Raw genomic sequence first — 54,475 nt, 5'->3', positions numbered from 1 at the left:
GCTTGAATCACGTTTTAATTCAAATATCGCTAAAATGAGTCATAACTTCATTGTCATGTGACATTAAGGCAGACCCTAATGTCACTATATAAAAGCGACATAGTTTAAAAGATAGGTTATAGAGTAATTATCGTGTATCACAGTTTTTATTTTATTATTCAATTATGATTGTTATCAACATAGTGATATTGGTTGGTTAAGAATGAAAATAATAAAAATCCTCCGTAAGAGGAAATTACAGAAAGAACAAAGGGAGGAATTAAAAAGTAAAATGGATTTTGCGATTACACAGCAACCCAATAATCCAAAAAAAGATGTAATGATTTGAGCATTAATTTAACACACTGTTGGTAGAGTTGATTTTACATTATTGGGAGGTGTTTATGCTTATAGACACAATAGCTAGAGTTAATGAACTTCGACAAAAAGCTCTTTCTGAACCTATTTTTTTACAGTCAGCTATTGAGCATGAAAAAGTAATTCAAAATATGAAAGTGATGACTGTTTTTGATAAAAAAAGGAAATCATTAGCTGATATTTATGGTGGTTCTTCAGAAGGTTTTGATGAATAACCATGATTTTGCTGTTATCTGTAATTAAGTATTGTAAAGGTCGCCAATAGGCATAATGCCGATCAGTTAAGAAATTTTTGAGATCATTTGACCGATCCTCAAAATGCTTCAAAATCCGATATTAGGAAACTAATATAGGATTTTTTATGTCTTTAGAAAACCAACTTGCGAGTACTTTTCGATCATGTAATACCTTTCATCACTTTGATAGATATTCTGAGATTCTTAGCCCTGAGTTGATTCAGCAAGGCTTCGAACAAGCCGGTGTAGCAACAGTTAGAAGGAGGTGATTACCTTTGGAAGCTGTACTTTGGTCCGTTGTAGGTATGAGCCTTTTCCGACAGCAATCTGTTTGGGATATCGCTAATCAACTCGATATTGTCCTTCCAGACAAACAACGCTTTGTTGTACAAGTGCTATTGTTCAAGCGAGACAGAGACTAGGCGAAGAAGGCGTAAAGTAAGTATTTAAGAAGATGGCAGCGCATAGCTATCAATCTTCTAACTTCGAAACTTGGTGTGGACTAAATCTTTTATTTGTCGATGGTGTTTTTTGGCGAGCGCAAGATACTTCTGAAAACCATCAAGAATTTAAAGCACAACGTAATAATTCATCTGAGAATATTTACCCTAAAATACGCATGGTTTGCTTGATGGAGCTTACGAGTCATCAGCTAATCGATAGTGCATTCTCTGATTATCGAACCAGCGAAATGCGGCTTGAAGAAGAGCTAATTGAACAAACTCCAGATCATTCGCTTACTATTTTTGACAAAGGATATTACTCCCTAGGGCTACTTAACTGCTGGAACAAAGTAGGCCAAGAAAGGCATTGGATGCTCCCTGTGAGAAAAGACTTCCAATATGAAATCGTATCATAAATACAGCCAGAGTGACGCTATCGTTGCTATCAAAACAACTCCTCAGGCCAGAAAGAAGTTCAGTGACCTCCCTGAGGTAATCGAAGCAAGGTTAGTATCGAAAATGATTAAAGGGAAGAAGTATCAGGTGCTTACATCAATGCGCGATGGGTTGCGCTTCCCTGGTGAAGACATCGCAGAGCTCTATCGCTATCGTTGGGAAATTGAATTAGGCTATCGTGAAATGAAGCAAACCTTGCTTGATAACGAATATACATTACGAAGTAAGCGGCCTGATATGGTCAGGCAGGAACTGTGGGGCATTTTGCTAGCTTACAACCTTATAAGGCAGGTTATGACAAAGGCTGCGAGTAAATTAGATAGCGTCTGGCCAAATCAATTAAGCTTTACGAGTAGTGTCATTGCTGTGACTCAATACTTTGCAGCTTTGCCTTTAAGGAGTCCAGGGAAAGTACCTAAACACTATGAAGTATTACTACAACAGATATCCATGTTTATCCTACCACCTCGAAGAGAAGATAGAAGTTATCCTCGTTGGGTGAAACTGAAACCCAAGAAATATGCAATAAATAGAAAAAATGCCAGCCAGCTTAACTGACTGGCATTACACGGTTTTAGCCCTTATTTTTACTGTCTAAAATGTTTTGATATATCAGACAGTTAACCCCTTAACGTACATAATCGTTCCATTGGACTACAACCCCTTTATCTAACGAAATGCCATTTACAGAAGCATTTGGAGACTTCTCTGTTGATTGGGACGGTCTAGAAAGTTTATGTATAGCAGTGACTTATAATAAACATAACAAAAGTAATGCAGGCTCTTTAGGTATTAGATATTTCATATCATCTAAGAAATTATCAGCAGAAGAGTTTGGTAAATTATGCCGAGGCCATTGGGGTGTAGAAAGTATGCATTGGTGGTTGGATAGCGTAATGAAAGAAGACGATAGCAAGATAATGTATCAGCATGCGGCAGAGAATTTATCTAGGATCCGCCAGATGTGTATGAACTTCATAAAATTGGTGGATTTAAAAGGAACGTTAAAGAAACGGCAGTTGAAATGTGCACTTAATACAGACTTTAGAGAGATGGTATTATTTGGCATTTAGCTATAATTTAACATTTTAATAACTCATGCGTGAGCCCTGTTGGAGCCCTTAGTTTTATAGACGTTCGCTTAACTGACTGGCATTACCTAAATTGGCGACTTTTTTCTTGTTCGTGATCACATTTTAATTCAAATGTAGCTAAAATGAGTCATAACTTCATTGTCATGTGACATTAAGGGATACCCTTATGCGGTAATTACTTTTGTTAAAATATCGTTATTAGAAATCTACAAGAGGGTGTCATATGGCTAGAAGGCAGATCCTTTCGTTATCTGAAAGAGAATCACTATTGGCATTATCTGGCGATGATTTAATGCTAACTCGAATCGCGTATTTAAGTGATCATGATTTAACTCTTATTAATGTTCATCGTAAACCCGCTAACAGGTTTGGTTTTGCTGTGCTTCTTTGCTATATGAAAAATCTCGGTTTTGTTCCAGATAAAAAAAACAAGCCTTCTGACGAATTACTCAAACATATTGGTGATAGGTTAAAATTAGCGTCAGATCTTTGGTTAACTTACGTTTCTGGTAGAGATGTGACTCGGCGTGAGCATTTAATTGAACTATACCGCTACCTTGGTCTAAAAACGTTCACAAGTAAGATACAGAATGAGAGTGTGAAACACCTGACGCCAATGGCAACGCGCACAGACAAAGGAATTCTCTTAGCGGAAGAGTTATTAGATCATCTCCGAAAGAATAGTGTAATTATTCCGTCCTTAGATGTAGTGGAACGCACTTGTGCTGAAGCTATGGCTCGCGGTGATAAAATCGTTTTTCAAACTCTGAATTCCCCGTTAACTTCCGCCCATAGAGATGCCTTTGATCGTCTATTGGAATCTGAAGATAACCGCCCATCAAGGCTTACATGGCTTTTGCAGCCTCCGGGTAAAATCAATGGAAAGAACGTACTCCAACATCTCGATCGACTGAGCAGTATTGAAGATCTAACATTACCGGAAGGTATAGACCGTAGCATTCACCAGAACCGGTTACTTAAACTCGCACGGGAAGGTAGAAAAATGAGCAGTCGAGATTTGACTCGATTTTCAGCGAGTCGGCGCTATGCGGTTTTTGGTGTGTGTGATAGAAGAAGCAAGAGCTACATTGATTGATGAAGTTATTGAGCTGCATGAGCGAATGTTGAACAGTATCTTCAGTAAAGCAAAAAAAACACAAGCCGAACGTCTTCAGCAGACGGGAAAACAGATCCAATCAAAATTAAAGCAATATATTGATATCGGGCAAGCACTTTCTGAAGCTCGTAATTCAGGTGATGACCCGTGGAATGCAATTGAAAACATTCTCCCATGATCTGAATTTGTCGCAAGTTTAGAGGAAACACGACATCTAGCAAAAAAGAATAACTTTGACCATCTTCATATCATCACTGAAAAATACAGTGCATTACGAAAATATGCACCTCGGATGTTGTCTTGTTTGCAATTAATAGCGACACCTACTGCGCAACCTCTGGCTGATGCGCTGGGTGTGATCAAAGACATGTACCATAAGCAGTTACGTAAAGTTCCTACAACAGCACCACTAGACTTTGTACCTGAAAGTTGGAAAAAAATGGTAGTAACTCCTTCGGGTATTGACCGGCAGTATTATGAGTTTTGTGCGCTCTGTGAACTGAAGGGGACATTACGTTCCGGAGATATCTGGGTAAAAGGTTCACGACGTTATAAAAATTTTGATGATTATCTTATTCCTAAAAAAGACTTTGATAAATTAGTCCCCCTCGTTACCACTGCCTGTACCTGTGGATTTTCATGAATATATTACCAGTCGCATGGCCCTGCTTCAGTCAAAACTTGAACATGTCAATGCCATGGCCACACGTGGTGAGTTACCTGATGTAGATATTTCTGATAAAGGCGTGAAAATCACACCGTTAGATAACTGCGTTCCGGCTCAAGTATCCCCTCTGGCAGATCTGATACACAAAATGTTGCCACGTCCTAAAATTACGGAAATACTAGATGAGGTGAATAGTTGGACTGCTTTTACTCGCCATTTCACACATATAAAAAATGAAACTACCCGTCCTGACCCCCGTCTTCTTCTAACCACTATTCTTGCTGATGGGATCAATCTTGGCATAACAAAAATGGCAGAAGCTTGTCCAGGAAGCACTAAATCGTCACTCGAAGATATTCAGGCGTGGTATATACGCGATGAAACTTACGCAGCTGCTTTAGCTGAGCTAGTAAATGCACAAGGGAAGAGGTCATTAGCGGCATTTTGGGGAGATGGAACTACATCATCATCTGATGGGCAGAATTTCAAAACTGGTAATGCAGGTCGTTATACTGGGCAGATAAACCCTAAATATGGGCAGGATCCCGGACTTCAGTTTTATACACATATATCCGATCAATACAGTCCATTTTATACTTGTATTATCAGCAGGGTTAGAGATTCAACCCATGTACTCGACGGGTTGTTGTACCACGAAAGCGACTTAGAAATTAGAGAGCATTACACTGATACAGCGGGCTTTACTGATCATATTTTTGGGCTGATGCATCTGCTGGGGTTTGCATTTTGTCCACGCATAAGAGATCTTCATGACAAGAAACTGTTTATCAAAGGAAAAGCGAGTCAATATCCGGCGTTACATTCATTGATATCCTCAACAAGCTTGAACCTAAAAGAAATTGAAATTCATTGGAATGAGATTTTGCGTCTAGCAACTTCAATAAAACAGGGCACAGTAACTGCGTCGTTAATGATAAAAAAATTAGCCAGCTATCCTAAACAGAATGGGCTTGCGAAGGCTCTGAGGGAAATAGGTCGTATTGAGAGGACATTATTTATGCTTGACTGGTTCTGCGATCCAAAATTACGTCGGAGGGTACATGTAGGATTAAATAAAGGAGAAGCACGCAACGCACTAGCGCGCGCAGTATTCATGCATCGATTGGGAGAAATAAGAGACCGAAAACCGGAAAATCAAAGTTATCGAGCCAGTGGATTGACATTTCTAACAGCAGCAATCTCATTGTGGAATACCGTGTATATGGAAAGAGCCGTTGAATCCCTAAAACGCAAGGGGATGAAAATCAATGAACAATTGCTATCTCATTTGTCTCCATTAGGCTGGGAACATATAAATTTGACAGGTGATTATATCTGGAAAAGTAACCGAATACCGGCTTCAGGTAAGTATCGTCGATTGAGGCCAGCTAAAATCGGAAAGTACAAATAATAGCCTTAACGTACAATAATTTTCGATATCCAAACTGACCCCTTTAACAGATAGTTAGTTTTTTAAACTAAATGTAAATTATTGGCGTGAATTTTGCTTACTGATTACTATTAACTTCCCAATGGATATTTTTAAATGAATCTATCAATCAAAGTAAGATTGTACTTGCTTGCAATCTTTCCAATTGTTTTAACATCCGTGTTAATCATGGCAATAACTTATAAAGAAACGAAAGCACTTAACCAAGCTCAAATGGATATGACTCGTTCGCAAATGATGAAAATGAAGCGAACAGAACAGAACTTAAATCGTATATGGATATAATCTCGTCAGAGCTTACATTCCTTTTTAAAAAAGAAAGTAATGAATCTGATATATATGAATTACTAGCATCTGTAAAATTCAATGATAATGGCTATTTGTTCGGACTGAAATCTAATGGTATAAGGACTTTTCATCCCATACATCATAATCGTGTTGGTGAGAATATTTGGGATAAAAAAGATGTGAAAGGGAGCTATTATATTCAAGATATGATTTCTGCTGCAAAAAATGGTTTAGGATACACCTCGTATTTTGCAATAAAACCAAATACAAAGATTCAGCTAGAAAAGCTGAGTTATAGTATATATGTGCCTCAATTTGACTTAATCGTAGGTACTGGTTTTTATACTGATGATATTGATGCAGTGCTGAACGATATGAAAATACTAAGTGATGAAAAATTATATCAAAGTATGAGGACTATTATACTCTTTACTTTGATAGTTGTAGTAGTTGTTGCGGTGTTTGGCTTTGTTATAAATCGAAGCATTATCTCTCCTATTCGATTGTTTGATAAATCTATTCGTTCATTTGCCTCTGGAGATGCAGATTTAACGGCAAGAATGCCCGATTTTACTGTCCCAGAATTTAATCAATTAAGTAAAAACTTTAATCTATTTGTAGGCTCACTTCATAACATCATCAGTAATGTGTCAGTGGTTAGTCAAGATGTTATGGCAGAAACGATAAGTATGTCAGAACGTTCAGAGAAGGTTAATACTGTTGTCATGAATCAACGTTCAGAAACGGATCAGATAGCAACAGCAATGACGGAGTTAACCGCATCCTCTCATGAAATTTCATTGAATGCAGAGCAAGCAGCTAGCTCTGCTCAAGATGCAGATAATAACGCTCAGGTAGCGATGAGAACGGTTAATGAAGCCTCGGAGTCAGTGAAAACATTAGCGTCGGAATTAGATGAAGCAAGCAATGTTATCTCTAAATTAGAAGAGGATGTTCAAAATATAGCGAGCTCATTATCTGTTATCCAAGGAATTGCAGAGCAAACTAATCTACTTGCATTAAATGCTGCCATTGAAGCAGCAAGGGCTGGAGAGCAAGGCAGAGGTTTTGCTGTGGTTGCAGATGAAGTCCGTAAATTAGCAAGCAGCACTCAAGACAGTACAGCTCAAATTCATCAACGTATTGAAGCGTTGAAATCTGGCTCAGACTCTGCGGTACAGGTGATGGCGGCAAGTAAAAACTTTAGTTTATTGACAGTGAATAAAGCAGAAGCGGCTTCAGAAGCGCTGAATGAAATATTAGTTTCGGTGAATACAATAACTGAAATGAATTTGTTAATAGCGACAGCGACACAAGAGCAGAGCCTTGTTGGTCAAGAGATCTCAGAGCGCATCGTTTCGATTTCAGATCAAAGCTCTGAGTCAGCAGAATTAGCTGAGGATAATAGAGCTGGTGGAGTTTTACTTAATAAGAAAGCGAATGCACTTGTAGATATTGTGGATCGATTCACATTGTAATATTTAAAATAAATATAGAACAACGTAAAGGCCGCTAAATTTGAAGTGGCCTTTTTTTCTTTGCTCATGCTCACGTTTTAATTCAAATTTCGCTAAAATGAGTCATAACTTCATTTTCATGTGACATTAAGGCAGCTCTCTTCTTATCTTTATATGACAAAATCCCCTTTTTTTTAGTAAGGAGATCTCAACTGATATTAACTAATTCATCCAGAATAATCATTAAACTTTATTATATGTTATGTCTATTTTTGAGTTGGCTGATTCGCTTTCGCTCCATTTCGAGTTATGGTTTGATTTGATAAATAGTAAGTATAGGAATAGTGTATGTTGCTATCTATATAAAATAATTGGTGTTTTTTATGAATTTTGGACGTAATGAATATGCGTTGCTGTACCGAACTGCGACTAATGTTTTTGAATCTAGCTTCAAGTACATAAATGAAACGGATGAAAGTTATTATTTCATGAATGTTGCTGCGATTAAATTTTTGAAGCACTTGAACACAACAGAAATGTTGGCTACCACTGAGTTGAACTTGAACCATGTTGACGGTGGGTTTACTTATTACGATACGTCAAGTGTTATAGTGCTATTGCGTACCTCATATGAGAACTTGGTGGCAATTGCCTATCACTACTTTGATGGTGATTTAGATAAAGATAAGCTTGATTGGTATATGTTGCTTGGCTATAAAAATAGAGCCAAAAACGAAATTAAGAGTAGAACTCCTGAGCTTGAAGCGAAAATTATAAGTGAGCAAAAGAAAATGGATGAACTATCCGCACGTTTGGATAGTGTTAATTTTAAGCGACCAAAGAAAAATGATTGGAAGCCTAGCCCTTGGTTTAAGTTAGGGCAAGAACTTGGGATCCCTGCTTTCGTTTGCAATATGTACTCGTATTGGTCTTCACATACGCACACTGGTTTTGATTCACTCTTGCAAGTTAATGTAGCGCATAGATCTCACCCTTCAAAAGAGATTGAACGTAATTATATTAACTATTTATTTATGTGCAGTGTTTTAGCTTACTTCATCGAGGGTTATGTAGGTATTCTGAAGAAATTGAATTACCCTAAAATTGATGACTTTGAACTGGATTTTGTTTATCAGTTATCTGAGTTTAACCTTTTTCAAGATTAGTTTTAGTTACTACTTTGTAATTAATTAACTCACTATGATATAAAATGGGATAAACTAACTTCTTCTACCCGTGGCAGCAAATTTTTTTGATTCTGAGGCGTTAGAACATGGGTGCTTGTGGCATGCACCCTAATGTCATCTATTTGTTGATTGAGCTATTTAATAATGTCTTTAAGTGAAGAACGACAAGTTTCTTTATCTTCATCAGTTAAATCTTTATAGGCAATTTTAAGATCGTTAATCAAAATGTATAAAGATTCAGGGATCCTCATTTGACGTGTTGGCTCTTCTTTTTTCCTTCCTGCGTTTAGGCGTGCACCGCCATGTCGAGAAGTCAGAAAATAATATTTCAAATTATCAGCAATTGGATTTATTGATTGATAAAGAATGTCCATTTCATCGTGAATTTTCGTACTTAAAGAATACGGAATAACATCAAAATCTTCTTTGCTCGTTGCTAATTCATCATATAAATCATTCAGTTCAATAGCGTAACCATGTAAAAATTCAATGGTTTCATTAATATAAATATCTTTTTCAGCTGATTTGATTTTAATCAAGAAAATTTTGTAATATCCATTTAACAGACCAAGTAGATATGGAAAGTCCTTACATTTATCGTCTGGTATGTCTTTATTCATTTCAGAGATAAAATTCTGCGCAGAATCATACATATCATCATTTTCAGACATATATAGCTTAGATAATATGTCATAATAAGTTTTTTCATAATACAACCTATCAGTCAAATCACTATCAGTTAAAATGTGTTCAAACGTGGTAATGTTCTTCTCATACACATTTATATAATGCTTATAAAAATCAATTGAAAATTCCATAATTAACCCCTTTATTTATATGAGTCGATTATACCTTACAATCTTGATTGTTGCACCATAATTCATATTTAAACTAATATACATACAGTCAATATGTATATTGCATTTGGTCATTATATCTATTAATTAACAAACAGGGCGGGGTAAGCCCCCCTTGCCAGTAAAACTTTCCATATTATGTGGTCTTATATGTGTAGTAATTGCCGCTTGTATAGCTAATCACTACATATTATTACCCTTCCCAACAAGCAGAACTGTGAGCTCTATTTTTTCACATACCCACAATCAGCTCACGAGAGTTGGTTTAAGTCTCTTACCGCCTCATGTGGATATGTAAAAAAGTACATCGTTATCTTTGAGTATGATTTGTCTGCTGCGAAATGAGCGAGTGCATAAAGAGCAATTTAGATAATCGCTTATTAGATTGAATGTTGATATGATACTGGTGGGTGTTTGAGACGTATCTGTGTCAAACGCTTGGATTTATCCATTTTGTTGGGCTCAGATATAGAAAAACCCCGTTAATATTAATCAACGAGGTCTATCCATGTTTCTGAACAATTCAATGGTAGCCTCTTTTAACCAAGGAGGCAAATTTTGCCGAAAAAAAATATGATGGTCGTCTTTGGCGGCTTTTTTATGCTGATGTTGATTGCAGTGTGTGTGTCTAGGAATGATCTTTGTTCTTTAGATGCGTCTCTGTTTTCAATGTTTGAATTATCGGTTAAGTTTGCCTACGAAGTGAAGGAGTAACCGATAGTTAGGGGCGTTCGCGTCCCTAACTTTCTGGTTGTTTTGATTCAAGTCTCTTACACCCCTAGCTTTTGCTAGTTACGCTTTTATAGCGGCCCACACCAACTGTAATTAAGAAATGTGTATGCATTTCTGCAACGACATCATTAGCGCTTAGAGCGCGTTTCACATTTGCCAATTCAATTGGCAGATGCCCGTTGAATTGGTTTACCTCATTTTTACCAATTTAACGAAAGGAAACGTCCTTATGAAGACGCACACCAAATCTAAACCTGATTTTTACCAACAAATCACCAATCAAATTATTGAAGCACTTGAGTCTGGAGTAAAACCTTGGGTTTGCCCTTGGAATAAAACAGAGCAATCAGGAATACCGTCTAATGCAAGTACGGGCGCATTGTATAACGGCATGAACATCATGTTGTTATGGATGAGCGCGACGATGCAGGGCTTTTCCTCTTCTTCTTGGATGACCTTCAAGCAAGCAAAGGAAAAGGGCGGGCAAGTTCGCAAAGGGGAAAAAGGCACTCATATCTTTTTTTACAATATGATTGAAAAAAAAGAAAAGGGCTCTGATGAAGTAGAACGCTATGCCATGTTAAAAACGTATACTGTTTTTAATCTTGACCAAATCGATGGTTTGCCTGATTCAATGAGAAGTCACGTTGTGACGGCTTCTGAACCAAGCACGATTTGTTCGCTAGAGCATGTAGAGCACTTCCTTAATGCAACAGGGGCGAGTATCGTTTATAACGGTCAACGCGCTTTCTATCGACTATCTACGGATGAGATAGTCATTCCTGATATGAGCCGTTTTTCTTCAACAGAAGATCTTTATGCGACCACGCTTCATGAGCTGACGCATTGGACGGGACATAAAACTCGATTAGAGCGTAAAAACAATAATGTGTTTGGCTCTAAAGACTATGCGTTTGAAGAGTTAATCGCCGAATTGGGAAGTGTTTTTCTCATGGCTGATTTGGGAATTGTAGGTGAGGTTCAACACGAATCTTATATCGCTAATTGGTTGACGGCATTGAAAGATGACAAACGTTATATTTTCAAAGCAGCCAGTCAAGCAAGTAAAGCGCATCAATTTTTACGAGATCTAGTTGACCATCATAATACTGATAAAGCCGCATGATGATGTCACTATCACTAAACTGACCCATAAGATTGTATCTTATGGGTTTTTTATTGCCTAAATTTTGTGGGTTGAATATAATAGAAGGGCAGCACAGCGCGTGTTGCAGTCTTTGGACGAGGCGTCACTCATAATTTGAGTGGCATACTAGCCCTCAGACTATGATTGATAACTCAGTTTATCAATCCACCAATCATAAAAGGTGACATTATGCTCACTCAATCAATTGTTCCTGTTAAGGAGCGTTTCGCGTTTTTACCATCAATCACAAAACACTTTTTGAGTTTTGAATCGGTGCTGTTTTCATTAGCTGAAAGGTTCTCAGAGGATTATCAAGGGGCTTATTGGCAATTTGTATCACTGAGTAATGGCGGAAAATTCATGTACCCTGAGATTGAACCGTCGGTTCGAGCGATTAATTCGTTCAATTATACCGATGTGACGTTGAGCTCAGAAGCTTATGGGATATGTATTACGTTAATGGCGCTAGGTCATTTTAATGCATTGGCTCATGATCGGGGTGATGAACAAGAAAACGAACGTTTGTACGCGCTTTATCACCAATTACGAGATCATGCGTTAGAGCATAAAGAATCAGATTATATTCTGGAATTTATCGATTAACGTAAACCACCAATTTTACGGCCATAGGAAGCATTCCTATGGGGTGTTTCTGTTTATTTTTAGGAGAAACACAGAATGACGATATTATCTATTTCAGAAGAGATCCAACAGGATGTTTATTGCTCTCATTGTGATACGCATGACGGTGAGATCTGCAACAATTACGACACTGGCATGGCGAGTTTTGATTGTCATTGTTGTGGTTTATCTGCTGAGTATCCATTGTGAAATATCACTAAATTGACCCACAGGATTGTATCTTGTGGGTTTTTTATTTGCCAAATTTGAAGTGAAAAAAAGTGAGGCTCAAAATCCGAGATGAGACTCACTGAATACGATAATTATCGCTAAACAACAACCAATAATAGGTTGCAGTAAGATGAGTGTTTAGTTTATGTCATGTTGTTGTGTTCTTTTTACTTATTTGCTTTCTTTATGGAAAGCGTATCACGGTAGCGGGTTGTGATTTTTGGGCACAAAAAAAGCCACACCCGTTAGGGCATGGCTAATTTGCTATTTGAAACAATTTATTTATATAGGGGTATAAATAAAATAATACAAAGGTTTTTGTATGGAGTTATACATACCCTTTGATAGTAGTGAAGATTTAAAGACGTGTCACTTCTTTTTCTCTAATTATAATTCCCCTTTATCTCTGTCTGGTTTGCCGTCTTTGTCAAAGAAACGAACCTTACAGGTCGGAAAACCAGTACATCCCCACCAGAACGATCCTTCTTTCTTCGCGGGCTTTCTTGCAAGCGGCTTTCCACATTGCTTACAAAATTCACTAGCACTGATCACACCAAACTTTTCAGCATTGGATGGCCCCTCTTTTTTCTTAGGTTTTGGATCAAAATCAGGCTTACCCTTTTTATCTTGAAACGCGGTTTTACAATCAGGGTAGCGATTACACGCATGGAATATTCCATTCTTTCCTTTACGCTTAGTGATGCTGCCTTTTTGACAGGTTGGACAGGTGATTTTATCCGCTACCGTGATGGCCACGCCGTTCTCTTTTACAAATTGAACTTGAGTTTCAAGATAACAATCGATGTAGCTAACGAACGTTTTTGTATCGAGTTCGCCTTTTTTGATGCTGGCTTGGTAATCGGCCCAAAGTGCCGAGGTATCAGGAGTGATAATTTCATCTGGCAATAACGCACAGAACTCTTGACCTGCCGTGGTCGTTTTATAGACTTTTTCTTTGTAACCTTTTTCACTGACAACACTCACTAAGTGGGTGTTGCTTTCTATTTTTGCCAAAATAGAAGCGCGGGTGGCTTCGGTGCCAATTGACCCCGACTCTGATTTATTGTCTTTGTCCTTTTCTTCTAACGCTTTTCTTAGCTCAGGACTGGAGACGTATTTTGCAGCACGGCTCATAGCTGCTAATAGCGTTGATTCTGTGAAGTATTTTAGAGGCTGAGTTTTTTTCTTATCGATGGTGACAAGCTCACAGTGGCCTTCATCCCCTTGCTTTAACAATGCCAAATCAAAGGCGTTATCATTGGGCTCATCGTTGTATTCACCTTGATAAAGCACTTCCCAGCCTTGCTTATCAATGGTGGATTGGGTTGCCGCAAATTCTTGCTCACCGCAGCCAATCATGGCTTTTACTTTGTCACGCACAGAATCAGGGTAGAATAGAGCAATGAAACTTGTGGCCACCAAGTGATACACGTTGCTTTCTTTTTCCGTCAGAGTGCAACTGCTGCCATTTTTTTCTGTTGGAATAATCGCATGATGGGCGGTGATGTTTTTACTGTTGAACGCTTTGTGTTTCGCTCCAAGGTTTGCCCCATCAATGTTTTTTACCAAGGTTGAGCTTGTGCCGGCAATAGCCGCGAGAATGTCAGAGGCTTTATTCAAATGCTCGTCAGATAAGTAACGACAATCTGAGCGCGGGTAGGTTAATAGCTTATGCGTTTCATACAGCTTTTGAACGATGTCTAACGTTTCAGTGGCTTTGTATCCCCATTTTTTAGCACAGGTTTGTTGAAGCTTGGATAAGTTGAAAGGCAATGGTGCCGCTTTGTTTTCTTTTCTATTTTCAATAGAAAGAATACGAGCTGGTTTTTGATCACACACTTCTTTGATGAGCGCAGCGTCCAACTCAGAAATTAAACGATTTTTTTCATCCAATTCACTGGTGTCGGCATTGGGAATTAACCTGGCATTCACTGTTTTTCCAGCAATAGAAAAATGACCGTTGAGAAGATAATAAAATGACTCTGTGTGGTTTAAGTTAGCAAGGGTTCGCTGATTGATTAACCCATAGACGGCGCTTTGTACTCTACCCACATTAAGCACGTTCTCACAGCCTTTCTCACGCGCTTTAAGGGTGTAAGCACGTGTTAGGTTGTAGCCAAACAATTGATCGCCAATAGAGCGAGCTAACGCGCTTTGAGTTTGATGTTGAAACTCACTGTTTGGGCGCATAGAGGCGAGGGCTTCTTTCACGGGATTTTCATTTAAGTCGGCAATCAATAAACGTTCAACAGGTTTGGTGTTATTCACGTGCGTTAGAATTTCATCAACCAGTAAACAACCTTCATCGTCGGGATCGCCCGCATGAACTAAGGTGTCGGCTTCTTTGATGAGTTTTGAAATGACATTGAATTGCACTTGGCTTTTTTGAATGACTTTCAGTTTTGGTGGAAAGGTGGCTTTAATGGGTAAATCATCCAGCGACCATTTTTTGAATTTTGGATCATAGTCTTCTGGATCGAATAATTCGAGCATATGGCCATAACACCATGTGATCTTGTCATTGCCATGTTGGTAGTAACCGGCTTTTTTTTCTGAGGCGTTAGGCTTTCCGCCAAGACCAATAACAATGGCTTCGGCTAAACTTGGTTTTTCTGCAATAAATACGCGCATGTGACGCTCCTATAAAATAAAAAGCCCTTAAACTTTTTTAGAAAGTAAGGGCGGTATTTGTTGAGGAAGAATGAAACTCAATGAATAACGAGTGTCTTCATTTCTTCTAATGTGAATATGTGGAATGTTTTTCGGTGATCGTCCGTCAGAGTGATACGTGATCCATTCATGTTGACGTAAGTGATGTTGTTAAAGCGATTGGTGAGGGCAATTTTGGTTTTACTGTCAGGAACCACGTAGATGACTTTGGACCAATATTTATTTTTCTTGGCCAGTAGATGGCTTTTCAATATTTCTTGGTATCGCGGTTTGGTTTTTAGTGTTCGCTCTGTTTCTATCGCAATGGTGTGGCCGTTGGGGGCGATGATCAATGCGTCAGGTCGGTGAGGAACAGGATATTTTTTTCTAAAGGTGTAACGGTCGGCGTTTTGCCAATGTGACCAGCCATTGCGTTCTAAATAAATCCGAACTTCTTGATTCATCAAGTGATGGATCATTGTCCATGTTTTTATTTTTGAAGGTTCAAAGTGCTGAAAGTCATCGGTATCTTTAGCGTCCGCGGTTTGTATCATGCCATCGATGGTGATCCCCCATATTTTGACTTTTATGTCTCTAAACCCGTATTCAAATTTTTCGATAAGCCCGATGGACTTCATTTTTTTTAAGAGAAGGTCTAATGGTTGTCGTTTTTTATAATTTAGTAACAACATAAGGTTGGGAATGTCGCTGTAGGTTTCTTGTTTTAAATAATTCAAGACCAGCGTTTGTTTTTCTGAGTAACGTTCGGCTCTTTTTTTAGGGTCAGAAATGATCATCCATCATCCTTTATTTGATTGGCTTTTTCTTAATTTATGAAAATCAATACAGGTGGTATTCACGGTTTCTAATAAGTGAGCCAGTTGATTGAGTACGCCTATTTGATAAGCTTGTTTTTGTTGGCTGTTGAGCTCGCCATTAAATAAGGCTTTGTTTAGATCAATAATAAAAACGTCCATGGCCATGAATATTTTCACGAGCATGGTATTTTCTGGACTGAGTTTGTCTTGATGGATCGTGAACTCATAGTCGTTGTTAGGCGTAAACACTCGTAATTCAATTGGGTCAATCCCATCATTGAACACTGAGGATTGTTTTTTGATTGAGAGTCGAAACGCTCGCAGATCATTTCCTATTTTTTCAATCACCTTTTTTGCGAACAGGGTTGATATGGTTTGATCGTTTCGAGTGGAAAACGCGTAGACAGAAAAGATACTACTGAAAATAAACTGGCCATCAATGGGCTTTCTTTTTGTGCTTGGTGTCAGTAAATCGTGTTGCCATAGCAGAGCCAGTTTTTTATTGTGGAATTTCATTCTTGTTTTTCCTTTTGTGTTAATTGATTAAATAAGTCATCCACTGTTTTCTCGCACTCTTCGATAGTGGGTGTTTCTTCACTTTCTGCTGGCTCTTCCTGCTCTTCTGAGTCAGATACGCCAAAATCATAATTGCTTTCATCGTCGTCCTCTTCACTTGCAAAAGGATCGGATGGTGCCACCGAAGAGTCTTCTTCTGATGGCTCTGTATCAGAGTCATGCTGGCTCGCCTCTTCGGTGGTACTGATGTCAAAATTGTCATCATTCAGATCATCCAAAGGCGTTAATGATGGAACCTCTTCACTATTCATATTGTGAAAAACTAAGGTTTCTTTTTTCACTTTGATTGGTGAAATGAGTGATGGTCTTGGGGGCTCGTTTGGGGTGAAGATGTAGCTCACAAAGGGCGGTAAACTTTGCAGCATATTGGTATCAACCAAGGCTCTTTCTGCTAATCGAACGCTGCGCTCATTGGTGATGTTTTCGGTTAAGACGCGACTGTTTTCAATTTGTTTGGTTTCATCATCAACTAAAATAGTGCCTGACATTTTAGATACCCATTCGGCGGTCTCTGGATCTTGAAGTTTGTACACCAATTTGAATTTGGTGTTTTCAACCACGGCACCCACAACGGCTTCACCGTTTAAGTCGGCGGGGCAGTCTTTTAAATCGGCAACGGATTGGTGTGCCATGATGATGTGAACGCCTTTATCACGAGCGGCGCCTAATCCTTCAAGTGCCGCTTTGGATAAATGGTATTTTAATTCATCTAAGAAAATGGCGATGGGCCTTGGTTTTGTTTTTACGCGATCACGCTCTTCGGCAAGTTGAAACAGTCGAATTAAGATCATGCGCTGGGCGATGATTATTTTACTGTTACGCAGTGAGCCGATGATGTAGCAGCAGCCGCCATTATCAAAAATATCTTTGAGGTTTAATCCGCCAATGGCATTGATTGATTTAATCAACGCTAGCTCTTCCATTTTTCCATAAAAGGCTTTTACTTTTTCAGCGAGAGATTGAACATGCTCACTATTAAATAGCGCTTCAATGGATCTTATTTCATCGTCACTGGCTAAGAACGGCGCTTCACGAGCTGCCTTTCTGTCATCGATACGATAGAAGTCGGCGATGTCCCCTTTTTCAGCCAAACTTAATCCCGCGACGAGTAATTCTTCGATTTGATCTTTGTTGATACCCGCAAAGAGATCGAGTTGATATTCTTTAAGGTTCAGATCGATTAAGTAGAACGGTTTGCCCGCTTGCTCACACGCATACTTAAATAAGTGTGGCGCCCATTCGTCGTTTTTTGGATCTAAAACAAAGACACCTTCGTCAGCCATGATGCTTTGATAAAGCAGCATTCCTGATGCAACGCCTTTACCTGCGCCCGTCGTTCCTAAAATATCGGCGTGTTGTTTTTGCCAGTCACCCATTGGGATGTATTGCGGTTGTTGATGGCGATCTAATCCGACAAACATTCCCTTATTAATATCGATGAAATCAAGGGGATCGTATTCCACGGTATCAGGTAAAAACTGACGGATGTTTCTGACGTCGGTTCTCTCTTCTCGAACCAGCGATGACTTCTTGGTTAAGTCGGTTTTCAGTTTGTTTTTTAACGGTGAAAGTTGACGGCGAACGAAAACATGAAGAAACAAACCAAGGAATAAACTTGGCCATAATAAATACGCTTGCCATGAATATTCGATACTCACAATCTGAGTCAGTTGTGATCGTTGGATCCAAACTAATAACGTTGGGATCGTTATGTTTGAGATCGTTCCAAAGATAAAAAACAAAACAGAAGTAGCGATAATCGCTCGACGAAAAATACTTTCGTCTTTGTCCGTTTTGGGTTTATCAAAGTAGAGGGTTGGTAAGCCAACCCCAGCGATAAAAGAGAGAAACCAGCCCCACGTATCGGTGAATGAATAGAGCGCCGAGCCTGTGAGTATGGCGATTTTAAACAGCATAAATTCGATGTGTTCAAGCATAGTAAATTCTTTCCTATAAATGTTCTTGTCGGTGTCTGCATTCGGTGTTTATCCTCGGTGTTTCTGTCACACCGAGAGCTGACACCGAGGGTTAACATCGAGAGTGGAGAAAGAGAAAAGCAAGAAGGAGCACTCGCAAGCGAGCTAGAGATACAGAAAAAACGTGTTTTTTCAGTCTTTTAAGGTCAAGGTCAACAGAAATCTCCCCTCTGTCCTGAACGTCCGACAGGGAGCAAGTCAAGAGCGCGCAAAACCGTATCGCTACGCGAGACCAAGCCCCTTTTGAAGGTGATTTACGCTCTTTTTGGCCGTGTCGTTCCTAACTTGCTCAAAAATAGCCTAATCAACTACCAAAACGGGCTTGGTCTCGTGTTACTCAACGGTTGTGCGGGGCAAGCCCCCAAAATAAAACGCCTCTGGGGAGGCTCGTGCTTTACGCTGGGGCTACACGTTTATTTCGGCTCCCCCGTCTAACTTGGTTTCGCGGGGCTCAACGCGGCGTTAGATGCTGCGCACTGAAAAAAGAATTAGCAATTTCGCTTCGCTCCTCCCCCCACGATGGGGGACGCTTTCAGCGATTGAATCCTTTTTTAAGCAGGGCAAACTAGAACTCCTTTGGCGCACGGCGCGTCGTCGTTAAGTTTGAAAAGCAGTTCACCTTCCTTCGCTTAGGCTCGTAATTTTCACTCAAGCATTCAAGCCATTTAACAATCCTTAAGGATTGAAATGTGGCTTTCATTTTATGTATGAAGTCATCTGTTTGTTATTCGCTAATGTCTGGTTTCTTTGTGAAAAGAGCAGAGCAAAAAAGCAAAAGAGACGAGAGAGAAAAGCGGGAGGTAGAGCGATGAAGAGCGAGATAAAAAGACAGAAAGAGCGATAGAAAAGCAAAAGCGAACATCAAAATAAATGATCGTTCATTTCATTTTTTCGTGTGCTTATTTTCTGTTAATGTGCTTTGGTTTTTTGATTTAAAGTTGCTGTTAAGGATGTCTTTTTCAAATCGTTGCAGTCGTTCTTTTTCTTGCAACCCTTGCTCAGAAGTCTCATCACATCCAGTAATGAGACGTTCCATGATGGCTTCAAATTTTCCTAGTGCCCCTTCCATTTGCTCTGGTGTAATTGAGTGAAGTTCGTTATCAATATCATTGATTGTGAGTATGTTATCTTGCTCTGCTCTCATGATGTAGCCCTTACATTAACGTGCTAAAAAATCGGTTAACTTACTGCCATTATGAATGGCTTGTTTGATGATGTTTGGCATATCACCTTTACCATTCCACTGTTTTTTCTCACCGTCTTTTTCATAATGATAAATGAGTTCAGTTTGTGCTGTGGCTGTTTTCTTTTTGGCTTTTGGTTTGCCTGCCATGATTTTAGACAGCGCCTCAAAATCAATGCCTTTATCAATGATTTGTTGTTTGAATAGCTCAAGCTCTTGCAATTTTATGGCGTCTTCTTCGGCTTTTTTTCGGTGTATTTCTTTGATTTCGTCGCTTACTAAAATGACATTGGCAAGTAAGGTTTCTATTTGCTCAGGTGTTGCTTCATTCAGTGTTTTATGAAGAGTACGAGTGTTTAATAGCGTTTTTAATAATGGATTCATAAGTGTTCCTTTTGAGTTTTATTGATTAGTTTCAAACTAAGAAAAATTGATGGCACCAGAAGCGATGCCATAATCGACGATACATTCCATCATGCTTTTTGGCATTTGTTCGTCATTAAAAAGGTAGTGAATACCTTTTTCATTGTGTTTACCTTTTGGATAAAAACGCCTTGTGGTTCGACTGTTTTTATCCACATTAACGCCACTTAAAAACGGGGGAAGACCAAGATCGAAATAAGGTTGATTATCTTCAGCGGTGACGTGTTTGAGTAACCATTGGATGTATCTTGAGGTTAAAACAAAACTGTGTTGGCTCTCAGGTGAATGTTTTCCTGTGAAAGCAATTATTCCGCCTTTTTCTATTTTAAAAGTGAGTTCAGAAAAGCGATGAGGTCTTGATGGTTTGGAAAGTAATGTCCAATTAGAACGTAGTGTATAAACGCCTTTCGATTCTTTTTGAGCGTAAATTTCAGCGACACCTTCAAAGTCCATCTCATCATAATGATGACGGAGTGAAGCCATGATAAATGTATCACCAACATGCATGTCTCTTAGTCTTGCTAACCAATACATGGGTAAGTGGCAGCGTTTTAAAAACGTGTGGCCAGAGAGTCGAGCTTTAACATTGTGGCGCTCTTTCTCATGCTCTTGCTCTCTTTCTGTATAGTGTTGCTCTAGTGCTTCCAATTCTTGCTCATCAAGAATTTCAGCGTCATTAATGAGTGCATTTGTCATTAGGTTACTCCTTGAACTGTTTTGATTTTCGAGTCACTTCACATTCATTTCGTTTCCATTTGTTGAACTCAATGAGCATCACGTACAGTGAAATAGGATGATTTTATTGAGAATAAAAATGGTAAGTGAATGTGCTTATGTTCCGTTTTCTTATGTTTTTAACGGCAGTAAAATGTCATACACAATGAATGCATTAACGGACAATGCTTCAATGTATCGCCATATTTATCTGGTGTGTTTAGTGAAAGAGGACGGGGAGCAATTGCATGTTATTGGTGGTTTTTTTATTAAAATAAACCTTCATCGAGAAGATGAAGTGTATCTCTCAATGTTGACTCAATGCTGTTTACGTATGGATGGTTTGGAGAATGCGTTGTCTGACAGTACTTCATTTTTGTCATTGAAATTAAAGATTGAAGGTGTTCAAACGATCAATGAAGAGGAAGGCATTAGTTTGATGAAGTATCAATATCAGCAGTTAGTTACTCATGGTATTACTTCGTTTAAGGGAGTGATCCATTCTTATTCTTGCGCTTTTAGTATATGAAGTTGCTTTATGCTGGATTTCCCCTGTTTCTTAGTGCTTGAATGAAGTCTCGTTATGGTGAAGACAGAAAAGAGCGATAGAAAAGCAAACATCAAATGAAATGATCGTTCATTTCTTCGCTCACCATAATGAATTTTGATAAGCCATCATTCAGGTGTTCTGGTGTGGCTTCACTAAGTCCCGCTCGCAAACTGCGAGGGGAACTTAGTGTTTTAAAATGGATTCATAATTTATTTCTCAATAGTGGTATTTACTTTATTTAGTAAAAGTTGATTGCGGTAGGTTGATGTTGGTTTATTTATGAGTTTATTAAACAAAAGCGGTTCAAATTCAATTGTCTTTTTATAAATAATCGTTCCATCATTATCAGAAACACTTAAGTCCATTGTTTCTGTTAAATGATGAGTCTCGGTATTTAAATGGCGCTTGTGAGATAAAAAGCAGAAAGTAGGAGTGATGTATTTTCCTTTACTTTCGAATTTGTTTTTTTCATCAAATGTGGCACTTGGATAGCATTTTATTAATGCTTCTTTCATTTCATCATCTTCTATTTTACAAAATAGAAGTGGTGTGGCATTGGTGTTGTAAATAAATGTCCATGGAAGATTTAACTCTGTAGAGCCTGCATACCACCATCCTTCATTATTTAGATAGTCATTAAGCATGGTTTGAATGTATTTGGGAGGAAGTTCAATACCAATGCTTTTTTGGAAGCACCAAACAATACGGTCAAACTCAGTACGTAATAGTTCTAATAGTTTATTTGGTATGCGGCTTTTGGTGTTGTACTTATCATTAGGTTTAGGATGTTTTTTATTTTTGGAAGCGTAAGGGCACAATTCGTAAGCTTCTTGGCTTAACTCCCCTAAGTTACTTATTTTTTTTGAAAGAAAGTGCTTACCAAAAGGCTCGGAAATATCAGTAATATTCTCATCGTTTAATTCTGTATTTTTTACGTGAAAACCAATTAATTGGATGGTGTTCTCACAGGCGGGGCAGACAGCATAATATCGTTTTATACCATCACTGCCCATTTGATTCCAAGGTGACTTTCGTTGAGTTTCTTGATTGAAATTGTCCCTCGTTAATGAATAAAAGGAGCGGTCATTTATTTTTAATTTGAAGATGTTCATCAATATCTACCTGCAATTCTGGATAACGTTGTTGGAGTTGGTTCCACCATTTCTCTTCAAGAGGAGGTATGAAGTGTTGGCGCTCTGCAATACGTACCATTTGCAGTATTGTCGTAAGCTCTAAGCCAAGAGTTTCTTGTCCATTGTTAAGTTCAAAAACTAAAGTACCATCAACATTTTCGCAATGTTTTTTTTCTATTAATTGATTCTGGGTCATTTTTATGTTCCTTGTTTGTAAATGAAATTATTTAAGAGTACGTACTGGTGGGCTCGTATTTTTTAATCAACTCAATAATATGAACAATGCTTATTTCATTGCTTCGTTTAAATCGTTATCTAAACGATTTTTTCGTGCGCCACTGTTTCAGAATTAAATCTAAAAACGGGAATGCATTTCCCATCTTTGATTTCGGTGATTTCCGTTATTCGTCTGCCGTAGTCGGCATGACGACTGGCGTGTATAAGTAGATTGACTGAGCCCATGATTTGTTTCCCTGCCAAATCAAAACTAATCAAGCCTTGGCTTGCAATGAGATATTGCAAACGTGATACCGCATCAATTGTGTTATTGGCGTGAATGGTGGTTACACATCCAGAGTGGCCCGTGTTAATTGTTTGAAGAAAAGCGTCGGCCGCAGCCGCCTTTCTGATTTCTCCAACCCAAATTCTATCGGGTCTCATACGAAGTGACGTTTCAATGAGGTTCTTCATTTCAATTTCACTGTCTTTTCGATTCGGTGCTTCCAGTGATACGCGATAGGGTAACCAATCTAAGTACAGCTCTTGAGTATCTTCACAGGTAATGATGCGCTCATTAAGTGGAATGAATCGCGCTAAGGCGCGAAGCAAGGTGGTTTTTCCTGAGCCAGTATTACCTGATACCATAATGTTACTGCCTTGCTGGATGTGTCCTTGTAAATAGACCTTCATTTCTTCGCTAAGGGCGCCATACGCAACTAATTCATCAATGCTTATAGAATCCCTTGGGGCGACACGTAACGTGATTGTCGCGCCTTGTGGTGTGACGCTTGGCAGCGTACAACACAAGCGGGAGCAATCAGGAAGACGGGCATCCATGATAGGGGACTCATCGGTTAAGGTTTGATTTAAGCATAAGGCAATTTGAGTGATTAAATTTTTAAGAGTTTGCTCTGATACAAAGGTGGTGTCGGTTTTTTCAATCTTGCCGTTGCGCTCGATGGAGATTGAATCGAACCTATCAACAAAGATTTCAGTGACACCGTCACATAAAAACCATTGTTTGAGAGGTTCAAAGTGTTTCTCTACCCATTGCCATTCGTATTGTTTAGCAATAGGAACATCACCAAAGAGCGTTGCGATGGTGTCACTCATGTTGGCCTCTTAATTAGTAGTATTGAGTTTGGCCAAACAAGTGACCATTCAAATAGACTTCGGTGTATCTAAAGGTTTGGGTGCAACCTGTTGGGTAATATGGCCCATCTTTTGAGGTTCGAGCGCATCGTCTGTCTTTTACCATGTGTTCATCAATGGTTTTGGTTTCCATACAGGTATTCTTACCTTGACGGATGCATATCGTTCTTGTGGGAACATAAGCGGCAACGCCATCTTTTGAGGTGTATTTATCTCTAATTACAGACGTATCTCCAGCGGGCCTAACTTCACAGGATGGAAATGGCGGCATAGATGGTTGATGCCGTTTCGTTCTTTTCTTAAAGGCTTTCTTTGCGTCCCCGCAGCCTTCACCAAATCCAGTCGGTAAGCACATCCAAATAGCGCAATCGGCTTCGGAGGCGGCGAGTAAAGGCGGCGTATAGAGCAAGGACAAAAGCAGAGGGGGCAGCAGTAAGTAAGGTTTCATGATTGGTATCCTCGATAATAGAGCATGACTTTTTTAATGTAGTTCTGTGTTTCTTTAAACGGGGGAACGCCCCCGTATTTTCTTACGTTGCCTTCGCCCGCGTTATACGCAGCAAGGGCCAATTCAATGGAATCGTATTGTTTTAATAGGCGAGCTAACAACGCCGTACCAGTATGAATATTTTGCTCAGGATTGAATGGGTCAATGTGAGTGGAGTTCATGTCCATTAACTGCATTAAGCCCTTTGCCCCTTTAGGGCTAACGGCTCTGTGATTGAAATTGCTTTCTTGCCTGATGATGGCCAGAACCAAGGCACTAGGTACGCCGTAATACTGACTGCTTCTTGCAATAGCATCACAATGACGAGTGCATTTAGGAACGGTTTGTTTTCGGTTGTAGCTCGATGTCCAGCCATTGTAATTTCGCGCACCGGTGGATGTGGTATTTTCAGGTGCAGCAAAAGCGAGAGGCGAAAGAGTGCATAGCATTAGCCAGTAGGCAAATACCGTTATATTGATGTTCATGGGGTAAGTCCTTTGGGCTAACGTCGCTTCGCTTTGTTGCACTCAAACACCCCAATTATCATTCTGATAATCGTGAATTTGAGCGTGAAGGTAAACGCAGTGTGTATTGGTGCCAGCGAGTTAATGGCAATGATTGAAGGCTTGGTGTTCGTAATAGGTATTTTTGAAACGCCAATAAGCAGCATGCCCATGGTTTTGTATAGAATGGGATGGTTTTACTTTCTAGCTCAATGCCTTTTTGTTTTAACTTGTACTGAAAAAATAACGTACTTCTTACTCTTTTTTGCTTAGTAAATAGCGGTGAAGTCAATACAACCGTAGTGATACCAGCGGCTTGCAGCTCATCAAGAAGAATAAATAAATCCTGGTACACTTCTTTATCCAGTGGTTGAGATAGCGTAGCAAGATGAACCTGAACTTTCTGTTTATTCCAAGGTGATGGAACGATGGCCAATGAGTGAACATATATAGATTGAACGGTAAACCCACAGAAATAATGAAAAATCAGAAAACCAATCACAGCACCATACAATAAGTAATTTGACTCAGGCTGGGTGATAAAACACATTCCTAACAATAGAACGCCAATTCCTCCTGTTTTTTGATGACGATGATTAAGGTTGCGAATGGTTGATGGTGTGGTTTGGATTAGGTAGCTAAGAAAACTAACGCCTATCATTACAATAGGAACACTAACCAACTCAATGAAGAAGTAAAACGTAGTCATAATAAAGATGTCTCTATGTGGTAAATGACAGGCATGAAAAAAGCAAACCGATAGGCTTGCTTTGGATAAAAATATTACGGGTTATATTTTGTATTATTGAGCGTGGTTACTTTTTTGCAGGTAAATGCTGACTGATTTTTCTTTGGTAATTTTCGATTCCATTGAGCCAGTGTTTCTAAAGAGGTGTAGCCGTAAGCTTCATGTTTTTGAGCAATCAAATACATGGTGATGTGTTGCTGTGACTTAACAGTATTCATTGTTTCTTCTATGAAATAGGCGTTGATTTACAAGCCTAGAGAGCATGGGTCGCTCGTATTATGTGAAGTCGGAGTATATGCCTAATGTTAGAATTGTCATTTTCATTTTTAAGGGTGGTTAGACTATTTGGCTATAAACAAATAGTTAATATATTCATTATTAGCAGATAGAAAAAAGCGAACGATTGCGTGTGTTTATTATGTGAGCTTTTCTTAAAAGTGAGATGTTAATGCAATAAAAAAGCAAACCGACTGGTCTGCTTTTTTGTGGTTCGATTTATGATGGTTATGATCTTGTTTTGTATTCTTTATGTACGTCCATCATGGTTGATTCCTCTTTGCACTTAAAGTCAGAATCGTTGTTTTTATTAATCGCTCTATTCCATGAACCCAATTTTTCTAATGAGATAACCCCGTGTTTCTTATGGGTGGCAAATATGGATAGAAAACTGATTTTTGAGTGATTACATTTAAAATTCAAAACATTACTTTTTTCTGATTAATCCAAGACCAAGTAAGCCGATGATGGATAAGAACCCAAGACTACCGCCACTGTCACCGCCGCCTGATTCAGGGGCTGGCTTAATAGTAATTGATTCACTATCTGATAGGTGGAGAGTACCAGTACCTTCTACGGTGTAAGTACAGGTTGAGAACGGTTGAATATCCGAGGCTTGAAAACAAGTACCTCCAGTAATTGTCGCTTCACCAGAAGTGTAAGCTATATCATTTATTTGACCTGATAATGGGTCATGCAATGATTGAACTTTGATTGTGGTTGACCCATTAGAAGTATTCGCAAGAGTTGGGTAGTGCCAGCCATTTATGTTTTCTAAAATGAAGTCTTTTGCATAATGTAAGTTAGTACCGAACGTTGTCGTTGTGCCGTCATCATTACCAATAATACTTTTATTTATGGCAACAATTTGTTCATCTTTATTTAACCAAGCACCGCCTGAATCACCATCAATGCCTGAGCCTTGCCCAATAGGATTGCCGTCAATAACTTGTGGTCTTATTGAATCAAATGAGGCTTTCACGGTTGCGTAATGTAATGGCTGTTCATCGTAATTGGTTGAACCAAACCCAAATAAACGCAGTTTTTCATTGTTTGCAACGAGATTTCTATTGTTTAAATTTGCAAAATAATGAATTTGAGTGAGGTTTCTATTTGTTGGAAGCGTCCAAAGTGACACATCAACTTGCGCGCCTGATAAACTCGAATCCTTGTGATCGGCACGAGCAATACTTGACGTTGTTGTGTTGTCTGAAAAACGAATGTAATCATCGTTAGAGCAATGCGCAGCGGTTAAGATAAATTTCCCTGCAATAACGGTTCCTGTGCAGCTCATTTCTACCATGTCTTGATAGTTATTCCAATTGACAGAAGAGCCATTAGTGACAGCGTAAGCATTGCTTGAAAGCAATAAAGAGAACAACAGTTTTTTTGTAATAGTCATTTTAAATAAGCCCTTGTTTTTATTAGATCTATTATATCATTTTTTGGATTATTGAATACTTAATTATTGCGTTTGGTTTATGATCTTTTGTTCTAAGAAACCAGCGACTTATGATCGTTTAAGACGCTGATTTCTCAGCGTCTTTTTAGTGGGTTAGTTTAGTTTTGAATAAGCACTTTTTGGATGCTTATTTGAGCACTTCTAGACTCCCAATAGTAATCTCCATTGACTCGGCACTTTTCTTTTTGCTGACTATATTCTCCCATGACTTGAGAGCCTGTAAATCGTGCCCTTGCGGTTGCCGTCAAGTGACATTTCTCTGATGTAGTACTTACTTTTGAGGCAAGCACTAAACTTCCGCTGTTTCGTGGGAACGTCGTGGTTCCTTCACTGGTTTGCACCATGATCATTTTGGCATTGCTTGGAATGTTGACGGCACCTGTCGTATTTCCTGTGTAGATTGGTTTCCAGTCACCAGTTTTTTCAATGCCATGTAGTTCATCAGAGGTATAACCAACGGCTGGCGGTGGCGCAAGTGCTTTAATTTTTGCGTTGTAGGCAGATTGATCTTTTATTGCGTCTTCATAAGTGACCTTCGCGTGAGCTAAAGGGGTTAGAGTTAGAGCCAGAATACTGGCAATTAAGGTGTGTTTTAACATGGTATTTTCCTATTAGATTATGGGGTTTTACATTGAGTAATGGCGGTTAAATAACCCGAGTGGTTAATTAGAACGACGCCATCACGGTCTCTTTTTACAACGTTATCAAGCCCAACTCGCCATTGAGTGGCGTTTGTTGATTTTAAATACGCACGAATGCGCCCTGTACTGGAGTGTTCTTTTGGTGTGGTTATTTCTCCTATCATGAGATTGATGATGCTTTCTTTTCCTTCGGGACAATTTGGTCTATCAACGATGTCATCGTGTTTGACTAAAAACACATTCACTAAGCCATCAGAGACCACGGTTTGAGTGCCGTTGCTGTTTTTGATGGTGACGTCTTTGACGTTGGTTATCGCAAAGTTACCGCCCACATCCCAATCACCAAGCAACGTCGAATCATCCCCGCTGCGTTTCACCAAGCCGTCATACGCAAAGGCCATGTCGGGCCTGTTTACGTATATCGTCATTTGGTTTAACGCAGCGTCATACTCGTTGGTCGGTATTTGCGTGAGCATGGAAATGCTCATCGACAATTCAGTGGTAAACGCGGGATCACTTTGGTCTGGAAGCGTAAAACGCATGACTGCTCGCCATGTGTTGGTGCCTGTTGGTGTTACCAGTGGCTCTCTTTCATAGTTGATTTTCCCCCACGGGGTTTGGTCAATCAAAAAACAGAATCCTTGAGCATTGTCAGCGGGCAAACAGGGTGGAACGTAAACGCCTTCTAAGTTTTGTAATGTCGCTGGAAATAATTCCGCCGAATTAATGTGCCGTCCATTTTGGTATTGGTCGGCATTAAAGGCGTGAATTTGTTGTTTTAAAAACAGCAGTCGGTTGTAAAACGATTGAGTGTCGCTTTTGATGCGCTCTTTTTGTGCTTTTTCAGAGTACAAAACAAACGCATAGGAAAGAAAACTCAAGGTAATAAGCAAACCAACCATCGCCACAAACCCACCTTGGGCTCGCCGTTTTGGGGTATGAGCTCGTGTCATGATGTCCTTATTTGATGCAGCCTGTGGCTCTATCAATATGCTGAAAATCCACCAATTGATAATCCAGTGGGCGTTGATAATAAAAGCTCATGCCATCGTGATGGCTAGGGGTTAAGTAGCGCGAAATTGCATGGGCTTTATTTGGGAAGGTGAAGGTAAAACGCACCGTCACAGAGTGAGGTCTTGCGGGTGATACGCTGTCATAACTGACGTCATACAGACCTAAATAATCATAGGCGTCTATATCCAGTTGATTAATATCAATGCTTGGCTGGGCCAAGCATTGAGTAGTCATTACCCCTTTGCTGTAATGCGCTTGGGCAAGCGCGGTGATGTTATCAATGTGGCGCTCTATCTCTTTTGCATCCGTTTTGTTGGACAATAAAGAAAACAAAGAACTAGAGGCTATCGCCATGATGGATAAGAACAGAAGGGTACGCAGCATATCAACACTTAATAAACCGTGTTGACTGACCATAGCTAGAACGTCATGGTGACGGAGTTCGCACTGGTTTTGATGGTGGCACAGCCTGCCGCTTCAATACAGCCGCTTCGCGTACTTGATGCCATGGTGTCAGCAATATCATCGATACGGTCGGTATCGTTGGGTAACGTCGCGGTAATATCAAACAACCCTTTTGAAGCGTTCACAGAAACACGCCAGTCGCCACCAAAGGCATTAGTCGATTTACCATCCCCTGAAGTGCCACAAATCGAATCACTTAGATCGGTAATGTCACAGATTTTTTGAATACTAACACCATCAAAGTTTGGACGGGATTTTTTCCAATCACGGGTTGAACTGATGATGCTTGATACATCAGAGGTGAACATGATCTTATTCCATGCATAAGCAATGGATGGCCCTTTAGAAATAATGTAGATAAGTGCAAGGATGATGAAGCCTGAGCCCAGCATAAGGTCCACAGACATGGCGCCACGTTGAGCAAGTTTGGTTTGGTTCTTTTTCATGTGTTTATTCTCTTTTAATGAAAGGGTTACATCATTTGATGCGTTGCTATATTGAATATGAGGGAAATAATGCCCCCTGCGGTAAGGCCAAAAACAAAGGCGCCCAGCAGTTTTAAGGTGTTTTTTCCGATGGCTTGAATGAGAGCGACTTCTTGAACAAGAAGCTCTTGATGCATTTCTGCGCTTTTTTTCAAAGGATCTAACGTATCAATGCCCCCAAGCAGTGTTAGGGTTTCTTGCTCTTCTTGGTTGAGCAGTTGCACATCAAAAATATCCCCCACGTTGTTTTTCCCTTGTCGAATTTGGGTCAGCATTTTATGGATATGCCATGCCACATACGGCGGGGTCGTAGAGATATAATTGGAGAGCGATTCTTTTATCCCAATCCCTGAAAGGGTTTGGTTGCTGATGGAATTTAAAAAGTGGGCGGTGTGTATCAGTCGATATTGACGAAACACAAACGCGTTATCGACTTTCTTTCGATGCTCTCCAACCCATAAAGGGAGAGCGATAACAATCCCGATACAGATAAGCGCAAAGAGCAAAAGCAGATAGACGCCATAGTGACCAAAAAATAACCCAAAGGATTCAGAAAACGAGGACAGCGCCCCCCATTGGGGGCGGGGCAGTTGTTTACTGAGCATGGGATAAACGTAGTTGGCTGCCAGTGCTGAGGTGCCAAACAACGCGATGATGCCAATGATTGGGGTTGTTAATGCTTTGATTAATACGGTGGTTGAGGTGTTTTGTGTCTCAATCGCCGCCAGTGCATCGTTTAATCCTTGTTGAAAATCACCGATGTGCTCCCCAGCTTTCAGACTTTGGTAAGCAATACTTATTAGCCAAGGGCGAATACCGTCTGCAAATCCTCGTCCATTGGCAAGGGAGCTCGCCACATCCTGAGCCACTTTTTTCTCCATTGCGGTGCCGTATTTCATGACTTGGCCAACAATGTCTTTTTGAAGCATTCCCGCCAGAGATAAGCGCTGTATTTTATGCAAGAGCTGCGCTTGTTTCTGTGGATTGAACTGACGAGCTTGTCGCCACGCCGCAAAATCCATCATTCTTCCTCCTCATCAAAGAGAGAGTCATAGACGTTAGCGCTTGATTGTGCGATCAAGTTGTTCACTTGCCCCGCAGCCGTCAGTATGTCGATGTCGCCCCGTTTGATTTTTAATAAGGCATGATCTTGTACTGACTTAAACCCTTTGGCTTTAAGGGCGATTTCCCAGCCTAAATAATCTTGATTGGAAATAAATAGCCTGTCTTCATTATCTAACACGATCATTTCAACTAAAGACGTTCGGCCTTTTTCCCCTTCGGTACAGTATTTACAGCCTTTTGGGTTCTTGTATCGAATACCGTCAAGTTTGCCCTCAAGCTCGCTGTGCCAGTGGTTCAGTTTGGCTAAGGTTTCTTCATCATAATGCTCAGAGAGTTCATCATGAGTCAGTTTGCAATGAGGACACAATACTCGCACCAGAGTTTGATATACCCAGAGCTTCATGAGATTAGGCGCTGAGATAATGGATTTTGGTACGTGCATTTGTTCAATGAAGGTATGCGATACCCCGATGGCGCTTGAGGTGTGCATCGTGGCGAACATGATCTGGCCTGTTTCCCCTTTACGACACACACTCATGGCCCCTTTGTTGTCACGAATTTCCCCGTGCGATTCAATATCCACATCATGGCGAAGCAGCGCTTTTGAATAGACAAAGAAGCCGTCTTCATCCCCTTGGTTGATGACCGAGGTTTGTATGATACCTAGGTCAAATTCAACGGGATCTTCTAAGGTATTCATTGAGCGACCTTTTCCTTTTAATTCCGATAAGGTGGCGGCAATCACCGTGGTTTTCCCTGAGCCCACTTGCCCTGTTAAGATACAAATGCCTGATGGACTGTTTGCAAAATCGCGCATGGCTTGTACGTGGCCACGCTCCCAGCCAAGCTGGGTTAATAACGGGATATGCTCTGATTTATTTAGCCATCGAAGCGTGACTTGACCGCCTTTGTCTTTGGCTGGAATGTAAGCGGCTCGCCAAATGGTGTCTCGTCGAACCTCACCACATTTCAGCGTGATAATGACACGACCATTATTTATCTTGTTTGGATAAAAATCGTCGTCGGTATCAACGGCTTTGTCGGTAAACAAATAACTGAACAGTGATAAGCCATAATCGTGATCAGGAATGGTTTTCTCTATGTGCACCATTCGGCCATCAACCCGCGCTAATAAGCGAGTTTCGGCTTTATAAAGCTCGATATGCACATCCGAAGAGTCTTTATCAACGGCGGTTTGTAAAAGCGCACTGAATCGAAGGGCGACTTCCGATTGCTTATCATCATCCAAGTGCAGCGGTTGTAGCTCCCCTTTATTTTCTTCAAGTAAAGAGGATAGGTAGTTTTGCTCACACAGCACCACGTTAAGTCGTTGCCCTAATTGCTCTGGTAGCAGTAAGGGATAGTTTTTAACGACGGCTTTGATCTCATCAATGGCGTTGGTGGTAAAATCAGAAGTATAAATTTGACCATCTTGAGTCAAGATGGCGCTTTGGTATTTAAAATAAATGGATTTTAGCTCATCACTGAGCACCAATTCCGTATTCATACTGAGCTCCTTTTCTCATTGAGAGGAACAACGATCTTCAGAACCGTGGTTGTGGATGGCGTGGGTTTCTCTGTGCGCTTACTGGCCCATAAGCGTGAGAGTGTGAGCCAGTTACTCTTCACTGATGTTTTCATTTTTTGGCACCGCTTTTTTTGAGGAGCTCATGTAGCGAGTCACTAATCGACCGCCTTCATTAAACACCACTGAGTTTTTGGTAATGGAGTCAACCACCGTATCTAAAAACACACTCTGCTCTTTGATAGGGATGAGTTGCCCTTCAAATTCCACCCATGCAACCACACGACTGTCATTAAAAAAGATACTTTTCACAATCACTTGCTCAATGGGAGATACGCTTTTGTATGACGATGGGGTATAGATAGGCTCTACTGGAACAATCACCGTGTTTTCTTTGGGTTTTTGGGTGTTTAGTAGCGATTGTTCGGCTTCCCATTCTTCTTTCGCAGCCTTCATCGCTTTGGTGTTCACTTCGCTAAGATAGGTTTGTTGAAGTGAGTCCAAGGCCCGTTGTGCTTCTTGGGATAAGGGCAACGACGTATTCGGCGTTGTTGTTGCCGTTATTGGTTGTGGTGATGGCAGTGATTGGCTTTCAATCACAGGCGTCAGTGTTTCTGTATTTTGAAATTCCCATGATTGACGTTGCTCTGCTAATCGCGCTTTGGTTTCTTTTTTTGATCGCTCATTTAAACTAGATGAAAGGGTATTGCCTATCATGCCTAAAAGGGAAAAGCCCATTAGGGCGTACAGCACTTTCTTTTTCAGTATCATTATTTAATGCCTTGTAAGGTAATGCCAATGGTGCCTGTCACCGTCATGGTGTCATTGAGCGTCAAAGAGATCGCATCAAGAGAGATCATTGGATGATTAAGTATTTCACTCAAGATATTGAGAGAGCCAAGCGGTACGGTGGCACTGAGTTGATATTGATTAATCAACAAAGCCCCAATACGTTTATCTTGCGTGTTTTGCAAGACGCCTATGCCCATTGAATGAAGCCGTTGTACTACGTCATGCTGAACGCTCATGTCATACCGTGGCAGCTCGCCGGTGTGCATTGTTGGGGTCAATGTTAAGGTTTGTGCCTCATAGTGAGCCAAAAACGCTGCGTGGTTATCTAACCATTGTTGCCACTCATTTAAGTTGGCGCTGGGCTCCATGGTGATAGGCAGGGAGAGTTGACCATTCTGAAATGACACCGTGTTGGCATTCACGCCTTGTGGAAATAACGTGGTGCTTAAAAGGGCATTTCTGGCATCGATAATGGCGACATTAGGCAATACGCTGGTGTGGTATTGCGCTTGATAGCGCATTTCTTCACTGAGTGGCACCGCCACGCTTTGTGGGGCGGGACTATCAGGGATCATGACATAGGTTCCAACCCCAAGTAATGCCCCCGCAAGCCCTAAACAGGCCAACAATAATGGTTTTTTAGATTGATGTTTAGTGAGTCGATAAGGGGCGAGCGCTTCCTCATCATTGCTAGGTAACGTGACGGCTCTTACGTCCTTATCTTTGATCCCGTCAGGTTGAGATGGCAGCTCATGGGTAATGTATATCGTACTTGCTTGATGTAAGTCATACGCAAGCACATCACACAATAAGGCAAATGAGCCTATTCTTTCTATCAGTACCCCGTCTTCATCCATTGCACAGCCATACCATGCGTTCATTTCTTTCTGCTCCAGATAAATTGACAACTGCGTTGGTTTATCCAGAACGTCGCGTACCCATTCGCCATAGCACACGGCATTATTTGGGCCGTAATAGCGGGTGAGACGTTGGTTAGAAATGACGATTTTTTCAAAAGGGGCGGGGTGCAATCGTTGATGTTTCTTTAGCTCATTTAAAGAAAGAAGGGCAAGGGTTGCCAATTCCATCGTCTTACTCCACTTTTCTTGGGGTCAATAACACCAAGGTTTCAATCGTATCGGTTTGAGAGCCAGTACCTCCAAATAACGGCGTCCAAAAGCTTTTTGAGCTTTCCGCAAGACGGCTGGTTTGTTTGATAGAGGCAATCACATAGGTTTGGCCATAACGCAGTTTGTTGGCAAAGGTGATCTCAGATTTTTGCACCGTCAAAAATTGAAGGCCAATGTCTTCGACTTTCTTGTCTTCACGTTGAACGATTTTTTGTAATTGTCCTGAGATACGTAACCACACATGGTTACGTTGCACATTCGCAACCACCATCATATCGACGCCTTCCACTTCTTTGTCACGCTTAACACTGGCAGACACGACGCCCTCGCTCGATTCAGAAGAGGCTTCTGAAATGTACGGCTCGACGCGCTGTTGAGTGATTTTTGCGGGTTGGTTATTTAAGATCATGGCCGTGATTGGGGTTTCTGTTGATACCGAGCCTTGTTTCTCCAATACCTTGATCAAGCTTTCGGTTCCTGACCATTTTCCCGTGCCCGTAAAGGCCAGTCCTGAGCCTAACCCTTGAGAAACCGTTGTGGTTCCTGGTACAAAAAATTGCAGTAAGCCATCCCCTGTATCACGGACAATGTTCCAGTCAATCCCGCGTTCAGTGCCTAAGTTGGATTTAAACTCAAGAACACGAATATCCAGCATGACTTGCTTTGATAATGAGGTTTGAGCGTTATCAATCAGGTTTCGCACTTCCATCATTTGGTCGGGTGTGGCTCGAACCGTAATGTGAGATAGAGAGGTTGCGGTTGATACGGCGTTCTTGGCTCTATCGTCACCCCCGAGCAACTTCACAATGCCATCGGCTATTTCTTCAACGATTTGAACCTCGCTGTATTCGACGTTAAGAAACTGACCTTCAATGCGAGCTGAGTCTTCACCCGACGCTTCCCCTTGCGAGCCAATTTGAGCAGAGTAGGTGCCCGCTGGAATATTCAACGAGAAGGTTTCGGTTACGTATTTAGTAATTTCAAGACGTTTGTCTTTGGCTGAAATGCCATAACCGGTTTCACGAGAAAGTAGGTTAAGTACGTCTAATCGTGTCGATGAAAAATTCAAAGAAACGACTTTATTTGGTTCGACTTCTTCGGAAAACCAGATAGGCAAACCAACACCATTCATGATCTCTTCAATCACAATCGAGAGGGGCATATCGGCTACGTTCACTGTAACCACGGTGTCTAGCCATGCTGTATCGACTTTTTCTACGATGGTGCGCTGAGTGACAGGGGGTAAGGTAATGTAATCGACTTTTTTGTTTTTAATGGTGGTTGAGCGAGTGGCTATTTCTTGTTGGATCTCATCGTTCTTTTTCTGGTTGTCTTTGAACTCTTGAGAGCTGCAACCGACCAGTAGCATTGAAGCGATAACCAGTGGCAAGCACCCGCGACGTAAATTAAGCATGATTAATTTTCCTCCAAGATAAAGACTTGGTTAGTGGATTCTAAAATTTCAGAGCGAACGGGGTAACTCGATAACACCACTTGCAGAGCGCTATTGACGTCGTTTTCTCTGGTTAATAAGTAATAGTTGGCCCCAAAGGTGTAATCATTGAGCGCCAACCAACTGCGAGAATCGTTGGTATCGTCCGACCATTTGAGGCCGTAATTAATCACGATGTTACGTACTACGTCTTTTAATGAGCTGCCTTTGATGTGAGTGAGTTTTGGCTCTTCATCAAAGTCATATACACCAAGCACCTTGTCTTTTTCTGATACAGTCAGTCGAATAGGGGTGTTGAGTTTGGCAGCAAGTAAACTCATGGCTTTCTTTAAGGTGCCGTGATAATCCACAAGCTCAGGATTGGTGCCATTGATGGCGCTCATGCCTGACTCATCCATTGACCAAACTACGTTGTTATAGCCCGCTTTTTTTGACCAACGACGAATGGCCGTGCGGTAGGTTTCCCCTTCTTTAAGGGTGAATCGATACATTTTATCGTTGCTTGGAGAGGCGTCTTTTTCACTGACTTGGCTTTGTATCAAGGCAAGCTGTTTGGCACTTTGTTGGGTTTGCGCCGTTTGGCTTGGTTTTATTACGGATAAATCCAGCTCAATAATGTGTCGCTGAGTCAGTGCAAAATATTCACCGCGACCTTCATAAGGATCGGAAGCACACGCACTGAGTAAGAGCGGTACAGTGAGAAACGATAAGAGAGAGCGTTGAGTCTTCATTAATGACCTCGTGCGGCGCTGAGTAAGCGATGCTTTTTGTCTAATAGAATGGTGTTATCGGTGCCTATCAGAATTTGAATGGCGTCTAACACGGGCATGGTTCGGTGAAGTTTGGCCCCGCTTGGGATAGGGCCATTCAGTATTTCTTCTGCGCTACTTGGGGCGGGGTATTGAGTTGTCAGCTCATACCCAAGTGGTTCAATCAACCATGTCACCGCATCTTCAACCGTGGTCAGCTCTGGCGGCCATACGGTTCTGACGGCGACTTGAAGTGGGTCAACTTCGGCAAGATAGGGCGCGGCGTTGACATTAACGCTTGCCATGAGTAGCAGCCCAAACAGATAGGGCGTTGGTTTTTTCATAAATAATCCTCGTAAATATTGCGCCAAGGTGAGAGAAATATCTCATCCTCAATCATGATGTTCATACTTTGCCCCGCCCGCAGGGTAATGGTTGGGGTAAGGGATAAGTATTTTTGAGCAAGGGGAGCGGCTTGAGAGCGAAGCCCTTCACCCACATCCCCAGCATAACTGGAATCGCTGTCGCTACTGGTGCCAGAGCGACTGGTTTCTGTGGCCACAAGCGCGTAAGCCGCAACCCCAAAGAATTGCGCCATCAAATGCCTATCAACCATGTCCCCAAGAGCGTTAATGCCTTCTCTGTCCATGCCAGAGGATTTGCTTAAATCAATCTTGTTGCCGTTAGGTAACACTATCCATGGCACCGTAATGCCCATGCGACTGCTGATGGGCTCGTTGACATTGCTGATAGAGACGGATTTTAAAATCACTTGAGCACCCCGTGGCACCAGAACGTATTCCCCGCTTAAATCAAACACATCTTGAGATACGGTGGCTTTGAACGAGCCTGAGTAATCGCTGTTGGTTTTCATGGCGGTGATGGCGGGAATGAGTGTGCCTATCGGGAGTTTGAGCAAGCCCTCTGTTGAGGCGTTGTAGGTATTTTCTTTGGTGAATCCAACAATGTTGGTTGGTGGCGGTGAAAAACTCGCCTCAAGGGTATTGAGTTGAGTCGTTAGGTTTTGACTGTTGTCCAGTGAGCTGGTGTCTCCTTGGAGTATTCGTTGTTTTAGGGCTTCGGCTTCTTTTAATCGATTGGCTATCATAAGACGCTGGTCGTCACTCGATAACCGGTCATCCGATGGCGGTGAAGCCTTGGGTATCGGCCTTCGCGTATTCCCTATCGCCACAGAGCTGTCAATGACGGGGCTTTTCAATCCCCATGCGGAGCGACTAGAGAGTAAGGCCCGCTTCATTTCTAGTGCATCATGTTTTCCTTTCTCTTGCTCGACTAAATCAGGACCAAGCATGGAGGTCAGTGAATTGCCCCCTTCTTGTTGTCGATAATTTGGTACGGAGGCGGAACCCACTATATCGGTGGACTCTTGCGCGGGATTACGTTTGTTGCCCACGGTTTTAAACACTTCATCTTCAAAGGAGGATGCGGATGTCACTGTGGTTGTTTGCTTGCTGGGGGCGGGCTCATTCACTTCATTATTTTTGCGGCTTTTATCCGCCGCAAAGTTGAGCCCAAACAAAGTAAATAACACCCCAAACACCACGGCCCCAAGGGTAATGCCCATTTTTTTATAATCGGCTTGGGTTTCAATTGGTTCATTTTCTTCACTCATCACAGATTCCCTTTGGTTTGGTTATCCATGCGATTAATTTTGAGAGTGACTTCATCCACGCGCAGCGTGAATTGTGGGTAAATGCCCGTGACTTTATACATGGCGTATTCATCGACGTAATCTGTTGGTGCAATGGCGTTCTTTCCGCCAATCATGGTTTCAACGCTTAAAATGCCACGGTTTGGATTAGCAAGACGAATGTAGGTAAATTGGCCATCGTCGTATACATCCGAAATGGTGTTACGTCCGACAAACTCTTTGCCTTCATCCCATTGATAGCGGGTATAAATACGATAACGGTATTTTTTTAACGCGCTGATGATGGCTTGTTTACGCTCTAGCTCGTTGGTTTGCTTTGCAATGTCCAACTGCTTTTCTAATTGGTCGATACGAGCAATGTCACTTTCAGAGCGGGCGTTCACACCAAGCTGTGGTTGTTGTGCAAACCCACGAATGGCCATTTTTGTGTCTTTACTGAAAAAGGCAGGGCTTGGGTCAAGTACCACACAAGGCTGATTTGCCTTTACCGCCACTCTGGAGGCGTTAATGTCAATCACACGCCCATCGTCGGTGAAGACGTAAATCATGGTGCTTTCGCCTTCTTTTAGGCTTGAGTTGGGTTTAAGCACAATCTGATTGGTGCCAACAATGCCCTCTACATCCCACAAATGGTTGTTGGAGGTTGCAGGCTCAGAAATTAAATTGGCGGGGAGTTGAATACGAGTGCCCATGCCGATGGCAGAGCGTACCGTGATAATGTCGTTTTCAGAGAATCGTAATTGTTTACAGGTAGCGGCTTGCACGCTAACGCTCGTCACCCCAAGCAGGGCGACGAAGACCAGTGTTTTCATAAGGGTTACTCACGTTCGATATTGAGTTGTTGAGAGAGGACTTGAATACCTATCGGATTGATACGTAAAAAATCCATGCTTTGCTCGGCTAACTCAAATTTATCCATGAGTTGCCATTGAAGACTTAATACCAATTTTTCAGGGGGCGTGGTTCGGCCCATGGTTTTAGAGGTGCGAGTGAAATACACGTTGCTGCGTATCACGTTGTTCTCAATGCCATCGGCGCTGATGGCATTGATTTGGTCGTAGTGCTCGATGTTACGAAACTCAATCGTGACGTTATCTCGACTGGTGACTATCTTGGCCGCTTTCTCTTTGGCGTTAAATCCGCGAGGGGAAACAAAGTCATCACGCAAATCCGCCCCCATAAGGAGACTGGCGTCGCCCCAATCGGTGGCGATGGTGCTTGGATTGACTTGATAACGTAGGCTGGCGTAGCGAGAAAGGAGGCTGTCGATGGTGGTTTTAAAGTAGAGCTGTGCGTCTTGGGGTTGGTAATCCACAACGGACCATGAGCCGTTGGGGGCGAGTTTGACATACACAATTTCTTTGTTGTTGTTTGCCTTTAAAAAGGCAAACCACGCAAAGGCAAGGGAGAAAAAGACCACGACCACTAAGGATAAACAGATGGCGAACCATCGATTGCGTTCAGCGCGAAGGGCGGCGCGTTGCTTTAGCTCATTATCGAGGGCTTCAGCCCCCGATGGCGTATCAATGACGATACTGGATGGCATAACATACTCCTAGATAGCATTGGTGACGGTGATGTCATTAATAAAGAGTTTCAATGGCCATTGTGCGTTTAATGTTGGGTGGTCTTGCAGTTGACGATACAGCGGGTAGACGCCCATTTTCTTGGCACAATTTACTTCGGCTTCTTTATCAACAAGCGGTTGCTTAGAGGCTTTGTTTTTATCAATGCATTCCTCACGATATGCAACAATCAGCGCCGCATTTTCAGGGGCTGCGTTTTTCCAACCATCGTGAGTGTGCAAATACATATCCGAGTGACTTTGAGTTAATTGAGAGAGCTGGCCAATCATCATGATGATGAGAATAGTCACCGCGAGCCCGATTAGTTGTAAGACCGTGGTCAAAAGCTCTTTTTTGTTGATGTTATTAAGCATGTTGTTTCCTTATTTTAAAAAGTTTTTACCAATCACTGATGCGGCTTTAGACGCACCAGAAGAGGCGGCTCGACTTGGTGATTCTATACCACCCACCAGTGCAGCGGTGAGTCCAATTGACGATCCAATTAATAAAATAGCCATGAGACCTGTGACGATTAAATCAATGAAATCAGCCCCCATCATGGTGGTGTTTTGCAATCTATCAACGCCATTACAAGATGAGAAGTTCAATGCGTCACCACACACCATTAATCCGATGGATTGGAATTGGGCTTGAATGGCTAAGGCTGAAATGGCACCTGTTGCTCTTAATACAATTAATAACATCAAACTGCCAAGGGTAAACTTGAACCAACCATCAAATAGGTTGCGAGTCGAGGGGTGAATAAGTAATGGAATGAACAGAACACCGAGTATTTTTGCTAACGATAATGTCCAAACCGCCCATGAGCTAATAAGGAACATGACCAATTGCAAAGCAATGGCCACAAGATACCAGAGTCCCGCATAAATGACGTCTCCAACGGGCATACTCCAAAAGGAAACGTCTTCGTTATACATGGTGGTGAGTGAATACGTAACCCAATTAAAAAGATAAAAGGGATCTCGTTTTCCCGTCGCCGCTTCTTGAATAGAGAGTCCAATTTCATCAAAAAGAACATGCAAATTATCAAACAAGAGTTGGTAGCTTGCGATGATAAGCAAGGTTGCAAAAACCATGAGCGTGGATTGGATGATACTTTCTTTATCGATGCCGATTAACATGTATTTTGCGACTTCGGTAAAATAAAGAATGACAAACAACACCACTAAAATTGCGGTAGCAAACCAAGAAATATCCCCGTTATTAATCAGCATGTCTACAAATCGAGTGATCGACTGTGAAAATACGTCTCTAAACGTATTACTTGCACTCATCGCAATGGCCTTTCATCAATGATAATGCCTTGCTCTTTGGCTCTTTTCATTCGCTCTAGGCGTTTGAGCTTTGAGCGTAATTCAATTTGAGCGGATTGATTGGCCATATTGCTGGAGCTCATGGAAGCCAGTTTCATTTCATTGCTTATCGCGATTTGGTCAATCAATATTTGGTTTTGCTCAACAATCAATTGCAAGGTCGCTAACTCACTTTGAGAGCCTAAGCTCAATCGTTGCTCATCCAGATGGTCGATGTCGGCACGACTTTGTTTATTTAGCTCCCGATAATATTCTCGCTCTTTGGATTCATTATTCGCGTTATTGGCTAAGTTATACGAATAGCTTAAATCTTGCGGAACGTAACTGAGTGCATCCGTTGCTAAGGTATTCATGTCATCACGAGTACCAAAATCCGCCTGACGGCGAGATAATTCCAATGTCTGAGGAACCTCCGTATCTAACAAATGGTTTTCATACAAGCGGTTCATGTCTCGACTGATGGCCATGTAATCTTTTCTATCAAGTTTATTTTTTAGTGATTCCACTTGATTGAGCAGAACTTGATACTCCCTTAAGGTTTGGGTGTATTGGTCAATGGCCGTAAGCAGTTGGTCAGTGTTAAGTCCTGTTTGCTTAAGAATTTGCTCGTATTCTTGAATGAGTTGACTGTATTGAGTTACCGCTTGAACTAATCCCGCAATATCAACCACGGGAAAGCCAGAGCCAACGGCCTTAAAGGATAAGCAGCCGCTTATTATTAATACCAGGACTTTTTTCTTTGTCGTATAAAAGTTCATGCTATTTCCTTAATCCGATCTAGGTAAAGGACTGAGTTTTATTTGGAGTAATGACACTTCCTTTTTTAGCTTTTCACAGGTGATGATTTCTTCAGCGGTCATTTCTGTCTTACTGGCACATTGCAAATACAAAGCTTTTTGATAGTCAGAAAGTGTTACTAATATAGATATTGCCATCGGCGTTAAAACGACGGAATGAGTCGGGAGTGTGGTGATAAGTAATATCATGCACAGTGTTTTTTTTATCATGTTATTTCCTTAATCCGAGTTCATTCACAATGCGATCGATAGCTACATCAATGTCACTTTCTTCACCGTAGATACGTTGTGCAAGAGCGGCTTCATGAGGTCTTGAAGTAGCAATAACGTATTGCTCAGGCTCTACATGAAGATTGACGATTTTGGCCACACCAATGTCCATTTGTTTGATGAACGCTTGTTTTCGTGGGATGAGGTTCAAGATGATGTCGCATTCATGGCTAGTCAAAAACGGAAAGGCGTCTTTATATTCTTGCTCTTCCATTTCCTTGTCGCTCATGAAAATGAAGGTGGTTGCGGCGCTTCGCAGCGTTGACCATTCCTCAAGTGCTGAATAGTGTTTAGGGGATTGAGTCCAAAAGCCCATTCCGCCCCCGTGCTTAAACCACGTTCTGGCTTTTTTAATCAAAAATTCAGCCGCCCCTTTTTGTGACAGAACATATTGACACTCATCCACTTCAAGAAACTTCGCTCGCTCACGATGGAGTGGGTTTTCAAATAAGCGAACCGCCCTAAAAAATAATTCAGTATTCACTAAGGTGGCGAGCTTTGGGTAATCTTTGACCCCTTCAGTGTTGTAGACAGAAAACGGTTTATCTAATACCCCAATCGCATCTACATCGTTATCAAATAAGTTGCCATATAACCCGCCTCGCTTGAAATACGCGAGTTTCTTATGCACTGATGGACTGCATTGTCCGAGCATGGCAGAGAAGTTTTTCAATTCAGGCGTTTCTTGTGACATGGTGGTTAAGATGGCATGGTCAAGCTGCGCTTGCTCATCCGAGGTTAAGGTTTGCAACTCAACCGCATCATTCTCTTGTAGCATCAAACGAATAAGGCCCATCATGTGACGATGAAAAGCGTCATCTTCTGGCCCCGAGGCCATCATGAAGGGATTAAAGCCATCGGTGGTTTGGGTATCGCTTAATCGAAAAATGGCGCCATCTTCTTTGAAGAACCGAGCCACAGGCTCAGAGCCTTGGTCTATGTCCATGGCGCAATACATGCCGCCGAGTTTTGAAAAATGGGTAGCGATGCAGTTTTTTAAGAAGGTTTTACCGCTTCGCGTTGGACCGACCCCAATGACCAAGCATTTATCACCGACAAACGGGGTATAGTGAAACGGAACCCCGTCATCCCCCTCTAAGATGTACACCGCTTCTTCTTTTTTACGACCAAAATCCCACAGCGGTAAGCCTTCATTTGAGCGATAAAAGAGAGACAGCGCCGCGGCTTGAGTGGTATTAATGGTACTGGTGCGCAGCCCCTTTGATGTCGCGCCGAGCAACAATTGAGTATAGGCACCGACAAGCCCTATACTTTCCCACAGCAAGTGAAATTCAGCGTTCTCAAGCACGGAATTTAATCGCTTAACGCGCTCACGAACCAAGGCCACACTGGTATCAAAAATAACCACGGATGAATTGAATAGGCCGTATTTATCTGAATCGTGCGCGATGGTATCAAGCTCTGACAAGGTCTCTTTTAATCGCGGGTTGGCGTTCATTTTCTCTTTAATCGCGCCCGCCGAGGCAGTCCCTAACACTAAATCGGAAATGGCGACTTGTGAGCGATAGAGTTCACCTTCACGAGCCGATACCATGGCGTGTTTTTCACGAGTGGTAAATGGAGTAAAGCGGGTAAACAAAAGGTAATTACCCTTCTCTAATACAGGGGCTAACTCACTGGCCCACGCGCTTTCTGGTACGGTTTCCATACCAACCCCTTGCACGCTCGCAATGCGAGCATACACAGGTTGTGCGGCTCCAATTTTAAGATAATGAACCCCTTCTACAATCACGGTGGTTACTTCAACCGTGGCCAGATATTTATCCCAATCAGAGCGTGGGGCTACCGCGTTTTCTTGTAAATAACGTGGGGAAAGTTGCACTAAGGCTTTTTGTAAAAAGAATAACGAGCCGTCATTCAATCGAGTATTCGTTAAGGAGCGAAAGCTCAAGCCCAATACTAGCTTATCTAATGTGTCGTTGAGTGCATCACATTGAGCAAGAAACTCACGCTCCTCAATTAAACTGCATTCACGATGCGATAAAGCCAGTAGTAATAATTGGCGTTGGTTCTTATCAACCAGCGCTTGAAAAAAGGAGGCAATCAATCCTTTTTTTGAATTTAGGGCGCTTGATGGGGCGATTTCGATTGCCCAATATAAATTAGAGCGGTTCATGTCTCGCGTGTGATTTAAGAAGTGAGCACGACGCGTGGAGACCAATTGTGCTCGTGGGTTGTTTCTTGGTAACAGCGATACATGGGCATTGTTTTGATGAAAATAATATTGCGTTAGGGTGGCATGAACCGGTAAGCGTTGAATAAGACCGCGAAGTAAGCGAGTCATGAGTGATTTGTCTTCATTGCTTAACATTGCAGGTTCAACGCCTGAGAGCTCAAGCACCCCAATCACGCTGCCAGTATCGGTAATGGCCACGGAGTTCATGGCTGCAAACGTGTGTATAAATTGATTTAATGCTGCCATGAGTGTCTTTTCCTAGAAGCTTTGTAGCCAAGTAATGACGGTGCCCATGCTAAATAACGCAATGGCACCAATACAGCCTCGAAAAATCCAACCAAGGGCTGTTCCCGCTTGTTTTGGGATGAAGACCCAAAGGCCAATGCCCGCACAAATGGCAACAAAGACCACGAACAAGGTGCCTGTGCCCCCAAGAAAATCAACGATTTCTTGGAAGAAATCGGCGACTTTACTGAATGGACCGCCCCCGCCTGAGCCAATAGAGACGCGAGCATGAGCAAGGGTTGGGAATAACAAAATCAGGGGAATAATAGATCGGGTTGTTTTCATTTTTTTCTCCAGAGAGTAAAGGGCGTCACGCGGTGTTTTTGCATGATACGGATGTCTTTTTTAATGATGGTTTGTGGGGAAAGTGAGGCGTGTTGCAGTGTATTAATCCAGACTTTCCATGCTTGTGGATCGTGTTTGTGCAATGCCCGCATGGGTATAAAAAGTAGGGTTATCCAGAGCGAGCCTAGAATTAAGCCCCAAAAAAGCCCACCCAATGAAATAAGCAAACCGACACCAAAAACACTAAAGAGCGCGGTGATGGCCAGAATTTCAACGGGTAGGCCGATAATGAGTGAATGTTTATCAAGGACTGTGGTGTTCTTGAGTTTTGGGTTTGATGGTGTCATGGTGTGTTTACCGTTATTCGGTGAAAACTCACTCAGCGATAAATACTTGGGTACTGTATATAGTTGTTCGGGATGCTTGCTGTTTTTTAGCCTACTGCCAATAGACCACACGTTGAGGGATGTTGCTGTTTGTACGTGCTTACAAGACTGATACCCCCTAATAGATTAAAAGAGTGTGTATTATTACGTGTTGGCTTCACGAATGGTTTGACCATTAACAGACGGTTTTTCTTTAGTGGTTGTCACACACTAAAACCAAGTCTTTATCGCTGAGTGAGCTTGTGATGCTATGTGCATCGCTTTGTAAATCCCAAACAAGGCGGTGGTGATCACATCAACGCATTCTCATTAATTTTTCGTAATTGCCACTGATACCATTTGTCATCAATGCGTTGTTTTGCGTGTTTATCAACACGTTCAGTACGTGGTTTATGGCCTTCTCGCATTTCGGTTTGTGTCATGTTCATAACATGCCCTTTTTAGTTACGGTTTGGTAAGGTTTTACTGGTGTAAATCGCTTAACTACATTGCCCTTGGTATCACGATACCAATGCAGTGCACGATAAGTGGGATGTTCAGCTAACTGAATTGCTTTATCCACTCTGTTTTTTTTAAATGCTTTCACATTACTTCCTTTGTGAAAAAAGAAAATCCACTCACATTACAATCAATCGGATTTATTGATTACCCTGCCAAAAATTAGGGGGTGATATGCCCTTTGGACACTGACAAATTATTACGGGCATTTGTCGACGATCATCAAAAATAGAGTCTTGACGTATCACACGTGAATAGTCTGGTAGATGATCTACCTTGGCATTGATTGTTAAAGAGCATCCCGATGTGGGATTAATTACAATAAAAAAATTATCTTTCTATGTATTCATAGTCATTAACTGAACTAAAACGGGCGACATGGTCAGCAAGCCGAATAGCGGCTTCTTGCCGTTTACTACGTCCAGTTTTTTCTGCTTCTTTTTGAAGCGTATCACTCGTGATTTTGTCCATTTGAAAATGGATACCTACGGTGTCTTTCTTTTTGCTCATTCAATAACCTTGAGGTTTTTCAGCTTGTAAAAAGACTGTATGGATGATCATAATGGGAATAGTAAAAGTTTTCTATAATTTTGTAAAGTTTTCTATATTTTATTCGTAAGGATACGCAAGAATATTTATATCATTTAAAGTTATCATGTATGAATGAAAGATATATCTCGTAGAATTAAAGAAAAAAGAAAATCGCTTGGTTATAGCCAGCGAGTATTAGCTGATTTAGTTCATGTAACTACATCGGCAATTTCTCAGTGGGAGAGAGAAGAAACTACTCCTAAAGGGGAGCACCTAGTTACGCTAGCTAATGTTTTACAGTGTTCTGTTCAATGGTTGGTGGGGCATATTGATGATGTATGCGAGTATATTGAGATACCATTTTATGAAGATATAAAAGCTTCTGCTGGAAATGGTCTTTCCAACAATTGTGAAAATGTCACATCAATATCATTACCTAAAGCGTTGTTTAAGTATTTTAATATTTCTAATTTAGAAGCTATTACTGCTCATGGCGATAGCATGGAACCTGTGTTAAATCATGAATCTATATTAGTAATTGATAGGTCAAAAACTCAAATTAGAGATGGTTCTATGTATGTAATAAGGCAAGAGGATTTAATTCGAGTCAAATTAATATCGTTAGATAATTGCGGGTTAAATCTGAAAAGTTACAATAATAATTATGTAGATGAAATATACGAAAATTATCAAGATATCGTTATTTTAGGTAAAGTAGTGTGGTACTCTTCTTTATGTTTATAAAGAAAACTTGACTTGATAATTAGAGAGAATTTAATTATTATTAACTAAATTCTGATATAAAATGTGCATTACATAGCACGCTACTACATAGTTCATTATGTAGTGTATGTTTCAGAATTAGAGTGTGTTAGACCTCCAATCTAACGACATAGCATTCGCAAAAAAAGCTGATTTCCTCGACAGGGTCAGCTTTTTTTGTATCTGAAATTTGTTGAAATAACAATCAGTTGATCTTTGTGATCTTTTGTTGTAGATTGATAATTAATGTTTGAGGTGGAACTCAAACGATCTACTAACTGTCGAGAATCTAAAGATGAAACTATTTCAATGTTGCCTCTGGCAGCCCTATATACAAAGACGCAATTCCTATCACCGTAATGCCTTAGCTTATGCTATCAGACGTTATGATGAGGATGTGTCTCATGAGCATTTCTGATCTTCAAATTAAAGCTGAATATGATGCAGAGTATCAAGTAATTGATTCACATTGCTCTGTTGTTGACGCTTCTAAACTTCAAATCAAAAAACAATATGATGCTGAGTATCGTGCTAAACGTAAAAATCGTAAGCATGAGCTGATTGAACTTCATCGTTCTGTTGTTGCTGATGAAAACAAAAAGAAGCCTAAGACCCCTTTTAAGTTCGATTTTCGCTCTCGTCGTTTGCTGCGCAGTGGTAAATGGGAAACCTTGCCACCAGAATACGCACGTATTTTAAAATCATGTGAAGAATTTATAGACAACCCGAACCGTTTTCCTGCATTAAATGCGTGGGGCGGGGAAGGTGTGAATAATATTCAATGCCGACGACTTGTTGCGAACGTACTTGCTTGTATTATTGTAAATACAGATCTCATTGGTGGCCGCATTGGTTTACCAACAGAAGCTGGATTAAAAACGATCAGCTATGACCACTTACAAGAAGATTATGCGCTGCGCTTTGGTCGCTATATTTCACCTAAATCGTTTGCTAAAGCGATCTCATACTTGAAACGTGCTGGTTATCTTCACAGTGAGCGCGTCAACGTCTGTGTTGACTTAAAAGAAGGCACTATACGTAGTGCTCCAGCGTATAAACAATTCTCTGAGCGTTTCTTTAGTGACTTGAAAGTGGTTCGTTACAGCAATATTTGCCAACTCATTATCGCGTCTCGTAAGCGTCAAGAGGCAAAAGGCTTACGTTTCTCTTGGGTATCATTCAGAACCCTTGCCAATAGCGTACAAGAAGTATTTAACGCTGATAAGCTCAATGATGTCGCTCAAAGTGTGACAAGGGTCTTTGATGCTTATTTACCTCACCCTGCTCCCCATTAACAACTATCAATGTATCCGCGAAAGCGGAGGCATTCTCACATCTAAAATTCATAGATCCTAACTTTTACCTCCTATTCTGACCTGTTTAACTGATTTCCGATAATAATTTTCGTTGTTTTTGCCTTACTTTCGTGTGGCTGTGGATTAATTTTGTTATCCACAGTAAAGGTAGTGCAATAAATTATCCTTAAAAAAAAGTCCAATAATGGCAATGAATACATGGCTGCGCTTATGAGTACTACCGTATTAGTACTTTGTATTTATATAAATAATTAAATAAATATTTAAGAGAAACTAAGAACAGAGCATTAAGTACCTCCCATTAATTTTCAATTTACACCTCATACATAAAAAGATCTCAAAAGAAAATTAACGGGCCCCCAGCCAGTTCAATTCCATCACACATGAATAGTCCATCACCTTACTGGCTGCTCTGAACATTTCTTTTGTCATTCGACAGGAAACTAAAGCGCACTCTGATAAACCAACGCACTTAAGAGCATCTTGGCAGGAAAGGGGGTGAGGTTACTTTTAATTAGGCGTTATTTATTCATCTATGCGCTTACAAGCAATTTTATGGTCGTGGGTGACTCTGGACTATTTATCCATCGCATCATCGAGTCATGACCCTTGTAGGTCTCTTTTTGTGCATCACTTTGTATTTTAAACTAGTTTTAACACGTTAAAACATCGCCTAAAATGAGGATAATTAATCATAAATAAACATTTTTAATAAATAAGACGTATGTTATTGATATTATAAGTCTCTTTTATATATCAATAATAAGATACCAACGTAATGAAAATAATGAGTTTAGCTATAAAATTGTTAGTAGTGAGTACCACTGTTTTCTCTGTCGCTACGGTTCAAGCGAGTGAGCAAATTACATTAGGACGTACTATTTTACTTAAAATCGGGGATGAAGGTGCTAAAGCGCCATTAATACTCTGCCGTAGAGCGGATGCAATTAAGATCCAAGCTGAAAAAAATGTATATTTAAAACGAGCAATCGTAACGTTTAAAAATGGTGATAAAAAAACGATTAACTTTTATAGAGATTTAAAAGGAGGAGCAGAAACGGATTGGCGCTCTTTTGCATATAAACGATGTGTTAAAAATATAGAGGTTTTTGGTAATTCTGAAAGAACTAAGGCTGGAATAAAAATTTTTGGTAGAAAATAATAACAATACGCCTAAAGCTCCACCGCCTACGAAAAAAGGGAGTAGCAATAGTTTTGTAACGTATTCCGTAAAAATACATCAAAATGGTCAACCGCTTCCCTTTCCTGATAAAATGGATGTTTTATGGCGATTGCCGTTAGGATTACCTTCTCTACAATAGTCTACTCTTTTTTAGCGAGCACCATGAGCAAACTTAAATATCATCAAGCCTTTACCAATTTAACCACTCTTGCTCTACTTCATCTGTACAGCCACATGGAAATGTCATCGCGCTTTGTACCGATAAAGAAACGCAGTGAGCTACTGATTAAGTTTCTAAAGAAACAAATGGCGTTACAGGGTAGCGTCATCATTAAGAAAGACATTAAGGTGTTAATTACTCAGGCGCGGCAAGGCAAAAACATCGAGAAAAAATTAGGGGAGTTACACAAAGTGAACTGTCAATATGGCGAGAAATTTACGGATGCAGACCATCTGTTTATCTTACTGACGTATCTTTATGAGCAGCATGGCTTTGAATCGACGCTCGACAATCCTGAGATTGAACGAGAGGCAGGTATTATTTATACCGACAGTGAATTAATTGATACCTGCTTTAGTGATGAAAATATCTTATCTAGACCTTTACCTATATCTATCATCATGGATGAGCCTAGCCGATTGGTGGATATTATTAATGGTCATGGAGGGATGTTTATTGCGGAGCATTTATCGACGTCAATTGATAATCGATGTGCGACCGTGTTACTGCATAAAATCCCTACCCCTGAAAAATAAAAGCCTTATTAGGCTTTTATTCTGCAACTGTCCACTTTCCCAATTCTTTTGATGTGAGTAAGTTTTCGGCTATATCGTAAATTTCAATCTTCACCGTTCCCATTGGAGCCATCGATGATGATGAACGTTTTGCGGCTGGAAGTCCTTTCATTAAAATCGTTTCGCTGCTCAGTAACGCCTTTTCATTATTCAGGTAGTTAATTTTAAACACTGACATAGCGCCCTCTTTCTATAAATATAAAGTCAAAAAATGTAATGGTTGTAAATTAATTATCCATTATAACAAAGACTTAAATCTAGTTCATTAAAACATGATTTCATGAATTAATTAAAGCATGTTTTAATGATTTAATTGGTGGATTCCTGTGCTATAATGTTTTCATTCTTTCATGGAGTAATGAAAACATTTAATCATTATTTCATGTTTTCATTAAATAATGATTGGTACTATTATGATAATTAGTTTTTTAAGTCAAAAAGGAGGAGTAACTAAAAGTACTTTAGCTAGAAGTATTGCAGTTGCTTTTGCTGATAATAGCTGGACTGTACATATTGCTGATATGGATTGGCAGCAGCAAACATCTTGTAAATGGTCTGCTAGAAGAGATCAAAAAGAAATCCAACCAACAATTACAACATCAGCCCATCGCCGAGTTGAGTCTGCATTAAAATGTGAGAAATCATATAATTTACTTGTTATAGATGGCCGCCCTGCCGCTGATCAGGATTCTATTGTTATAGCGAAAGCATCATCACTAATTGTGTTACCAACGGGTACTTCATTAGATGATTTAGAGCCTCAATTACATTTAGCGAATGATTTGAAAATGAATGGTATACCTGTTGATAAAATCATTTTTTTAATCAATAAGTCGCCTACTGATTCTGAAACAAGTAATGCGGTTGAAACAATTAAGGCGTGGGGGTTCAACGTATGTCAAACAGCGATTCCTTTTAAAGCTGGATATTCCTCTGCTCAAGATCAAGGTTTGTCTATTACCGAGACTAGATATCCATCACTTAATAAATTGACATCAAAAGCAATTCAAGAAATTGTTGATTTAATGATTTAATGATTTAATGATTTAATGATTTAATGATTTAATGATTTAATGATTTAATGATTTAATGATTTAATGATTTAATGATTTAATGATTTAATGATTTAATGATTTAATGATCGAGGTTTTTATGAAAAATAATAAAGTAAAAATAGCACCACCATCAGGTAAGCCTACATTAGTAACAGATATGCCAGCAAGTAGTAAAGCATCTAGTGGTGAAGAAACTAAAAATATTCAGTTTAAAGTGACACCAGAAAAACATAATGAAATTAAATCATATGCAGCAGAAAGAGGCTTGTCTTTGAAAGAGTTATTCTTATCATTTTACGAGAATGAAAGAATGAAAGAATGAAAGAATGAAAGAATGAAAGAATGAAAGAATGAAAGAATGAAAGAATGAAAAACCCCTAAGTTCCTCGCCAAAGTCTCCTAGGGGTTAGCGTGACCAACTATTTCAATAGGAATTAATCACAAATGAACTCTACTATTTTAAAGCCTATTTGCATAGTGCTATCTATCGCAACGGCTTCTCTATCTGCAATTTTAACTGCTCAATTCATGTATGGCATAGGGTTAGCTATGGGTGAGCCTATACTAATGACAGCGTTAGGTATTGTGTTAGATTTGGCTAAATGCGCTACACCGTTGTTTGTTCTATTTTTGTTTTCACAAAAACAATACGCTTCTGCGCTGTTTGCTCTGGTATTGAGCATGACGTTAAGTGTTGTTTCGTTCTCTGCATCGGTGGCCGCTTTAGAGCAAGGTGTCGTTGCCAGTCAAAAAAACAGTACTGCTTATCAAGCGGTTTCTCAGCAAATTAAAGAATACACAACCCAAGTGGACGAGTTACGTCTTCTTGCGGCCAAACAACAAAACGCAAACCTCATTACTAAATCTGAAAGAACGCTAGAAAAAGTTGAACCTCTTTTAGTTCGTATCGATGATCTTTATCAACGTCAATCTACTCTGCCGAGTGAATCGACCGTCTTTGATAAGTTTGGTTTGCTGATTAGTTACATTACCTCTGCTGCATTGGAATTAATGAGCTGGTTGTTAGTGTTGGTTTCTAACGCACTGAAACGCAGTCACGCGCACTCGAACGCAGTTGTGCGCAGTCATGAGAAATCGTCTGCGCTAGAGCTTATTCAGCCTGACGCTATCCAAACGCAGTTAGAAATTGAAACGCAGTCGTGCGCAGTGGTTACACAGTCACGCGCAGTGAATGATGAATATTTTACCGACTGCGTTTCTGAGTTGGTTGATTGTCATGAAGAGGAAGCATTCAGTGACGACCATCTAAAATGTAATGAGCAAGTCTATCTGGAGATCAAGCAAGCGGTACTAGCAAAAGAAGTAAAACCAAGCCAACGAGGGATTGGTGAGAGATTTAAAGGGGTAGGGCGTGATACCATTAATTTTGTATTGATGGATCTGAAACAGGCAGGATTTTTGCGGTCATATAGAAAAGGTTATGCCTTTGCTTAATGGTTTTAAAAAGGAGAATATCAATGTTATCCCATTCAGTGATGCACAAGGTTGCAGATATAGCAGATCTTGCTAGTAAAGAGAGTGGTACATCTTATGAAGAGTACATTCGATTATTTTCAATCTCTTTTGATAAAGAGTTTAAACACTATCGTCCTATCCATGAAGTGAAGCGATTTGCTAGATAGTATGGTTATGCGCCTAAATCCGAGCGAAATTAGTCACATGCGGATTGTTAAAATAACGATATGAGGTTGAATATCTAAACTCGATCTTCATTGTATATCTTAACTATTCGTATCACGGTTCTTGCCGATACTCCTACCAACTTCGCTGTTGCATTGACACTTAACTGATTATGTACACGAAGTTGGATTATTTTTTCATGCATATCTAGATCTGGTCTTCGGCCTCTGTAAAAACCTTCGATCTTGGCTCTTTCAATACCTTGAACCTGACGTCTTCGTCTATCTTGGTAATCTTTTCGTGCAATAGCGGCTAGCATGTCTAACATCATATTATTGATGGCTCTGAACATGGCTGATGTAAAATCATCATTATGATGTTTCATTAGTACTGTGTGGCTGGTTGGCAAATCTAAGCTGATCACTTTTAATTGTTTTTTATTGATTAATGCTTTGAGTGTTTCCCAATCTTCATCATTAAGACGAGAAAGGCGATCAACTTGCTCAATAAGGATAGCGTCGCCTTTTTCTGCATCTTTAAGTAATCGCATTAACTCAGGTCTTTGTAGTGATGCGCCAGAAACATTCTCAATATACCAACCAGCAATACGAGCACCTTTATCTTCAGCAAAAGACTTTAAGGTGTCTTGTGCTCTTTTTGCGTCTTGTTCTTTGGTTGATGCTCTTAGATAGCCAAATATGTACATGAATTGAGCCTAGGTGTCATTAAAGTAATGATCTAATACTACATGACAAAAAGGTAATGACAAAAGGATTTTAGGGCTAAAATCAAACCTATGACATTAGGGTATACCCTAATGTCATTATGTTGTCAGTTAGGCTAATTGTCGCTCAATAGTCATCTAAATAATTAGTTTGACAAATTGAGCAAGTATAAGGTGTATGGTTTGTATTTAATGCATTTGCATTAAATAAGAAATTGAAGAATTCACTTAGAAAATTTGGCGATATTGTTTCGATTTTGGATTCAGATTCTAATCCGCTTTCAATTATGTGAGGTGTTACGCGTTTACAGTTGGAACAGAAAATTTTATAGGTTACATCGTTAGTTTTCATTTGACAGTAACTCCATAATAATACTCGTTGAGTGGCCTCTGTACTGAAGATAGCGAACTTGTTTAGTTTTTTCTTTTGTATCTTTTGGTAATTCATAACCAAACTTTTTAGTCCTTAGCTCTTCTGCAAGCTCTAACCAATCTACATCCAAATCTTCTAAGGCTTGCTCTATTAAAAGTGAGTCTAACTTTTTTTTTTTAACTCTTGTTTGGTCCGAACTAATCCATGTTTTTTGTTTAACTGCTTTACTATTTCTTTTTCTATTAGTCTGGAGTCATCGAGATAATGATGAGAAATAA

The 54,475-nt window shown here is 40.5% G+C and carries 61 protein-coding genes and 2 pseudogenes; 20 read left to right on the top strand and 43 right to left on the bottom strand.

All coding sequences use genetic code 11. The features are described 5' to 3' along the window. Positions 1 to 383: 383 nt before the first annotated feature. From PVK71_RS18285 to PVK71_RS18260, 8 genes and pseudogenes are all read left to right on the top strand, one after another. Positions 384 to 572: a hypothetical protein gene (locus PVK71_RS18285; protein WP_274420530.1), complete on the top strand. Its 189-nt coding sequence runs from the start codon at positions 384 to 386 to the stop codon at positions 570 to 572. A 326-nt stretch (positions 573 to 898) separates the two neighbouring features. Next, entirely contained in the window at positions 899 to 1,015 is a 117-nt protein-coding gene (locus tag PVK71_RS20550) for a hypothetical protein (RefSeq protein ID WP_443111735.1), read from the top strand. Between the two features lie 32 nt (positions 1,016 to 1,047). Continuing rightward, positions 1,048 to 1,452, top strand: coding sequence for a transposase (locus PVK71_RS20545; RefSeq protein ID WP_443111734.1), 405 nt, complete (start codon positions 1,048 to 1,050; stop codon positions 1,450 to 1,452). Next, positions 1,436 to 2,050, top strand: coding sequence for a transposase (locus PVK71_RS20540; RefSeq protein WP_443111733.1), 615 nt, complete (start codon positions 1,436 to 1,438; stop codon positions 2,048 to 2,050). The genes PVK71_RS20545 and PVK71_RS20540 overlap by 17 nt, the downstream gene beginning before the upstream one ends. 119 nt (positions 2,051 to 2,169) lie before the next feature. Further along, positions 2,170 to 2,565: an ISAs1 family transposase gene (locus PVK71_RS18275; RefSeq protein ID WP_274420529.1), complete on the top strand. Its 396-nt coding sequence runs from the start codon at positions 2,170 to 2,172 to the stop codon at positions 2,563 to 2,565. A gap of 244 nt (positions 2,566 to 2,809) precedes the next feature. Further along, positions 2,810 to 5,781: pseudogene (locus tag PVK71_RS18270) on the top strand (Tn3 family transposase). Between the two features lie 135 nt (positions 5,782 to 5,916). Next, positions 5,917 to 7,586 (top strand): annotated as a pseudogene (locus PVK71_RS18265) (methyl-accepting chemotaxis protein). 362 nt (positions 7,587 to 7,948) lie between these two features. Next, positions 7,949 to 8,731 (top strand): DUF5677 domain-containing protein, encoded by a 783-nt coding sequence (locus tag PVK71_RS18260; protein WP_274420528.1) that lies wholly within the window; start codon positions 7,949 to 7,951, stop codon positions 8,729 to 8,731. Positions 8,732 to 8,886: 155 nt separating this feature from the next. Here PVK71_RS18260 and PVK71_RS18255 read toward each other — a convergent pair whose 3' ends face one another. Continuing rightward, positions 8,887 to 9,570: a hypothetical protein gene (locus tag PVK71_RS18255; protein WP_274420527.1), complete on the bottom strand. Its 684-nt coding sequence runs from the start codon at positions 9,568 to 9,570 to the stop codon at positions 8,887 to 8,889. 1,000 nt (positions 9,571 to 10,570) lie between these two features. On the opposite strand from PVK71_RS18255, the gene PVK71_RS18250 reads away from it, so the two are divergent. The 3 genes from PVK71_RS18250 to PVK71_RS18240 all read left to right on the top strand — a co-directional run bounded on the left by PVK71_RS18250 (position 10,571) and on the right by PVK71_RS18240 (position 12,319). Beyond that, positions 10,571 to 11,467 (top strand): ArdC family protein, encoded by an 897-nt coding sequence (locus tag PVK71_RS18250; RefSeq protein ID WP_274420526.1) that lies wholly within the window; start codon positions 10,571 to 10,573, stop codon positions 11,465 to 11,467. 210 nt (positions 11,468 to 11,677) lie between these two features. Continuing rightward, entirely contained in the window at positions 11,678 to 12,091 is a 414-nt protein-coding gene (locus tag PVK71_RS18245) for an antirestriction protein (RefSeq protein WP_274420525.1), read from the top strand. A gap of 75 nt (positions 12,092 to 12,166) precedes the next feature. Next, positions 12,167 to 12,319 carry a hypothetical protein gene (locus PVK71_RS18240; RefSeq protein WP_186809493.1) on the top strand — a complete coding sequence of 51 codons (153 nt, stop codon included), beginning with the start codon at positions 12,167 to 12,169 and terminating at the stop codon, positions 12,317 to 12,319. Between the two features lie 408 nt (positions 12,320 to 12,727). Here PVK71_RS18240 and topB read toward each other — a convergent pair whose 3' ends face one another. From topB to PVK71_RS18205, 7 genes are all read right to left on the bottom strand, one after another. Further along, positions 12,728 to 14,971, bottom strand: coding sequence for a DNA topoisomerase III (gene topB, locus PVK71_RS18235; RefSeq protein ID WP_274420524.1), 2,244 nt, complete (start codon positions 14,969 to 14,971; stop codon positions 12,728 to 12,730). Between the two features lie 77 nt (positions 14,972 to 15,048). Then, positions 15,049 to 15,786: a MobC family replication-relaxation protein gene (mobC, locus tag PVK71_RS18230; RefSeq protein WP_274420523.1), complete on the bottom strand. Its 738-nt coding sequence runs from the start codon at positions 15,784 to 15,786 to the stop codon at positions 15,049 to 15,051. A gap of 3 nt (positions 15,787 to 15,789) precedes the next feature. Beyond that, on the bottom strand, positions 15,790 to 16,323 hold the full coding sequence (locus PVK71_RS18225; RefSeq protein WP_274420522.1) for a hypothetical protein: 534 nt from the start codon (positions 16,321 to 16,323) through the stop codon (positions 15,790 to 15,792). Further along, positions 16,320 to 18,320 carry a TraM recognition domain-containing protein gene (locus PVK71_RS18220; RefSeq protein ID WP_274420521.1) on the bottom strand — a complete coding sequence of 667 codons (2,001 nt, stop codon included), beginning with the start codon at positions 18,318 to 18,320 and terminating at the stop codon, positions 16,320 to 16,322. The genes PVK71_RS18225 and PVK71_RS18220 overlap by 4 nt, the downstream gene beginning before the upstream one ends. A 922-nt stretch (positions 18,321 to 19,242) precedes the next feature. Next, the gene (locus PVK71_RS18215; RefSeq protein WP_274420520.1) at positions 19,243 to 19,503 is read right to left on the bottom strand and encodes a hypothetical protein; all 261 of its coding nucleotides are present in this window, start codon (positions 19,501 to 19,503) and stop codon (positions 19,243 to 19,245) included. A gap of 15 nt (positions 19,504 to 19,518) precedes the next feature. Beyond that, on the bottom strand, positions 19,519 to 19,926 hold the full coding sequence (locus PVK71_RS18210; protein WP_274420518.1) for an H-NS family histone-like protein: 408 nt from the start codon (positions 19,924 to 19,926) through the stop codon (positions 19,519 to 19,521). Positions 19,927 to 19,962: 36 nt separating this feature from the next. Next, positions 19,963 to 20,661 carry a hypothetical protein gene (locus PVK71_RS18205; RefSeq protein ID WP_274420516.1) on the bottom strand — a complete coding sequence of 233 codons (699 nt, stop codon included), beginning with the start codon at positions 20,659 to 20,661 and terminating at the stop codon, positions 19,963 to 19,965. A gap of 172 nt (positions 20,662 to 20,833) precedes the next feature. Here PVK71_RS18205 and PVK71_RS18200 point away from each other — a divergent pair, with 172 nt between their 5' ends. After that, positions 20,834 to 21,208 carry a hypothetical protein gene (locus tag PVK71_RS18200; RefSeq protein ID WP_274421881.1) on the top strand — a complete coding sequence of 125 codons (375 nt, stop codon included), beginning with the start codon at positions 20,834 to 20,836 and terminating at the stop codon, positions 21,206 to 21,208. A 230-nt stretch (positions 21,209 to 21,438) separates the two neighbouring features. On the opposite strand, the gene PVK71_RS18195 is transcribed toward PVK71_RS18200, so the two are convergent. The 32 genes from PVK71_RS18195 to PVK71_RS18040 form a co-directional block, all read right to left on the bottom strand. After that, positions 21,439 to 22,341: a hypothetical protein gene (locus PVK71_RS18195; RefSeq protein WP_274421879.1), complete on the bottom strand. Its 903-nt coding sequence runs from the start codon at positions 22,339 to 22,341 to the stop codon at positions 21,439 to 21,441. Continuing rightward, a complete protein-coding gene (locus tag PVK71_RS18190; RefSeq protein WP_274420513.1) occupies positions 22,313 to 22,558 on the bottom strand; it encodes a hypothetical protein in 246 nt (81 codons plus the stop codon). The genes PVK71_RS18195 and PVK71_RS18190 overlap by 29 nt, the downstream gene beginning before the upstream one ends. A gap of 119 nt (positions 22,559 to 22,677) precedes the next feature. Then, a complete protein-coding gene (locus PVK71_RS18185) occupies positions 22,678 to 23,694 on the bottom strand; it encodes a CpaF family protein (protein WP_274420512.1) in 1,017 nt (338 codons plus the stop codon). A gap of 13 nt (positions 23,695 to 23,707) precedes the next feature. After that, positions 23,708 to 24,181, bottom strand: coding sequence for a hypothetical protein (locus tag PVK71_RS18180; protein WP_146866342.1), 474 nt, complete (start codon positions 24,179 to 24,181; stop codon positions 23,708 to 23,710). After that, positions 24,178 to 24,705, bottom strand: a complete 528-nt coding sequence (locus PVK71_RS18175; RefSeq protein ID WP_274420511.1) for a lytic transglycosylase domain-containing protein — start codon at positions 24,703 to 24,705, stop codon at positions 24,178 to 24,180. Before PVK71_RS18175 ends, PVK71_RS18180 begins: the two co-directional genes overlap by 4 nt. A gap of 58 nt (positions 24,706 to 24,763) precedes the next feature. Further along, on the bottom strand, positions 24,764 to 25,432 hold the full coding sequence (locus tag PVK71_RS18170; RefSeq protein WP_274420510.1) for a hypothetical protein: 669 nt from the start codon (positions 25,430 to 25,432) through the stop codon (positions 24,764 to 24,766). Between the two features lie 74 nt (positions 25,433 to 25,506). Then, positions 25,507 to 25,689 carry a hypothetical protein gene (locus PVK71_RS18165; protein ID WP_274420509.1) on the bottom strand — a complete coding sequence of 61 codons (183 nt, stop codon included), beginning with the start codon at positions 25,687 to 25,689 and terminating at the stop codon, positions 25,507 to 25,509. Positions 25,690 to 26,174: 485 nt separating this feature from the next. Continuing rightward, positions 26,175 to 27,149, bottom strand: coding sequence for a trypsin-like serine protease (locus tag PVK71_RS18160; protein ID WP_274420508.1), 975 nt, complete (start codon positions 27,147 to 27,149; stop codon positions 26,175 to 26,177). 158 nt (positions 27,150 to 27,307) lie between these two features. After that, positions 27,308 to 27,808, bottom strand: a complete 501-nt coding sequence (locus PVK71_RS18155) for a hypothetical protein (protein ID WP_274420507.1) — start codon at positions 27,806 to 27,808, stop codon at positions 27,308 to 27,310. A 17-nt stretch (positions 27,809 to 27,825) separates the two neighbouring features. Beyond that, positions 27,826 to 28,803 (bottom strand): type II secretion system protein, encoded by a 978-nt coding sequence (locus tag PVK71_RS18150; protein ID WP_274420505.1) that lies wholly within the window; start codon positions 28,801 to 28,803, stop codon positions 27,826 to 27,828. Between the two features lie 7 nt (positions 28,804 to 28,810). Beyond that, entirely contained in the window at positions 28,811 to 29,281 is a 471-nt protein-coding gene (locus PVK71_RS18145) for a hypothetical protein (protein WP_274420504.1), read from the bottom strand. Positions 29,282 to 29,283: 2 nt separating this feature from the next. Then, positions 29,284 to 29,775, bottom strand: coding sequence for a hypothetical protein (locus PVK71_RS18140; protein ID WP_274420503.1), 492 nt, complete (start codon positions 29,773 to 29,775; stop codon positions 29,284 to 29,286). A gap of 26 nt (positions 29,776 to 29,801) precedes the next feature. Continuing rightward, on the bottom strand, positions 29,802 to 30,839 hold the full coding sequence (locus tag PVK71_RS18135) for a hypothetical protein (protein ID WP_274420501.1): 1,038 nt from the start codon (positions 30,837 to 30,839) through the stop codon (positions 29,802 to 29,804). Next, positions 30,836 to 32,386, bottom strand: coding sequence for a GspE/PulE family protein (locus PVK71_RS18130; RefSeq protein ID WP_274420500.1), 1,551 nt, complete (start codon positions 32,384 to 32,386; stop codon positions 30,836 to 30,838). Before PVK71_RS18130 ends, PVK71_RS18135 begins: the two co-directional genes overlap by 4 nt. Before the next feature lie 111 nt (positions 32,387 to 32,497). Beyond that, a complete protein-coding gene (locus PVK71_RS18125) occupies positions 32,498 to 33,175 on the bottom strand; it encodes a hypothetical protein (protein ID WP_274420498.1) in 678 nt (225 codons plus the stop codon). Continuing rightward, complete coding sequence (locus tag PVK71_RS18120; RefSeq protein ID WP_274420497.1) at positions 33,175 to 34,284, bottom strand: hypothetical protein; 1,110 nt, start codon at positions 34,282 to 34,284, stop codon at positions 33,175 to 33,177. The genes PVK71_RS18125 and PVK71_RS18120 overlap by 1 nt, the downstream gene beginning before the upstream one ends. Before the next feature lie 4 nt (positions 34,285 to 34,288). Next, on the bottom strand, positions 34,289 to 35,740 hold the full coding sequence (locus PVK71_RS18115; protein WP_274420496.1) for a hypothetical protein: 1,452 nt from the start codon (positions 35,738 to 35,740) through the stop codon (positions 34,289 to 34,291). A 2-nt stretch (positions 35,741 to 35,742) separates the two neighbouring features. Beyond that, positions 35,743 to 36,510 (bottom strand): hypothetical protein, encoded by a 768-nt coding sequence (locus tag PVK71_RS18110; protein ID WP_274420495.1) that lies wholly within the window; start codon positions 36,508 to 36,510, stop codon positions 35,743 to 35,745. Next, entirely contained in the window at positions 36,510 to 36,872 is a 363-nt protein-coding gene (locus PVK71_RS18105) for a hypothetical protein (protein ID WP_274420494.1), read from the bottom strand. The genes PVK71_RS18110 and PVK71_RS18105 overlap by 1 nt, the downstream gene beginning before the upstream one ends. After that, entirely contained in the window at positions 36,869 to 38,161 is a 1,293-nt protein-coding gene (locus PVK71_RS18100) for a TrbI/VirB10 family protein (protein WP_274420493.1), read from the bottom strand. The genes PVK71_RS18105 and PVK71_RS18100 overlap by 4 nt, the downstream gene beginning before the upstream one ends. Beyond that, positions 38,161 to 38,964, bottom strand: a complete 804-nt coding sequence (locus PVK71_RS18095) for a TrbG/VirB9 family P-type conjugative transfer protein (protein ID WP_274420492.1) — start codon at positions 38,962 to 38,964, stop codon at positions 38,161 to 38,163. Before PVK71_RS18095 ends, PVK71_RS18100 begins: the two co-directional genes overlap by 1 nt. 53 nt (positions 38,965 to 39,017) lie before the next feature. Beyond that, positions 39,018 to 39,746: a VirB8/TrbF family protein gene (locus PVK71_RS18090; RefSeq protein WP_274420491.1), complete on the bottom strand. Its 729-nt coding sequence runs from the start codon at positions 39,744 to 39,746 to the stop codon at positions 39,018 to 39,020. Between the two features lie 9 nt (positions 39,747 to 39,755). Further along, on the bottom strand, positions 39,756 to 40,139 hold the full coding sequence (locus tag PVK71_RS18085) for a hypothetical protein (protein WP_274420490.1): 384 nt from the start codon (positions 40,137 to 40,139) through the stop codon (positions 39,756 to 39,758). Positions 40,140 to 40,148: 9 nt separating this feature from the next. Further along, a complete protein-coding gene (locus tag PVK71_RS18080) occupies positions 40,149 to 41,060 on the bottom strand; it encodes a type IV secretion system protein (protein WP_274420489.1) in 912 nt (303 codons plus the stop codon). Next, on the bottom strand, positions 41,057 to 41,857 hold the full coding sequence (locus tag PVK71_RS18075) for a hypothetical protein (RefSeq protein ID WP_274420488.1): 801 nt from the start codon (positions 41,855 to 41,857) through the stop codon (positions 41,057 to 41,059). Before PVK71_RS18075 ends, PVK71_RS18080 begins: the two co-directional genes overlap by 4 nt. A gap of 9 nt (positions 41,858 to 41,866) precedes the next feature. Further along, on the bottom strand, positions 41,867 to 42,106 hold the full coding sequence (locus tag PVK71_RS18070; RefSeq protein WP_274420487.1) for a hypothetical protein: 240 nt from the start codon (positions 42,104 to 42,106) through the stop codon (positions 41,867 to 41,869). A 1-nt stretch (position 42,107) separates the two neighbouring features. After that, positions 42,108 to 44,609 carry a VirB4 family type IV secretion system protein gene (locus PVK71_RS18065; RefSeq protein WP_274420486.1) on the bottom strand — a complete coding sequence of 834 codons (2,502 nt, stop codon included), beginning with the start codon at positions 44,607 to 44,609 and terminating at the stop codon, positions 42,108 to 42,110. 12 nt (positions 44,610 to 44,621) lie between these two features. After that, positions 44,622 to 44,933: a hypothetical protein gene (locus PVK71_RS18060; RefSeq protein WP_274420485.1), complete on the bottom strand. Its 312-nt coding sequence runs from the start codon at positions 44,931 to 44,933 to the stop codon at positions 44,622 to 44,624. Beyond that, positions 44,930 to 45,280, bottom strand: a complete 351-nt coding sequence (locus tag PVK71_RS18055; RefSeq protein WP_274420484.1) for a hypothetical protein — start codon at positions 45,278 to 45,280, stop codon at positions 44,930 to 44,932. Before PVK71_RS18055 ends, PVK71_RS18060 begins: the two co-directional genes overlap by 4 nt. Before the next feature lie 329 nt (positions 45,281 to 45,609). Continuing rightward, a complete protein-coding gene (locus PVK71_RS18050; protein ID WP_274420483.1) occupies positions 45,610 to 45,747 on the bottom strand; it encodes a hypothetical protein in 138 nt (45 codons plus the stop codon). Further along, entirely contained in the window at positions 45,744 to 45,905 is a 162-nt protein-coding gene (locus tag PVK71_RS18045) for a hypothetical protein (protein WP_274420482.1), read from the bottom strand. Before PVK71_RS18045 ends, PVK71_RS18050 begins: the two co-directional genes overlap by 4 nt. Positions 45,906 to 46,147: 242 nt before the next feature. Beyond that, positions 46,148 to 46,327, bottom strand: coding sequence for a TraY domain-containing protein (locus PVK71_RS18040; RefSeq protein WP_274420481.1), 180 nt, complete (start codon positions 46,325 to 46,327; stop codon positions 46,148 to 46,150). A gap of 153 nt (positions 46,328 to 46,480) precedes the next feature. Between PVK71_RS18040 and PVK71_RS18035 the strand changes: the two genes are divergently transcribed. The 4 genes from PVK71_RS18035 (at position 46,481) to PVK71_RS18020 (ending at position 50,365) form a co-directional block, all read left to right on the top strand. Continuing rightward, positions 46,481 to 47,092 carry a S24 family peptidase gene (locus tag PVK71_RS18035; RefSeq protein ID WP_274420480.1) on the top strand — a complete coding sequence of 204 codons (612 nt, stop codon included), beginning with the start codon at positions 46,481 to 46,483 and terminating at the stop codon, positions 47,090 to 47,092. Between the two features lie 422 nt (positions 47,093 to 47,514). Next, complete coding sequence (locus tag PVK71_RS18030; RefSeq protein ID WP_443111732.1) at positions 47,515 to 48,405, top strand: hypothetical protein; 891 nt, start codon at positions 47,515 to 47,517, stop codon at positions 48,403 to 48,405. A gap of 799 nt (positions 48,406 to 49,204) precedes the next feature. Beyond that, on the top strand, positions 49,205 to 49,588 hold the full coding sequence (locus PVK71_RS18025) for a DUF2541 family protein (protein ID WP_274420478.1): 384 nt from the start codon (positions 49,205 to 49,207) through the stop codon (positions 49,586 to 49,588). Between the two features lie 183 nt (positions 49,589 to 49,771). After that, positions 49,772 to 50,365, top strand: a complete 594-nt coding sequence (locus tag PVK71_RS18020) for a DUF2913 family protein (protein WP_274420477.1) — start codon at positions 49,772 to 49,774, stop codon at positions 50,363 to 50,365. Positions 50,366 to 50,381: 16 nt separating this feature from the next. Here PVK71_RS18020 and PVK71_RS18015 read toward each other — a convergent pair whose 3' ends face one another. Beyond that, a complete protein-coding gene (locus PVK71_RS18015; RefSeq protein WP_274420476.1) occupies positions 50,382 to 50,582 on the bottom strand; it encodes a hypothetical protein in 201 nt (66 codons plus the stop codon). Positions 50,583 to 50,817: 235 nt separating this feature from the next. Here PVK71_RS18015 and PVK71_RS18010 point away from each other — a divergent pair, with 235 nt between their 5' ends. The 4 genes from PVK71_RS18010 to PVK71_RS17995 all read left to right on the top strand — a co-directional run bounded on the left by PVK71_RS18010 (position 50,818) and on the right by PVK71_RS17995 (position 53,102). Then, complete coding sequence (locus PVK71_RS18010) at positions 50,818 to 51,438, top strand: ParA family protein (RefSeq protein WP_274420475.1); 621 nt, start codon at positions 50,818 to 50,820, stop codon at positions 51,436 to 51,438. A gap of 118 nt (positions 51,439 to 51,556) precedes the next feature. Continuing rightward, positions 51,557 to 51,781, top strand: a complete 225-nt coding sequence (locus PVK71_RS18005) for a hypothetical protein (protein WP_044583702.1) — start codon at positions 51,557 to 51,559, stop codon at positions 51,779 to 51,781. Between the two features lie 122 nt (positions 51,782 to 51,903). Then, on the top strand, positions 51,904 to 52,914 hold the full coding sequence (locus PVK71_RS18000; RefSeq protein WP_274420474.1) for a hypothetical protein: 1,011 nt from the start codon (positions 51,904 to 51,906) through the stop codon (positions 52,912 to 52,914). Between the two features lie 23 nt (positions 52,915 to 52,937). Beyond that, on the top strand, positions 52,938 to 53,102 hold the full coding sequence (locus PVK71_RS17995; protein WP_274420472.1) for a hypothetical protein: 165 nt from the start codon (positions 52,938 to 52,940) through the stop codon (positions 53,100 to 53,102). Between the two features lie 74 nt (positions 53,103 to 53,176). Here PVK71_RS17995 and PVK71_RS17990 read toward each other — a convergent pair whose 3' ends face one another. After that, the gene (locus PVK71_RS17990; RefSeq protein WP_274420470.1) at positions 53,177 to 53,806 is read right to left on the bottom strand and encodes a recombinase family protein; all 630 of its coding nucleotides are present in this window, start codon (positions 53,804 to 53,806) and stop codon (positions 53,177 to 53,179) included. A gap of 359 nt (positions 53,807 to 54,165) precedes the next feature. Beyond that, entirely contained in the window at positions 54,166 to 54,327 is a 162-nt protein-coding gene (locus PVK71_RS17985; protein ID WP_274420468.1) for a RecX family transcriptional regulator, read from the bottom strand. Positions 54,328 to 54,475: the final 148 nt, after the last annotated feature.

The sequence above is a fragment of the Aliivibrio sp. S4MY1 genome, assembly GCF_028765545.1.
In the GTDB taxonomy this organism is placed as follows: domain Bacteria; phylum Pseudomonadota; class Gammaproteobacteria; order Enterobacterales; family Vibrionaceae; genus Aliivibrio.
Note: the sequence above shows the minus strand (reverse complement) of the source record. Positions and strands in the feature narration are given on the sequence as shown.

What these genes read in the sequence shown, in the direction of transcription:
- PVK71_RS18285 (WP_274420530.1), top strand. Translation starts at nt 384, where the DNA reads ATGCTTATAGACACAATAGCTAGAGTTAATGAACTTCGACAAAAAGCT.
- PVK71_RS20550 (WP_443111735.1), top strand. Translation starts at nt 899, where the DNA reads ATGAGCCTTTTCCGACAGCAATCTGTTTGGGATATCGCTAATCAACTC.
- PVK71_RS20545 (WP_443111734.1), top strand. Translation starts at nt 1,048, where the DNA reads ATGGCAGCGCATAGCTATCAATCTTCTAACTTCGAAACTTGGTGTGGA.
- PVK71_RS20540 (WP_443111733.1), top strand. Translation starts at nt 1,436, where the DNA reads ATGAAATCGTATCATAAATACAGCCAGAGTGACGCTATCGTTGCTATC.
- PVK71_RS18275 (WP_274420529.1), top strand. Translation starts at nt 2,170, where the DNA reads ATGCCATTTACAGAAGCATTTGGAGACTTCTCTGTTGATTGGGACGGT.
- PVK71_RS18260 (WP_274420528.1), top strand. Translation starts at nt 7,949, where the DNA reads ATGAATTTTGGACGTAATGAATATGCGTTGCTGTACCGAACTGCGACT.
- PVK71_RS18255 (WP_274420527.1), bottom strand. Translation starts at nt 9,570, where the DNA reads ATGGAATTTTCAATTGATTTTTATAAGCATTATATAAATGTGTATGAG.
- PVK71_RS18250 (WP_274420526.1), top strand. Translation starts at nt 10,571, where the DNA reads ATGAAGACGCACACCAAATCTAAACCTGATTTTTACCAACAAATCACC.
- PVK71_RS18245 (WP_274420525.1), top strand. Translation starts at nt 11,678, where the DNA reads ATGCTCACTCAATCAATTGTTCCTGTTAAGGAGCGTTTCGCGTTTTTA.
- PVK71_RS18240 (WP_186809493.1), top strand. Translation starts at nt 12,167, where the DNA reads ATGACGATATTATCTATTTCAGAAGAGATCCAACAGGATGTTTATTGC.
- topB (WP_274420524.1), bottom strand. Translation starts at nt 14,971, where the DNA reads ATGCGCGTATTTATTGCAGAAAAACCAAGTTTAGCCGAAGCCATTGTT.
- mobC (WP_274420523.1), bottom strand. Translation starts at nt 15,786, where the DNA reads ATGATCATTTCTGACCCTAAAAAAAGAGCCGAACGTTACTCAGAAAAA.
- PVK71_RS18225 (WP_274420522.1), bottom strand. Translation starts at nt 16,323, where the DNA reads ATGAAATTCCACAATAAAAAACTGGCTCTGCTATGGCAACACGATTTA.
- PVK71_RS18220 (WP_274420521.1), bottom strand. Translation starts at nt 18,320, where the DNA reads ATGCTTGAACACATCGAATTTATGCTGTTTAAAATCGCCATACTCACA.
- PVK71_RS18215 (WP_274420520.1), bottom strand. Translation starts at nt 19,503, where the DNA reads ATGAGAGCAGAGCAAGATAACATACTCACAATCAATGATATTGATAAC.
- PVK71_RS18210 (WP_274420518.1), bottom strand. Translation starts at nt 19,926, where the DNA reads ATGAATCCATTATTAAAAACGCTATTAAACACTCGTACTCTTCATAAA.
- PVK71_RS18205 (WP_274420516.1), bottom strand. Translation starts at nt 20,661, where the DNA reads ATGACAAATGCACTCATTAATGACGCTGAAATTCTTGATGAGCAAGAA.
- PVK71_RS18200 (WP_274421881.1), top strand. Translation starts at nt 20,834, where the DNA reads ATGTCATACACAATGAATGCATTAACGGACAATGCTTCAATGTATCGC.
- PVK71_RS18195 (WP_274421879.1), bottom strand. Translation starts at nt 22,341, where the DNA reads ATGAACATCTTCAAATTAAAAATAAATGACCGCTCCTTTTATTCATTA.
- PVK71_RS18190 (WP_274420513.1), bottom strand. Translation starts at nt 22,558, where the DNA reads ATGACCCAGAATCAATTAATAGAAAAAAAACATTGCGAAAATGTTGAT.
- PVK71_RS18185 (WP_274420512.1), bottom strand. Translation starts at nt 23,694, where the DNA reads ATGAGTGACACCATCGCAACGCTCTTTGGTGATGTTCCTATTGCTAAA.
- PVK71_RS18180 (WP_146866342.1), bottom strand. Translation starts at nt 24,181, where the DNA reads ATGAAACCTTACTTACTGCTGCCCCCTCTGCTTTTGTCCTTGCTCTAT.
- PVK71_RS18175 (WP_274420511.1), bottom strand. Translation starts at nt 24,705, where the DNA reads ATGAACATCAATATAACGGTATTTGCCTACTGGCTAATGCTATGCACT.
- PVK71_RS18170 (WP_274420510.1), bottom strand. Translation starts at nt 25,432, where the DNA reads ATGACTACGTTTTACTTCTTCATTGAGTTGGTTAGTGTTCCTATTGTA.
- PVK71_RS18165 (WP_274420509.1), bottom strand. Translation starts at nt 25,689, where the DNA reads ATGAATACTGTTAAGTCACAGCAACACATCACCATGTATTTGATTGCT.
- PVK71_RS18160 (WP_274420508.1), bottom strand. Translation starts at nt 27,149, where the DNA reads ATGACTATTACAAAAAAACTGTTGTTCTCTTTATTGCTTTCAAGCAAT.
- PVK71_RS18155 (WP_274420507.1), bottom strand. Translation starts at nt 27,808, where the DNA reads ATGTTAAAACACACCTTAATTGCCAGTATTCTGGCTCTAACTCTAACC.
- PVK71_RS18150 (WP_274420505.1), bottom strand. Translation starts at nt 28,803, where the DNA reads ATGACACGAGCTCATACCCCAAAACGGCGAGCCCAAGGTGGGTTTGTG.
- PVK71_RS18145 (WP_274420504.1), bottom strand. Translation starts at nt 29,281, where the DNA reads ATGGTCAGTCAACACGGTTTATTAAGTGTTGATATGCTGCGTACCCTT.
- PVK71_RS18140 (WP_274420503.1), bottom strand. Translation starts at nt 29,775, where the DNA reads ATGAAAAAGAACCAAACCAAACTTGCTCAACGTGGCGCCATGTCTGTG.
- PVK71_RS18135 (WP_274420501.1), bottom strand. Translation starts at nt 30,839, where the DNA reads ATGATGGATTTTGCGGCGTGGCGACAAGCTCGTCAGTTCAATCCACAG.
- PVK71_RS18130 (WP_274420500.1), bottom strand. Translation starts at nt 32,386, where the DNA reads ATGAATACGGAATTGGTGCTCAGTGATGAGCTAAAATCCATTTATTTT.
- PVK71_RS18125 (WP_274420498.1), bottom strand. Translation starts at nt 33,175, where the DNA reads ATGATACTGAAAAAGAAAGTGCTGTACGCCCTAATGGGCTTTTCCCTT.
- PVK71_RS18120 (WP_274420497.1), bottom strand. Translation starts at nt 34,284, where the DNA reads ATGGAATTGGCAACCCTTGCCCTTCTTTCTTTAAATGAGCTAAAGAAA.
- PVK71_RS18115 (WP_274420496.1), bottom strand. Translation starts at nt 35,740, where the DNA reads ATGCTTAATTTACGTCGCGGGTGCTTGCCACTGGTTATCGCTTCAATG.
- PVK71_RS18110 (WP_274420495.1), bottom strand. Translation starts at nt 36,510, where the DNA reads ATGAAGACTCAACGCTCTCTCTTATCGTTTCTCACTGTACCGCTCTTA.
- PVK71_RS18105 (WP_274420494.1), bottom strand. Translation starts at nt 36,872, where the DNA reads ATGAAAAAACCAACGCCCTATCTGTTTGGGCTGCTACTCATGGCAAGC.
- PVK71_RS18100 (WP_274420493.1), bottom strand. Translation starts at nt 38,161, where the DNA reads ATGAGTGAAGAAAATGAACCAATTGAAACCCAAGCCGATTATAAAAAA.
- PVK71_RS18090 (WP_274420491.1), bottom strand. Translation starts at nt 39,746, where the DNA reads ATGCCATCCAGTATCGTCATTGATACGCCATCGGGGGCTGAAGCCCTC.
- PVK71_RS18085 (WP_274420490.1), bottom strand. Translation starts at nt 40,139, where the DNA reads ATGCTTAATAACATCAACAAAAAAGAGCTTTTGACCACGGTCTTACAA.
- PVK71_RS18080 (WP_274420489.1), bottom strand. Translation starts at nt 41,060, where the DNA reads ATGAGTGCAAGTAATACGTTTAGAGACGTATTTTCACAGTCGATCACT.
- PVK71_RS18075 (WP_274420488.1), bottom strand. Translation starts at nt 41,857, where the DNA reads ATGAACTTTTATACGACAAAGAAAAAAGTCCTGGTATTAATAATAAGC.
- PVK71_RS18070 (WP_274420487.1), bottom strand. Translation starts at nt 42,106, where the DNA reads ATGATAAAAAAAACACTGTGCATGATATTACTTATCACCACACTCCCG.
- PVK71_RS18065 (WP_274420486.1), bottom strand. Translation starts at nt 44,609, where the DNA reads ATGGCAGCATTAAATCAATTTATACACACGTTTGCAGCCATGAACTCC.
- PVK71_RS18060 (WP_274420485.1), bottom strand. Translation starts at nt 44,933, where the DNA reads ATGAAAACAACCCGATCTATTATTCCCCTGATTTTGTTATTCCCAACC.
- PVK71_RS18055 (WP_274420484.1), bottom strand. Translation starts at nt 45,280, where the DNA reads ATGACACCATCAAACCCAAAACTCAAGAACACCACAGTCCTTGATAAA.
- PVK71_RS18050 (WP_274420483.1), bottom strand. Translation starts at nt 45,747, where the DNA reads ATGAACATGACACAAACCGAAATGCGAGAAGGCCATAAACCACGTACT.
- PVK71_RS18040 (WP_274420481.1), bottom strand. Translation starts at nt 46,327, where the DNA reads ATGAGCAAAAAGAAAGACACCGTAGGTATCCATTTTCAAATGGACAAA.
- PVK71_RS18035 (WP_274420480.1), top strand. Translation starts at nt 46,481, where the DNA reads ATGAAAGATATATCTCGTAGAATTAAAGAAAAAAGAAAATCGCTTGGT.
- PVK71_RS18030 (WP_443111732.1), top strand. Translation starts at nt 47,515, where the DNA reads ATGAGCATTTCTGATCTTCAAATTAAAGCTGAATATGATGCAGAGTAT.
- PVK71_RS18025 (WP_274420478.1), top strand. Translation starts at nt 49,205, where the DNA reads ATGAAAATAATGAGTTTAGCTATAAAATTGTTAGTAGTGAGTACCACT.
- PVK71_RS18020 (WP_274420477.1), top strand. Translation starts at nt 49,772, where the DNA reads ATGAGCAAACTTAAATATCATCAAGCCTTTACCAATTTAACCACTCTT.
- PVK71_RS18015 (WP_274420476.1), bottom strand. Translation starts at nt 50,582, where the DNA reads ATGTCAGTGTTTAAAATTAACTACCTGAATAATGAAAAGGCGTTACTG.
- PVK71_RS18010 (WP_274420475.1), top strand. Translation starts at nt 50,818, where the DNA reads ATGATAATTAGTTTTTTAAGTCAAAAAGGAGGAGTAACTAAAAGTACT.
- PVK71_RS18005 (WP_044583702.1), top strand. Translation starts at nt 51,557, where the DNA reads ATGAAAAATAATAAAGTAAAAATAGCACCACCATCAGGTAAGCCTACA.
- PVK71_RS18000 (WP_274420474.1), top strand. Translation starts at nt 51,904, where the DNA reads ATGAACTCTACTATTTTAAAGCCTATTTGCATAGTGCTATCTATCGCA.
- PVK71_RS17995 (WP_274420472.1), top strand. Translation starts at nt 52,938, where the DNA reads ATGTTATCCCATTCAGTGATGCACAAGGTTGCAGATATAGCAGATCTT.
- PVK71_RS17990 (WP_274420470.1), bottom strand. Translation starts at nt 53,806, where the DNA reads ATGTACATATTTGGCTATCTAAGAGCATCAACCAAAGAACAAGACGCA.